Origin of the sequence: Xenophilus azovorans DSM 13620, from assembly GCF_000745855.1 — a bacterium.
Classification (GTDB): domain Bacteria; phylum Pseudomonadota; class Gammaproteobacteria; order Burkholderiales; family Burkholderiaceae_C; genus Xenophilus; species Xenophilus azovorans.
In genome coordinates this window covers 222895-276535 of sequence record NZ_JQKD01000006.1, presented here as the reverse complement: position 1 = coordinate 276535, position 53641 = coordinate 222895, and the positions used below count along the sequence as shown (strand labels likewise).

General features: G+C 71.7%; 56 protein-coding genes (2 of these 56 running past the window's edge). 24 read left to right on the top strand and 32 right to left on the bottom strand.

Translation table 11 applies throughout. The features are described 5' to 3' along the window. Both Q392_RS05595 and Q392_RS05590 read right to left on the bottom strand, forming a co-directional pair. Positions 1–948, bottom strand: the 5' portion of a protein-coding gene (locus Q392_RS05595) for an indolepyruvate oxidoreductase subunit beta family protein (RefSeq protein WP_038202621.1). It extends 567 nt beyond the left edge of the window; 948 of the gene's 1515 nt are visible here — the first part of the coding sequence; its start codon is at positions 946–948; its stop codon lies off the left edge, out of view. A gap of 7 nt (positions 949–955) precedes the next feature. Further along, positions 956–3109 carry a thiamine pyrophosphate-dependent enzyme gene (locus Q392_RS05590; protein ID WP_038202618.1) on the bottom strand — a complete coding sequence of 718 codons (2154 nt, stop codon included), beginning with the start codon at positions 3107–3109 and terminating at the stop codon, positions 956–958. Between the two features lie 249 nt (positions 3110–3358). On the opposite strand from Q392_RS05590, the gene Q392_RS05585 reads away from it, so the two are divergent. The 4 genes from Q392_RS05585 to Q392_RS05570 all read left to right on the top strand — a co-directional run bounded on the left by Q392_RS05585 (position 3359) and on the right by Q392_RS05570 (position 8497). Then, on the top strand, positions 3359–4297 hold the full coding sequence (locus Q392_RS05585; RefSeq protein ID WP_038202615.1) for a beta-keto acid cleavage family enzyme: 939 nt from the start codon (positions 3359–3361) through the stop codon (positions 4295–4297). 160 nt (positions 4298–4457) lie between these two features. Continuing rightward, complete coding sequence (locus Q392_RS05580; RefSeq protein WP_038202612.1) at positions 4458–5663, top strand: ABC transporter substrate-binding protein; 1206 nt, start codon at positions 4458–4460, stop codon at positions 5661–5663. After that, positions 5660–6607, top strand: coding sequence for a 3-hydroxyacyl-CoA dehydrogenase NAD-binding domain-containing protein (locus Q392_RS05575; protein WP_038202609.1), 948 nt, complete (start codon positions 5660–5662; stop codon positions 6605–6607). Before Q392_RS05580 ends, Q392_RS05575 begins: the two co-directional genes overlap by 4 nt. 15 nt (positions 6608–6622) lie before the next feature. After that, a complete protein-coding gene (locus Q392_RS05570) occupies positions 6623–8497 on the top strand; it encodes a feruloyl-CoA synthase (protein WP_038202607.1) in 1875 nt (624 codons plus the stop codon). A 37-nt stretch (positions 8498–8534) separates the two neighbouring features. On the opposite strand, the gene Q392_RS05565 is transcribed toward Q392_RS05570, so the two are convergent. Next, on the bottom strand, positions 8535–8963 hold the full coding sequence (locus tag Q392_RS05565; RefSeq protein WP_051952927.1) for a DUF5990 family protein: 429 nt from the start codon (positions 8961–8963) through the stop codon (positions 8535–8537). A 102-nt stretch (positions 8964–9065) separates the two neighbouring features. On the opposite strand from Q392_RS05565, the gene Q392_RS05560 reads away from it, so the two are divergent. Further along, entirely contained in the window at positions 9066–9776 is a 711-nt protein-coding gene (locus Q392_RS05560; RefSeq protein WP_038202603.1) for a glutathione S-transferase N-terminal domain-containing protein, read from the top strand. A 9-nt stretch (positions 9777–9785) separates the two neighbouring features. On the opposite strand, the gene Q392_RS05555 is transcribed toward Q392_RS05560, so the two are convergent. From Q392_RS05555 to Q392_RS05545, 3 genes are all read right to left on the bottom strand, one after another. Beyond that, on the bottom strand, positions 9786–10151 hold the full coding sequence (locus Q392_RS05555) for a hypothetical protein (RefSeq protein WP_038202601.1): 366 nt from the start codon (positions 10149–10151) through the stop codon (positions 9786–9788). A gap of 22 nt (positions 10152–10173) precedes the next feature. Next, the gene (locus tag Q392_RS05550; protein ID WP_038202599.1) at positions 10174–10461 is read right to left on the bottom strand and encodes a hypothetical protein; all 288 of its coding nucleotides are present in this window, start codon (positions 10459–10461) and stop codon (positions 10174–10176) included. 133 nt (positions 10462–10594) lie between these two features. Further along, positions 10595–12022: an AsmA-like C-terminal region-containing protein gene (locus tag Q392_RS05545; protein ID WP_245610642.1), complete on the bottom strand. Its 1428-nt coding sequence runs from the start codon at positions 12020–12022 to the stop codon at positions 10595–10597. 107 nt (positions 12023–12129) lie between these two features. On the opposite strand from Q392_RS05545, the gene Q392_RS05540 reads away from it, so the two are divergent. After that, complete coding sequence (locus Q392_RS05540; protein WP_038202594.1) at positions 12130–12552, top strand: PaaI family thioesterase; 423 nt, start codon at positions 12130–12132, stop codon at positions 12550–12552. Positions 12553–12592: 40 nt separating this feature from the next. Beyond that, a complete protein-coding gene (locus Q392_RS05535) occupies positions 12593–13876 on the top strand; it encodes a solute carrier family 23 protein (protein WP_038202590.1) in 1284 nt (427 codons plus the stop codon). Between the two features lie 13 nt (positions 13877–13889). Here Q392_RS05535 and Q392_RS05530 read toward each other — a convergent pair whose 3' ends face one another. Continuing rightward, positions 13890–15437 carry a WS/DGAT/MGAT family O-acyltransferase gene (locus Q392_RS05530; RefSeq protein WP_051952925.1) on the bottom strand — a complete coding sequence of 516 codons (1548 nt, stop codon included), beginning with the start codon at positions 15435–15437 and terminating at the stop codon, positions 13890–13892. Between the two features lie 161 nt (positions 15438–15598). Then, positions 15599–15868 (bottom strand): hypothetical protein, encoded by a 270-nt coding sequence (locus Q392_RS05525; protein ID WP_038202587.1) that lies wholly within the window; start codon positions 15866–15868, stop codon positions 15599–15601. Positions 15869–16190: 322 nt separating this feature from the next. On the opposite strand from Q392_RS05525, the gene minC reads away from it, so the two are divergent. Genes minC through minE form a run of 3 tightly spaced genes read left to right on the top strand, consistent with a single transcriptional unit; the run spans position 16191 to position 18072 of the window. Next, positions 16191–16937 (top strand): septum site-determining protein MinC, encoded by a 747-nt coding sequence (minC, locus tag Q392_RS05520; RefSeq protein WP_038202582.1) that lies wholly within the window; start codon positions 16191–16193, stop codon positions 16935–16937. A 47-nt stretch (positions 16938–16984) separates the two neighbouring features. Continuing rightward, positions 16985–17797, top strand: a complete 813-nt coding sequence (gene minD, locus Q392_RS05515; protein WP_038202579.1) for a septum site-determining protein MinD — start codon at positions 16985–16987, stop codon at positions 17795–17797. Between the two features lie 5 nt (positions 17798–17802). Continuing rightward, a complete protein-coding gene (gene minE, locus Q392_RS05510; protein ID WP_038202576.1) occupies positions 17803–18072 on the top strand; it encodes a cell division topological specificity factor MinE in 270 nt (89 codons plus the stop codon). A 9-nt stretch (positions 18073–18081) separates the two neighbouring features. Here the strand turns inward: minE and Q392_RS05505 are convergent, their stop codons facing one another. The 3 genes from Q392_RS05505 to Q392_RS05500 all read right to left on the bottom strand — a co-directional run bounded on the left by Q392_RS05505 (position 18082) and on the right by Q392_RS05500 (position 19807). Next, a complete protein-coding gene (locus Q392_RS05505) occupies positions 18082–18990 on the bottom strand; it encodes an alpha/beta hydrolase (RefSeq protein WP_038202574.1) in 909 nt (302 codons plus the stop codon). 10 nt (positions 18991–19000) lie between these two features. Beyond that, entirely contained in the window at positions 19001–19129 is a 129-nt protein-coding gene (locus Q392_RS34030) for a hypothetical protein (protein ID WP_281173391.1), read from the bottom strand. 75 nt (positions 19130–19204) lie between these two features. Next, positions 19205–19807, bottom strand: coding sequence for a TetR/AcrR family transcriptional regulator (locus Q392_RS05500; protein WP_038202572.1), 603 nt, complete (start codon positions 19805–19807; stop codon positions 19205–19207). A 113-nt stretch (positions 19808–19920) separates the two neighbouring features. On the opposite strand from Q392_RS05500, the gene phaP reads away from it, so the two are divergent. Further along, positions 19921–20418: a TIGR01841 family phasin gene (gene phaP / locus Q392_RS05495; protein ID WP_038202569.1), complete on the top strand. Its 498-nt coding sequence runs from the start codon at positions 19921–19923 to the stop codon at positions 20416–20418. Between the two features lie 36 nt (positions 20419–20454). On the opposite strand, the gene Q392_RS05490 is transcribed toward phaP, so the two are convergent. The 3 genes from Q392_RS05490 to Q392_RS05480 all read right to left on the bottom strand — a co-directional run bounded on the left by Q392_RS05490 (position 20455) and on the right by Q392_RS05480 (position 22449). Continuing rightward, positions 20455–20850 (bottom strand): PaaI family thioesterase, encoded by a 396-nt coding sequence (locus Q392_RS05490; protein WP_038202566.1) that lies wholly within the window; start codon positions 20848–20850, stop codon positions 20455–20457. Positions 20851–21148: 298 nt separating this feature from the next. Continuing rightward, a complete protein-coding gene (locus Q392_RS05485; protein ID WP_038202563.1) occupies positions 21149–21520 on the bottom strand; it encodes a hypothetical protein in 372 nt (123 codons plus the stop codon). Between the two features lie 41 nt (positions 21521–21561). After that, the gene (locus tag Q392_RS05480; RefSeq protein ID WP_038202560.1) at positions 21562–22449 is read right to left on the bottom strand and encodes a transporter substrate-binding domain-containing protein; all 888 of its coding nucleotides are present in this window, start codon (positions 22447–22449) and stop codon (positions 21562–21564) included. 259 nt (positions 22450–22708) lie between these two features. Between Q392_RS05480 and Q392_RS05475 the strand changes: the two genes are divergently transcribed. Continuing rightward, on the top strand, positions 22709–23944 hold the full coding sequence (locus Q392_RS05475; RefSeq protein WP_038202557.1) for a D-amino acid dehydrogenase: 1236 nt from the start codon (positions 22709–22711) through the stop codon (positions 23942–23944). 1 nt (position 23945) lies between these two features. Here Q392_RS05475 and Q392_RS05470 read toward each other — a convergent pair whose 3' ends face one another. From Q392_RS05470 to Q392_RS05460, 3 genes are read right to left on the bottom strand one after another with little or no spacing between them, the layout of a single operon-like run. Next, the gene (locus Q392_RS05470) at positions 23946–24839 is read right to left on the bottom strand and encodes a LysR family transcriptional regulator (RefSeq protein ID WP_038202554.1); all 894 of its coding nucleotides are present in this window, start codon (positions 24837–24839) and stop codon (positions 23946–23948) included. Positions 24840–24843: 4 nt separating this feature from the next. Next, the gene (locus tag Q392_RS05465) at positions 24844–25425 is read right to left on the bottom strand and encodes a cob(I)yrinic acid a,c-diamide adenosyltransferase (RefSeq protein WP_038202551.1); all 582 of its coding nucleotides are present in this window, start codon (positions 25423–25425) and stop codon (positions 24844–24846) included. A 59-nt stretch (positions 25426–25484) separates the two neighbouring features. Continuing rightward, entirely contained in the window at positions 25485–26252 is a 768-nt protein-coding gene (locus tag Q392_RS05460) for a class I SAM-dependent methyltransferase (protein ID WP_038202547.1), read from the bottom strand. Between the two features lie 138 nt (positions 26253–26390). Here Q392_RS05460 and Q392_RS05455 point away from each other — a divergent pair, with 138 nt between their 5' ends. Then, on the top strand, positions 26391–27818 hold the full coding sequence (locus Q392_RS05455; RefSeq protein WP_038202544.1) for an FAD-binding oxidoreductase: 1428 nt from the start codon (positions 26391–26393) through the stop codon (positions 27816–27818). Positions 27819–27973: 155 nt separating this feature from the next. Here Q392_RS05455 and Q392_RS05450 read toward each other — a convergent pair whose 3' ends face one another. From Q392_RS05450 to Q392_RS05415, 8 genes are all read right to left on the bottom strand, one after another. Continuing rightward, positions 27974–28858 carry a peptidoglycan-binding protein gene (locus Q392_RS05450; RefSeq protein ID WP_038202541.1) on the bottom strand — a complete coding sequence of 295 codons (885 nt, stop codon included), beginning with the start codon at positions 28856–28858 and terminating at the stop codon, positions 27974–27976. Positions 28859–28986: 128 nt separating this feature from the next. Continuing rightward, a complete protein-coding gene (locus Q392_RS05445; RefSeq protein ID WP_038202537.1) occupies positions 28987–29958 on the bottom strand; it encodes a ParB/RepB/Spo0J family partition protein in 972 nt (323 codons plus the stop codon). A gap of 6 nt (positions 29959–29964) precedes the next feature. Beyond that, positions 29965–30516, bottom strand: coding sequence for an RBBP9/YdeN family alpha/beta hydrolase (locus Q392_RS05440; RefSeq protein ID WP_157007772.1), 552 nt, complete (start codon positions 30514–30516; stop codon positions 29965–29967). A 55-nt stretch (positions 30517–30571) separates the two neighbouring features. After that, entirely contained in the window at positions 30572–31408 is an 837-nt protein-coding gene (locus Q392_RS05435; RefSeq protein ID WP_038202784.1) for a ParA family protein, read from the bottom strand. Positions 31409–31411: 3 nt separating this feature from the next. Further along, positions 31412–32026: a LysE family transporter gene (locus Q392_RS05430; RefSeq protein ID WP_038202532.1), complete on the bottom strand. Its 615-nt coding sequence runs from the start codon at positions 32024–32026 to the stop codon at positions 31412–31414. A 127-nt stretch (positions 32027–32153) separates the two neighbouring features. Then, complete coding sequence (gene rsmG, locus Q392_RS05425; protein WP_038202529.1) at positions 32154–32807, bottom strand: 16S rRNA (guanine(527)-N(7))-methyltransferase RsmG; 654 nt, start codon at positions 32805–32807, stop codon at positions 32154–32156. After that, a complete protein-coding gene (mnmG, locus tag Q392_RS05420) occupies positions 32804–34747 on the bottom strand; it encodes a tRNA uridine-5-carboxymethylaminomethyl(34) synthesis enzyme MnmG (RefSeq protein WP_038202525.1) in 1944 nt (647 codons plus the stop codon). Before mnmG ends, rsmG begins: the two co-directional genes overlap by 4 nt. A gap of 218 nt (positions 34748–34965) precedes the next feature. Beyond that, a complete protein-coding gene (locus Q392_RS05415; RefSeq protein ID WP_038202522.1) occupies positions 34966–35151 on the bottom strand; it encodes a DUF1328 family protein in 186 nt (61 codons plus the stop codon). 266 nt (positions 35152–35417) lie between these two features. Here Q392_RS05415 and gstA point away from each other — a divergent pair, with 266 nt between their 5' ends. Beyond that, the gene (gstA, locus tag Q392_RS05410) at positions 35418–36026 is read left to right on the top strand and encodes a glutathione transferase GstA (protein ID WP_038202519.1); all 609 of its coding nucleotides are present in this window, start codon (positions 35418–35420) and stop codon (positions 36024–36026) included. 3 nt (positions 36027–36029) lie between these two features. Here gstA and Q392_RS05405 read toward each other — a convergent pair whose 3' ends face one another. After that, positions 36030–37232, bottom strand: a complete 1203-nt coding sequence (locus Q392_RS05405; RefSeq protein ID WP_038202516.1) for a YbfB/YjiJ family MFS transporter — start codon at positions 37230–37232, stop codon at positions 36030–36032. 187 nt (positions 37233–37419) lie between these two features. On the opposite strand from Q392_RS05405, the gene Q392_RS05400 reads away from it, so the two are divergent. Both Q392_RS05400 and Q392_RS05395 read left to right on the top strand, forming a co-directional pair. Next, positions 37420–38529, top strand: coding sequence for an alkene reductase (locus Q392_RS05400; protein ID WP_038202513.1), 1110 nt, complete (start codon positions 37420–37422; stop codon positions 38527–38529). A gap of 46 nt (positions 38530–38575) precedes the next feature. Beyond that, on the top strand, positions 38576–39718 hold the full coding sequence (locus Q392_RS05395) for a branched-chain amino acid ABC transporter substrate-binding protein (RefSeq protein WP_038202510.1): 1143 nt from the start codon (positions 38576–38578) through the stop codon (positions 39716–39718). 12 nt (positions 39719–39730) lie between these two features. Here Q392_RS05395 and Q392_RS05390 read toward each other — a convergent pair whose 3' ends face one another. The 3 genes from Q392_RS05390 to Q392_RS05380 form a co-directional block, all read right to left on the bottom strand. After that, positions 39731–40147, bottom strand: coding sequence for a DUF1801 domain-containing protein (locus Q392_RS05390; RefSeq protein WP_038202507.1), 417 nt, complete (start codon positions 40145–40147; stop codon positions 39731–39733). Positions 40148–40193: 46 nt separating this feature from the next. After that, a complete protein-coding gene (locus tag Q392_RS05385) occupies positions 40194–41558 on the bottom strand; it encodes a sensor histidine kinase (protein WP_084216862.1) in 1365 nt (454 codons plus the stop codon). 76 nt (positions 41559–41634) lie between these two features. Beyond that, on the bottom strand, positions 41635–42327 hold the full coding sequence (locus Q392_RS05380; protein ID WP_038202501.1) for a response regulator transcription factor: 693 nt from the start codon (positions 42325–42327) through the stop codon (positions 41635–41637). Positions 42328–42525: 198 nt separating this feature from the next. Here Q392_RS05380 and Q392_RS05375 point away from each other — a divergent pair, with 198 nt between their 5' ends. Beyond that, positions 42526–43011, top strand: a complete 486-nt coding sequence (locus Q392_RS05375) for an AAC(3)-I family aminoglycoside N-acetyltransferase (RefSeq protein WP_038202499.1) — start codon at positions 42526–42528, stop codon at positions 43009–43011. 8 nt (positions 43012–43019) lie between these two features. On the opposite strand, the gene Q392_RS05370 is transcribed toward Q392_RS05375, so the two are convergent. Then, entirely contained in the window at positions 43020–45284 is a 2265-nt protein-coding gene (locus tag Q392_RS05370) for a heavy metal translocating P-type ATPase (RefSeq protein WP_038202497.1), read from the bottom strand. A 130-nt stretch (positions 45285–45414) separates the two neighbouring features. Between Q392_RS05370 and Q392_RS05365 the strand changes: the two genes are divergently transcribed. The 6 genes from Q392_RS05365 (at position 45415) to Q392_RS05340 (ending at position 49415) form a co-directional block, all read left to right on the top strand. After that, on the top strand, positions 45415–45636 hold the full coding sequence (locus tag Q392_RS05365; RefSeq protein WP_038202494.1) for a heavy-metal-associated domain-containing protein: 222 nt from the start codon (positions 45415–45417) through the stop codon (positions 45634–45636). Beyond that, entirely contained in the window at positions 45633–46031 is a 399-nt protein-coding gene (cueR, locus tag Q392_RS05360) for a Cu(I)-responsive transcriptional regulator (RefSeq protein WP_038202492.1), read from the top strand. Before Q392_RS05365 ends, cueR begins: the two co-directional genes overlap by 4 nt. 498 nt (positions 46032–46529) lie before the next feature. Continuing rightward, the gene (gene creB / locus Q392_RS05355; protein ID WP_038202490.1) at positions 46530–47279 is read left to right on the top strand and encodes a two-component system response regulator CreB; all 750 of its coding nucleotides are present in this window, start codon (positions 46530–46532) and stop codon (positions 47277–47279) included. After that, positions 47279–48739, top strand: a complete 1461-nt coding sequence (creC, locus tag Q392_RS05350; protein ID WP_038202488.1) for a two-component system sensor histidine kinase CreC — start codon at positions 47279–47281, stop codon at positions 48737–48739. The genes creB and creC overlap by 1 nt, the downstream gene beginning before the upstream one ends. A 68-nt stretch (positions 48740–48807) precedes the next feature. Next, positions 48808–49086 carry a type II toxin-antitoxin system Phd/YefM family antitoxin gene (locus Q392_RS05345; RefSeq protein ID WP_038202486.1) on the top strand — a complete coding sequence of 93 codons (279 nt, stop codon included), beginning with the start codon at positions 48808–48810 and terminating at the stop codon, positions 49084–49086. After that, on the top strand, positions 49083–49415 hold the full coding sequence (locus Q392_RS05340) for a type II toxin-antitoxin system RelE/ParE family toxin (RefSeq protein ID WP_038202483.1): 333 nt from the start codon (positions 49083–49085) through the stop codon (positions 49413–49415). The genes Q392_RS05345 and Q392_RS05340 overlap by 4 nt, the downstream gene beginning before the upstream one ends. Before the next feature lie 9 nt (positions 49416–49424). Here the strand turns inward: Q392_RS05340 and Q392_RS05335 are convergent, their stop codons facing one another. Continuing rightward, the gene (locus tag Q392_RS05335; protein WP_084216850.1) at positions 49425–51863 is read right to left on the bottom strand and encodes a penicillin-binding protein 1A; all 2439 of its coding nucleotides are present in this window, start codon (positions 51861–51863) and stop codon (positions 49425–49427) included. A 29-nt stretch (positions 51864–51892) separates the two neighbouring features. Then, positions 51893–53407 carry a cell envelope integrity protein CreD gene (creD, locus tag Q392_RS05330; RefSeq protein WP_245610641.1) on the bottom strand — a complete coding sequence of 505 codons (1515 nt, stop codon included), beginning with the start codon at positions 53405–53407 and terminating at the stop codon, positions 51893–51895. A gap of 204 nt (positions 53408–53611) precedes the next feature. Between creD and Q392_RS05325 the strand changes: the two genes are divergently transcribed. Then, positions 53612–53641: the start of a VIT and vWA domain-containing protein gene (locus Q392_RS05325; protein WP_051952923.1), read on the top strand. Its footprint extends 2040 nt past the window's final position; 30 of the gene's 2070 nt are visible here — the first part of the coding sequence; the start codon lies at positions 53612–53614; its stop codon lies beyond the right edge, outside the window.

Here is a 53641-nt window from a genome sequence, read left to right as displayed (position 1 = left end):
CAGGTCGGCCACGCGGATGGTGTCCTCGTAGCTCATCCACAGCGCCAGGTGGCGGGCGGCCGCGCGCAGCAGGGCGCCGCCGTCGTCGGTGCCCCGGGCCAGCCGGTCGAGGCGGTCGAGGTACAGCGCGGCGTAGGCCGGGTCCTGGTAGTCGATCAGGCGGCGCACACCTTCGGTGACGAGGTGCTGCGCATCGGCCGGGAAGCCGCTGCGCACGCGCTGCAGCAGGGCAGCGACCTGCGGGTCGCGCGGCGCCGCGGGTGCGGCGGCCGGTTCCGGAGGAGTGTCGGCGGCAGCCGTGTCCGCGGCTGGCGCCTCGGATGCCTGCGCACAGGCAGCGCCGAAGGCCTTGAGACTGGCCTTCACGCCCACGCCGCCGCGTTCGATGGTCGCCTCGAACTGCGCGCGGCCGAAGGGCAGCACGCCGGTGCCGGCCAGCGCGCCGAACAATACGGCGCTGACCACGCTGCCCGCGGCCTCGGCGGCGGCGGCCATGTCGAAGCGCACGAAGCGTTTCGCGGCGCGCGCGGCATGGGCCAGCAGCTCGGCATCGTCCACGCGGCCGTCGCCCATCGCCGTCTTCTCGGCGATGGCGTAGACGCGGTGGGTGGACGCGATGAGCGTGGTGCGATCGGGCGTGACCAGGCCGCGCTGCACGGCGCGGCCGGCTTCCATCAGCTCGGAGGCGAGCACCACGTCCACGTCGCCGGGCAGCGGCATCAGCGCCAGCACCGGCCGGCCGCCGTCGCGCCGGGCCTGCTCGGCGGGGAACAGCTCGACGTAGTAGATGGTGGCGCCGGTGCGCTGCGCCACGCCGGGCACGGAGGTGGTCTGGGCGATGTACCCGTTGTGCTCGCCGAGGTCGACGATCCAGTCGGCCAGCACGCCGCCGCCCTCGCCGCCCATGGCGAGGATGGCGATCTTGATCGGTTGCGGTGTCGTCGTCATGGCGGCCTCAGAAGGCGAAGCGTTCGCGCTGGCGCGCGTCGCGCGCCTGCAGCCAGCCGATCACGCCGCGGCGCAGGCGGGCGCGCAGGCGGTCCCAGCGCGTGGGGTTGCTGACGATCTGCGCGCGGTAGAAGGAAGGGCACAGCACGGCGGCGTGCGAGACCTCGCCGCACAGGCCGCAGCCGACGCAGCTGTCGAGCACGGTGGCCACCGGGTCGGTGCGCAGCGGGTCGGGGTTGGGCTTGATCGACAGCGAAGGGCAGCCCGACAGGCGGATGCAGGAGTGGTCGCCGGTGCAGGTGTCCGGGTCGATGCCGAAGCGCTCGCGCACCACGCGCTCGCCGCGCGCGGCGGCGGCGCGCTGCAGCGGCTTCTCGCGGCGCTGGCGGTTGAGCATGCATTCGCTCTGCGCCACCAGCACCTTGGGGCCCTTCTCGCCGGTGGTCAGCGCCTCGCGCAGCGTGCCGACCATGGTCTTCAGGTCGTAGGTGCGGCGCACCGTCTTGACCCACTGCACGCCGACGCCGCGCACCGCGTTCTCGATCGCGTGGTTGGTGCTGCGCGTGGGGTTCTGCGCCTTCGACGAGAGGATGTCCTGCCCGCCGGTGGCCGAGGTGTAGCTGTTGTCGACGACGATGGTGAGGTTGTCGCTCCTGTTGAACACCGCGTTGGCGATGCCGCTGGTCAGCCCGTTGTGCCAGAAGCCGCCGTCGCCCATGACCGAGATGGCGCGCTTGCCCGCCGGCACGTTCAGCGCCGCGGCGCCGGCGCCGCCCAGGCCGTAGCCCATGGTGGTGTTGCCCAGGTTGAAGGGCGGCAGGATGGAGAACAGGTGGCAGCCGATGTCGGCGCTGACGTGGTGTTCGCCCAGCTCGCGCTCGACCAGCTTCATGGCGGTGAAGATCGGGCGCTCGGGGCAGCCGGTGCAAAAGCCCGGCGGCCGCGCGGCGATGCTGGCCTCGATCGGCTGCACCGGCTCGGGCAGCAGGGGAATCGTGCGGCGCTCGCGCACGGGCGCGGGCTGCGTCGCCAGCTTGCCGTGCGCCTGCAGGAAGCCGCGCAACCCCTGCAGCACCGCGGCCGTGGTGTACTCGCCGGCCATCGGCAGCAGGTCCTTGCCGTGCAGCGCCGTCGTGCTGCCGGCCTGGCGCAGGACGGTGGCGACGTTCTGCTCGACGAAATTGGGCTGGCCCTCCTCCACCACCAGCAGCGCGCGCTTGCCCTCGCAGAAGCGCAGCAGCTCCGCGTCGACCAGCGGGTAGGCCACGTTCATCACGTACAGCGGCACCTGCGTGTTGCCATACACGTCGGCCAGGCCGAGCTGCTGCAGCGCACGGATCACGGTGTTGTAGCTGCCGCCCTGCACCGCGATGCCGACGTCGTCGGCCTGCTCTGCGAAGAACTCGTTCAGGCCGCGCTCCTGGATGAAGCGCACCGCGGCGGGCCAGCGCTCCTTCACCTTTTCCTGCTCGTGCACGAAGCTGGCGGGCGGCAGCACGATGCGGCTGACGTCGCGCTGCGGCTGCTCCATCGCCTGCTGGATGCTGAAGGCGGCGCGGCGGTTGGCGCTGGCGGTGAACTCGCCGTGCACGTGGCAGGCGCGGATGCGCAGCTGCAGCATCACCGGCGTGCGGCTGGCTTCCGAGAGGTCGAAGCCGTCCTTGACCGCCTGCACGATGCCGGGCAGGTTGGGCCGCGGGTCGAGCAGCCAGATCTGCGACTTCATCGCGAAGGCGTGGCTGCGCTCCTGCATGATCGACGAGCCCTCGCCATAGTCCTCGCCCACGATGACGAGCGCGCCGCCGGTGACGCCGCCGGAGGCGAGGTTGGCCAGCGCGTCGGAGGCGACGTTGGTGCCCACCGTGGCCTTGAAGGTCACCGCGCCGCGCAGCGGGTAGTTGACCGAGGCCGCCAGCGTGGCGGCGGCGGTGGCCTCGCTGGCGCTGTTCTCGAAGCGGATGCCGTGCTCGGCGAGGATGTCCTGCGCGTCGGCCAGCACGTCCATCAGGTGCGAGATCGGCGCGCCCTGGTAGCCGGCGATGTAGTTCACGCCCGACTCCAGCAGCGCCTTGGTCACGGCCAGGATGCCCTCGCCGCGGAACACCTCGCCGGCGCCCAGGCGCAGCTTCTTCACTTCCTCGACGAACGAACGCTCGGCCATGCCGGACCCTTCTTCCAAAGCCCGCGTGGGGTGCGGGAATCAATGATTTTGGATGGATCGTAGCGGCATCGCTTGAAAAGTAAATATATCCAAATTCATGGTTTTCCCTGGTCCGGGGCGCCCCTGCCGGCGGTGCCGCCCGCGTGCCGGCACCGCGAAAACCCTGAGGCCGAATGTCGTCGCGACGACTGAGTCGCCCCGTCCCCCGCCCGAACATGCGCCCCTACCACGACCGCACCCGAAGACGCCATGAGCAAGCGCAAAGTCATCGTCACCATCGCCCCCACCGGCGGCATGGCCCACAAGTCGCAGAATCCGCACCTGCCCACCCAGCCCGACGAGATCGCCGAGGACGTGGTGCGCTGCTGGAACGCCGGCGCCAGCGTGGCGGCCATCCACGCGCGGCGGCCCGACGACGGCGCCACCTGCGACGCGGGCGTCTACCGCGACATCAACACCCGCATCCGCGCGGCCGGCTGCGACATCGTGCTGAACAACTCCACCGGCGGCGGCGTGCACGGCGACATGGTCCGCGAGCTGCCCGGCGGGCGCTTCGAGATCGCGTGGGAGGAACGCATCAAGGGCATGGACGCCGGTGCCGAGATGTGCACGCTGGACGCCACCACGCTGAACCTGAGCTTCGGCGGGCGCGAGATCCTGATGGACACGCCGCTGTCCAAGGGCCGCGAGCTGGCCGCCGGCATGAAGGCGCGCGGCATCAAGCCCGAGTGGGAGGTGTTCGCCCACACGCACATCCTGCAGGACGTGACGACGCTGATCGAGGAAGGCCACGACGAGGCGCCGCACTTCATCAACCTGGTGATGAACGTGCACCGCAACTTCCAGAACGCGATGCCCTTCTCGCCGCGCTACCTGCAGCAGATGGTGGACGTGCTGCCGGCGAACAGCATCTTCTGCGTCAGCGGCATCGGGCCCTCGCAGCTGGAGGCCAACGTGGCCGCGCTGCTGCTGGGCGGCCATGCGCGCGTCGGCCTGGAGGACAACCTCTACTACCGCCACGGCGAGCTGGCGACCAACGTGCAGCTCACCGAGCGCATCGTGCGCCTGATCCGCGAGCTGGACATGGAGCCGGCCACACCCGAGGAGGCGCGCCGGATCATGGGCCTGCCGCGCACCGGCACGCCGCTGCCCGCCTTCGCACCCGCCGCGCTGGCGCAGGCCGCCTGACATGGACACCCCCCGTTCGGGCTGAGCTTGGCCTGTCCTGAGCTTGTCGAAGGATCGAAGCCCCGGGACCGCGCTTCGACAGGCTCAGCGTGAACGGGCAAGGGAGTTTCCGACGCTCTCGCGCACGCCTTCTTTCCCACCATCACGAGGAGACACAACGATGAACTTCACACGCACCGCCCTGGCCGCCGCCGCGCTGGCCTGCGCCGCCGGCGCCTCGGCCCAGATCTCGGACGACACCATCCGCATCGGCTTCATCAGCGACATGTCGGGCGTCTACCGCGACTACGACGGCCCGGCCGGCGCGGAGGCGATCCGCATGGCCATCGCCGACATGGGCGGGGCCGTCAACGGCAGGAAGATCGAGCTGGTGTCGGCCGACCACCAGAACAAGCCCGACATCGCCGCCGCCAAGGCGCGCGAGTGGTTCGACGTGGACAAGGTCGACATGCTGATCGGCGGCGTGAATTCCGGCGCCGCCATCGCCATGGCCGGCGTGGCGAAGGACAAGGGCAAGCCCTACTTCGTGGTCGGCTCCGGCGCGTCGAGCCTGACCAACGAGCACTGCTCGCCCTACACCGTGATGTACGCCTACGACACGGTGGCGATGGCCCGCGGCACCGCCAGCGCGGTGCTCAAGAACGGCGGCAAGCGCTGGTTCTTCGTGACCGCCGACTACGCCTTCGGCAACGCGCTGCAGACCGACGCGACCAAGGTGCTGGAAAGCGGCGGCGGCGCGGTGGCCGGCGCGGTCAAGCACCCGCTGGGCGCGAGCGATTTCTCCTCCTACATGCTGCAGGCCACCAACGCCAAGCCCGACGTGCTGGCGCTGGCCAACGCGGGCGGCGACACCGTCAACGCCATCAAGTCGGCGGCCGAGTTCGGCCTGGCGCAGAAGATGAAGCTGGCCGGCATGATCATCACCATCCAGGACGTGCACGCGCTGGGCCTGAAGACGGCGCAGGGCATGTACCTCACCGACAGCTGGTACTGGAACCAGAGCCCCGAGGCGCGCACATGGGCGCAGCGCTTCTACGAGAAGCACAAGCGCATGCCCACCTCCTTCCACGCCGGCGACTACTCGGCCGCGCTGCAGTACCTGAAGGCGGTGCAGGCCGCCGGCACCGACGACGGCGCGAAGGTGATGGCACAGCTCAAGAAGACGAAGTTCAACGACATGTTCGTCAAGGACGGCTGGCTGCGCGACGACGGCCTGATGGTGCACGACATGCACCTGATGCAGGTGAAGACGCCGGCCGAGTCGAAGGAGCCCTGGGACTACTACAAGGTGGTGGAGTCGATCCGCGGCGAGGCCGCCTGGACCACGCGCGCCGAGAGCAAGTGCACACGCTGGAAGGCGTCATGAGCGATCCCGCGATGATCCGCCGCGTCGGCGTGGTCGGCACCGGCGTGATCGGCGCCAGCTGGGCCGCCTTCTTCCTGGCCCGCGGGCTCGACGTCACCGCCACCGACCCGGCGCCCGGCGCCGAGCAGCGCCTGCGCGACGCGGTGCGCCGCCACTGGCCGACGATGCAGCGCATGAGCCTGGCCGACGGCGCCTCGCCGGATCGCCTGCGCTTCGAGCCCCAACTCGAACGCGCACTGGAAGGCTGCGACTTCGTGCAGGAAAGCGGCCCCGAGCGCGCCGACTTCAAGGCCGACCTGTACGCCCGCATGGACGCCGCCACGCCGCCGCAGGTGCTGCTGGCCAGCAGCAGCAGTGGCCTGCCCGTCAGCGGCATGCAGGTGCGCTGCGAGGCGCCGCAGCGCGTGGTGCTGGGCCACCCGTTCAACCCGCCGCACCTGATCCCGCTGGTGGAGGTGGGCGGCGGCGAGGCCACCTCGGCCGAGAGCATCCGGCGCGCGATGGACTTCTACGCCGCGCTCGGCAAGCGGCCGATCCACGTGCGGCGCGAGATCCTCGGCCACATCGCCAACCGGCTGCAGGCCGCGCTGTGGCGCGAGGCCTTCCACCTGGTCGACCAGGGCGTGGCCAGCGTGGCCGACATCGACACCGCCATCGCCCACGGCCCCGGCCTGCGCTGGGCGCTGATGGGGCCCTTCATGAACCTGCACCTCTCGGGCGGGGAGGGCGGCATGGCGCACCTGCTGGAGCACCTGGGCGGCCCGATCGAGAGCTGGTGGCACGACCTGGGCGACCCCTCGATGACGGCCGAGCTGAAGGCCCACGTGGTGCAGGGCGTGGCCGACGAGCGCGGCGCGCGCAGGGAAGAAGCGCTGGAGCGCACCCGCGACGACCTGCTGATCGACCTGATCCGCGCCAAGGGCGCCGGCGGTACGCTGCCGTAGAGGAGACGACAAGCCATGCAAGCCATCGACTTCCTGGCCGACCCGGCGCAGGTCGCGCCGCCGCGCACCGTGCGCATCGACTTCGACGACGGCAGCTTCTCGCTGCGCTCGCCTGTCGCGCTGCAACCCTACGCCCGCTGCATCGGCGAATGGGTCGAGCGCTGGGCGCGCGAGACGCCCGACGCGCTGGCACTCGCCGAACGCACGCCCGACGGCGACGGCTGGCGGCGCCTCACCTACGGCGAGCTGCGGCGCGACGTCGGCCGTGTGGCGCAGGCCCTGCTCGACCTGGACCTGCCGCCCCAGCGGCCCATCGCCATCCTCTCCGACAACGCCATCGATCACGCCGTGATGATGCTGGCGACGATGCACATCGGCCGCGCGAGCTGCTCGCTGTCCAGCGCCTATTCGCGGCTGACCCAGGACTTCGGCCGCCTGCGCGGCATGCTGCAGTTGCTGGGCCCGGCGCTGGTCTATGCCTCCGATGCGAAGGTCTACGGGCCCGCCATCGCCGCCTGCGACCTGGACGTGCCCTGCGTCTTCAGCGCGAACGCGGACCAGTGGCCTGGCGGCCTCGACCTCGCCGCGCTGCGCGCCACACCCGAGACGCCGGCCGTGCGCGAGGCCTTCGAGGCCATCACGCCCGAGACGCACGCCAAGTACCTGCTGACCTCCGGCTCCACCGGCCACCCCAAGGCGGCCGTCAACACGCACCGCATGCTGTGCGCCAACCAGCAGATGATGGCGCAGACCTGGCGCTTCCTGGAGCATCGCAGCCCCCAGGCGGCTTCGCCGCCGCCCCCCGAGGGGGACGAGCCGGCTTGGGGCGGCCCGGCACCGGCTCGCGAGGCGCCGGTGCTGGTGGACTGGCTGCCCTGGAGCCACACCTTCGGCGGCAACCACAACCTGCACATGGTGCTGGCGCACGGCGGCGCGCTCCACATCGACGAGGGCCGGCCCGCGCCGGGCCTGATCGAGAAGACCGCGCGCAACCTGCGCGAGGTGAAGCCCACGCTGTGGTTCAACGTGCCGCGCGGCTTCGACATGATGCTGCCGCTGATGGAGGCCGACGACGCATTGGCGGCGGACGTGCTCTCGCGCCTGCGGCTGGCCTTCTACGCGGCGGCGGCGCTCTCGCCCTCGACGTGGCAGCGCCTCTCGGCACTGGCCGAGCGGGTGCGGCCCGGCAGGCCCCTGTGGCTCACCACCTCCTGGGGGTGCACCGAGACCTCGCCGGCCATCACCTCGGCGCACTGGGCGCTCGACGGCGCCGGCTGCATCGGCAACCCGCTGCCCGGCATGGAGGTGCGCTTCGTGCCCAACGGCGGCAAGCTGGAGATGCGCATCAAGGGCGTCTCCGTCTTCCCCGGCTACCGCGACATGCCGCGCGAGACGGCGGCCGCCTTCGACGACGAGGGCTACTACCGCGTCGGCGATGCCGGCCGGCTGCTCGACGAAGCGCGGCCCGAGCGCGGCATCGTCTTCGACGGCCGCGTGGCGGAGGACTTCAAGCTCGGCAGCGGCACCTGGGTCTCGGTCGGCCCGCTGCGCATCGAGCTGGTGTCGCAGCTCGCGCCCTGGGTGCAGGACCTGGTGGTCACCGGCCACGACCGCGAGGCCGTCGGCCTGCTGGTCTTCCCCAGCCCGCAGGGCGCGGCCGAGCCGGCGAAGCTGGCCGAGGCGCTGCGCGCCGTGCTGCGCCGGCGGCGCGACGAAGGCCTGGGCTCGGCCCGCTGCCCGACCTGCGCGCTGGTGCTCGACACGCCGCCGCATGCGGACAGCGGGGAGATCACGGACAAGGGCTACATCAACCAGCGGGCGGTGCTGGCGCGGCGGGCGGGGGACGTGGCGCGGCTGTATGACGGCAGCGATGCGGCGGTGATCCGCTGAGCGTCGAATATTCCGCGGGCCGAGGTGCAGTGCACTCTCATCGGGCGGCCGTGACCACCACCCAGTCCGACAACAGCGGCACCGACGCGCAGAAGGGGCCGCCATCGGCGGCGGTCCCCCGGACGCGGGCCTGCAGCTTTCCACCCTTGGCGATGGCCTCCCGTGCGAGCGCGGCGGAAATGCCGGTGATGGGAACCTTGGCGCGACGCGCCCAGGCGGTCCCGGACTGGCCCGCGTAGGTGCCGGAGTTGACATACACGAACCGGCTCGCGGGCGGCCCCTGCGTGAACTCGCCGGTGAGGCCCATCGGGTCCTTGGACAGATCGACCTGAACGGAGAAGTCGAAGCTCAGCGTCCCCGCCGATTCGGTGGCCGGGAGCAGCTCCGATTTGCCGCGCTGCATGGCGAAGCGAACGTCCGGCTGCGGCTCGGTCACGATCAGGCGAAGGGCAAGGGTCTGCTTCATGGTGGACGGCCGAATATGCCGCGCCACGGGTCATCAGGCAAACCGGCCCCGCGCGAAACGTCACCGCGCCACAATGCGCCGTCTGCCATCCAAGGTCTTCCCATGCTCGCCCTCTCCGACTTCCTCATCACCAAGAAGTGGCCCGCCGCCCACCCCGACCGCCTGCAGCTGTATTCGCTGCCCACGCCCAACGGCGTGAAGGCGTCGATCATGCTGGAGGAGTGCGGCCTGCCCTACGAGCCGCACCGCGTGGATTTCGGCAGCAACGACCAGCTCTCGCCCGAGTTCGTCTCGCTCAACCCGAACAACAAGATCCCCGCGATCATCGACCCCGACGGCCCGGGCGGCAAACCGCTGGCGCTCTTCGAGTCGGGCGCGATCCTGATGTACCTGGCCGACAAGACGGGCCGCTTCATCCCGCAGGACGCGGCCGCGCGCTGGCACACGCTGCAGTGGGTGATGTTCCAGATGGGCGGGATCGGGCCCATGTTCGGCCAGCTCGGCTTCTTCCACAAGTTCGCCGGCAAGGACTACGAGGACAAGCGCCCGCGCGACCGCTACGTGGCCGAGAGCAAACGCCTGCTGGGCGTGCTCGACAGGCATCTGGCGGGCCGCGACTGGATCATGGGGAGCGACTACACGGTGGCCGACATCGCGACCTTCCCGTGGGTGCGCAACCTGATCGGCTTCTACGAGGCGCGCGAACTGGTGGGCTTCGACGACTTCGCCAACGTGGCGCGCGCGCTCGACGCCTTCGTCCGGCGGCCCGCGGTGGAGCGCGGGTTGCAGATTCCCGCACCGCCGAAGGCCTGACGCCGCCGCTCAGCGCAGGAAGGGCAGGCGCAGCAGCGCGTGCCGCTGCCGGCGCCGCCTGCCGAGCAGCGCGGCCAGGCCCAGGCCGAGCAGCGCCGAGGAGGCGGCCATCGCCAGCGCCGGCGTGCGCCATGACGCGGCGCGTGCCGGCCGGGGCGCGGCGCCGCGGCTGGCGGCCTCGGGCGAGGGCGTGGGGCTGATGGTCACCGACACCGGGTCGCTGGCCGGGAAGGAGGCCTCGATGCCTTCGTCCAGCGTCTGCTCGTCGGGCTCCCGCCGCTCGGGCGTGGGCACCTTCTCGGCGGCGTCGGGCCGCTTGGCGGTGGGGAAGCGGAAGGCATCGCCGCGCGGTGCGTCGTCGGCAGGGGTGGTCATGGCCGTCTCCTTGGGGAAGGTGTCATCGGTGCATCGGGTCGTCGTCCGGCAGCTCGGCGCTGCGCTGCAGCCGGGCGCGCTCCAGCTTGAGCGTCAGCGCCAGGTGCCGCGCACGGGCCGCCTCGTCGTCCTCGCGCGGGTCGCGCAGGAAGCGCAGGTACTCGTCGCTCTCCTCGGCGCTCAGGCCGGCCAGCACCTCGTTGCCCTCGGCGGTGACGGCCAGGGCGCCGGTGCGGGCCAGCTCGTCGTGCTCCTCCGGCGCCAGCGAGAGCGGCGTGATGGGCGCGGAGGACGGACGGGTTCGGTTCATGGCGGCACCTCGCGGGGGCGGCAGGCAACGGCCTTTTCGCGGCCGGCCCGGCTTGGTTTCCAGCCTAGCGCATGCCGGCGCCGGCGGTGTGGGACGTGGCTGCGATGCGGGTAGGAGGAAGCGCACCCCTGCGTCACCGGCGGGCGGGTCCGGCGGGCGGCGCCTGCTCCTTCGGCTGCCTTTCCTCCTTCTCCCGCTCCTCATCGTCGTCGTCGAACCACTGCTCCAGCTGCTGCCCGATGCGCGCGCCGATGACCGCCCCCGCGCCCGGGAGCACCGCATTGCCGGCCGCGGCGCCGGCCAGCGCCCCGCCGGACAGCGACAGTTGCGGCGCGTCCAGCGTGCCGCCCAGGCGCAGCGGCATGCCGACCACGCCGTCGACCAGGTCCACCGCGATGTCGCCCGACAGCCGGCGGTTGAGCACCTGCACGCGGCCGCTGGCGCCGAGCACGCCCGAGCGCGCCTTGAGCCCGCTGTAGCGCAGGCGCACGCCGTCGCCGGTGGCCCGGGTGTCGAGCACGCCGGTGAGTTCGTCCAGCACGGTCTGCCCCTCGCGCTGGCGGCCGGCGGTCCGCACGGTGCGCGCGAGGTCGAAATGCCGCAGCGTCGCCGGCCGCACCGTGAAGCGGGTGCGGGTGTGCAGGCTGCGCACCAGCTCGCCCACCCCGCGGCCCTCGGCCTCCAGCGTCGTCTCGCCGTCGACGCGGCCCAACACGGCCGAATGCCGGCCGAAGGCGCCCACCAGCGCCTCCAGGTCCACACCGCGCGGCGACAGCGCGGCCTGCAGGCGCAGGCGGCCCTGTCGCGGGCCGGTCAGCGTGGCCTCGCCGTTCCAGGTGCCGCCGCCCGCGTCGATGCCCACGCGCCAGCGCTCGGTGAGCACGTCGCCGCGGCCGTCGCTGTCGTCGTAGCGCTCCTCCTGGCGCGCCAGGCGCAGCCGGGCGGGCGGCGTCACGCCCGGCCGCTCGACCACGGCGCGGCGCGGGCGCCATTGCGTGCCGAACTCGACCTCGCCGTCGTAGGCGAGGGCGATGCCGCGGCGGTCGATCCACGTGGCGCCGCGGAACACGACGCGCTGCACCGGGACCGGCGCCAGCGTCCATCCGCCGCCCGCCGGCGCCTCACCGGCCGCCGCCTCGCGCCCGCGGAAAGCCCGCACCGAGGCGCGCGGCAGCACCAGGCCCTCGGCTTCCACGCGCACGAGTTCGATGCGGCGCGACAGCGCGGCGCGCCACGAGGGATAGGCCGCGAGGCGGCGCAGCGTGATCGGCTGCGGCTGGCGGGTGGCGACCTGCTCGAAGACGATGACCGGCGCCGGCCGCAGCGCCCAGTGCGCGCCGCCCACGCTCACGGCGACGCCGAAGCGCCGCTCGAACTCCGCCGCCGCGCGCCGGGCCAGCGCCTCGTCGTCCGGCAGCCAGGCCGCCAGCAGCGCGATGCCGGCCAGCAGCAGCACCGCCAGCGCCGCCGCGGCCACGGCCACGGCCACGGCCAGGCCGCGCAGCACGCGGCGGCCCGCCGGCGTGCGGACGGCTGCGGTGCCCGGTGCGGGAGTGGCCATGCATCCACTTATAGCCCTCGCCCCGCAGCGCCGCCAGCAGCGGCTGGCTATAGTCTCGCGACCCGGCGCCCGCCGTCGTTCCGGCGCCATGTTTTTTCGGAGAGCGCATGCGCATCTGGCAGAAAGAGATCTCGGTCGACATCCTCACCCGCGGCCAGGCCGGCACGGCGGCAGCACACCTGGGCATCGAGTTCCTCGAGGTGGGCGACGAGCACATCACCGCCCGCGTGCCGGTGGACGAGCGGACCCGCCAGCCCTACGGCATCCTGCACGGCGGCGTGTCGGTGGTGCTGGCCGAGACGCTGGGCTCCTGCGGGGCGCACTTCTCCGTCCCCGAAGGCGAGCGCGCCGTGGGCCTGGACATCAACGCCAACCACCTGCGCGCCGCCGCCAGCGGCTGGGTGACCGGCACCGCGCGGCCGGTGCACCGCGGCCGCAGCACGCAGGTCTGGCAGATCGAGCTGCGCAACGACGCCGGCGAACTGACCTGCGTCTCGCGCCTGACCATGGCGATCCTGCAGCCGCGCTGAGCCTTCCCTCTTTTCAACAACAACACCCGAGGAGACATCCATGAGCCTGTTCAGCTGGCGCGAAGTCGCCATGAGCCCCGGCGCCGTCGTCGCGCCCGACGAGCGCCTGCCCTGGCCGCAGACGGCCGCGATGGGGGTGCAGCACGTGATCGCCATGTTCGGCGCCACCGTGCTGGCGCCGATCCTGATGGGCTTCTCGCCCAACATCGCGATCCTGATGAGCGGCATCGGCACGCTGATCTTCTTCCTCGTCACCGGCGGGCGGGTGCCCAGCTACCTGGGTTCGAGCTTCGCCTTCATCGGCGTGGTGATCGCGGCCACCGGCTACGGCGGCCAGGGGCCCAATGCCAACCTGGCGGTTGCGCTGGGCGGCATCGTGGCCTGCGGCGTGCTCTACATCGTCATCGGCGCGATCGTGCAGGCCGTCGGCACCGGCTGGATCGAGCGCTTCATGCCGCCGGTGGTCACCGGCGCGGTGGTGGCGGTGATCGGCCTGAACCTCGCGCAGGTGCCGATCAAGAACATGGCGCCCACCAACTTCGACGCCTGGATGCAGGCCGTGACCTTCCTCAGCGTGGGCGTGGTGGCGGTGTTCACGCGCGGCATGGTGCAGCGCCTGCTGATCCTGGTGGGGCTGCTGCTGGCCAGCGTGGTCTACGCGCTGCTGACCAACGGGCTGGGCCTGGGCAAGCCGATGGACTTCTCCGGCATCGCCGCGGCGGCCTGGTTCGGCGCGCCGACCTTCACCACGCCGGTGTTCGAGGCCGGCGCGATGCTGCTGATCGCGCCGGTGGCGATCATCCTGGTGGCCGAGAACCTGGGCCACCTGAAGGCGGTGACGGCCATGACCGGCCGCAACCTCGACCCGCTGATCGGCCGCGCCTTCATCGGCGACGGCATCGCCACGGTGGTCAGCGGCGGCGCGGGCGGCACCGGCGTGACCACCTACGCCGAGAACATCGGCGTGATGGCGGCCACGCGCATCTACTCCACCGCGGTGTTCGTGGTGGCGGCGCTGATCGCGCTGCTGCTGGGCTTCTCGCCGAAGTTCGGCGCGCTGATCCAGGCGATCCCGCTGCCGGTGATGGGCGGCGTGAGCATCGTGGTGTTCGGCCTGATCGCGGTGGCCGGCGCCAAGATCTGGGTCGACAACAAGGTGGACTTCTCGCAGAACCGCAACCTCATCGTCGCGGCCATCACGCTGATCCTGGGCACCGGCGACTTCACGCTGAAGTTCGGCCAGTTCGCGCTGGGCGGCATCGGCACCGCCACCTTCGGCGCGATCATCCTCTGGGCCCTGCTCGGGCGCTCGCGCAACGCCTGAGCGGCCCGGCGGCTCAGGCGCCGCGCGGCGCCGCCTTGGCGGCCTTGACGGGCGCCGTCTTGCGCGCCGTCGCCACGGCCTTCCTGCGCGGCGCGGCCCAGCGCTCGCGCACAGGCGCCTCGGCAGGCTTTTCCGCCGGCGCGGCCTCCTGCATCAGCGCCATCAGCCTGCGGTGCTCGGCCAGCAGGTGGTCGCCGATCTCGTTCACGTCCGGCACCGCGCGGCGGCAGGCGATCAGGCCGTAGTCGAGCCGGCCGTTGTAGCTCTGCAGCGTGATGTTGAGCGCGGTGCCGTGGCTGGCGATGGACACCGGGTAGTAGCTGGTGACCAGGGCGCCGGCGAAGTACATGGGAAAGGGCGCACCCTGCACGTTGGAGACCGCCACGTTGGCGGCCGGCGGCAGCATGTTGACCAGCCCCGAGCGGCCGACGATGGAGGCCATGCCCGACATCAGCCAGGGCGCGGCGAACATCGGGAAGTCGTCCAGGATCACGGCCTTGAACCTGTTCATGGTCGACTTGGACTGGGTGGAGGACTGGTTGATCGCCTTCAGTCGCTCGACCGGGTCCTGCAGGTCGGAGGCCAGGCTGACCAGGATCATGCTCGCCTGGTTGTTGGCCGTGTCGTCGCCGGCCTCGCGCAGGCTCACCGGCACCGCCGCCACCATCGATTCGGCCGGCAGCTCGCTGCCGGCCTTGAGGTACTGGCGCAGCGCGCCGGAGACGGTGGCCAGCACCACGTCGTTGAGCGTCACGCCGAAGTGCCTGGCGATGGCCTTGGTCTCCGCCAGCGGAATGGTGCGGCCGGCGAAAGCGCGCTGGTTGGTGATGGAGACGTTGAAGGGCGTGCGCGGCGCCGTCAGCTTGTAGCGCCGGGCCAGCGCGCGCGGGTCCAGCTCGCGCGGCAGCTCCTGCGGCGCGGCGGCCATGTCGGCCAGCGCCTTGCCCAGCGCCGGCAGCATCTTGTAGAGCTTGACGTACTGCGCGGCGGTGTTGCGCAGGGCGGCGGTGGCCAGCTCGGCCATGCCGAGCTGGTAGCCGCTGCGGCGCGGCTTGCGGCGCGGCGGCCTCACCACGCGGCCGGCGGGCTCGAGGTCGAAGATCGCCTTGCCCACCTCCACGCCGGCCTGGCCGTCGATGCCGGCATGGTGCACCTTGGTGTAGAGCGCCACCTCGCCGCTCTTGAGGCCGTCGATGATGTAGAACTCCCACAGCGGCCGGCTGCGGTCGATCAGCGAGGAATGCAGCCGCGCCACGTACTGCTGGAGCTGCCGGTTGGTGCCGGGCTTGGGCAGCGTGATGTGGCGCACGTGGTAGTCGACGTCGATGTCGTCATCGTCCACCCACACCGGGTTGGACAGGTCGAAGGGCATCAGCGCGAGCTTGCGCGTGAACACGTCGGCCAGGTGGATGCGGCCGGCCATGAAGGCCTTGGCGTCCTCGTAGAAATCGCCCTGGTAGCCCTTGGGCAGCTGCAGCACGTTGAGCGAGCCCACGTGCATGGGCATCTCTGGCGTCTCGAAGTGCAGGAAGGTGGCGTCCAGGCCACTGAGGTGTTTCACGCGGTGCCTCCGTCTCGTCGTGCTGGGGTGCGCCGCGGCGCCTGCAGTGATGCAGCGCGGGCCGCGTGGCCCTTTGTACAGCGGCCGGCCGGGGCGCCACCTCCGCGTAAACGCGGGGGCTGCTGCACGGGACGGGAGCGGAAGGGAGGGGCGCCGAGCGGTCAGCGGCCCGACGGCAGGTCGGCGGCGATGGTGTCCGGGTCGGCCGCGACCGCGTGCACGGCGTAGATGCCGGCCGGGTGCCCGCCCAGGCGCACGTCGACCCGCTCGAAATAGGACATCAGGCTGCTGGCGGCATCGTGCAGGCAGTCGGCGATGCTCGCGAAGAAGTCCGGGCAGGGATGACCGGGCTGGCCTGGCTGGCCGGGGGCGCGGAGGCTGTAGGTGTAGACGCCGGGCCGCACCGGCCGCAGGTCCAGGATCGGGTTCATGCTCGTTCTTCTCCCTGATGTGCGCGCTGCCGCGGCCCTCCTATGCATGGGTGCGGGCCACGGCGCAGGCGCTAGTCTGCACCAGAGATGAACACTTTCGGCGTAGGACACGCACGATAGCAACGACTTGTGCACGGCAACATGCAAGCTTGCCCACTAGTGCCGACTTTGGCGACCTGAATTGCAACGCAGTGCAACACCTGTGGCCTGGCGCTGCGCCACCGGCGCACATGGCGGAAGCGGCGGGCCGGCCCGTTAGACTCGCACGCTTTGCGGCCGCGGTCCTGCGCGGCTTTCTGCAGCCTTCTTCCTCCCCTTTTCGATGACCGATGCATCCGCCGCGCGCAGCCGCGCGGTGTTCGAGTTCAAGAGCGCCACGCTGCCGCTGATCGCGGTGATCCTGAAGACCGCCGACCTGGCGGTGCTGACCGCGGCGCTCGACGTGCAACTGGCGGACTCGCCCGATTTCTTCGAGCAGGAGCCGGTGGTGATCGACCTCTCGCAGCTCTCGGAAGACGAGGCCCAGGCCGCCATCGACTTCGCCGCGCTGCGCCGCATCCTGTCGCGCCACCAGACGCAGCCGGTGGCGGTGCGCGGCGCCACCGAGGCGCAGGCGCTGGCCGCGCGCGCGGCGGGCCTGGCGATCGCGGCCATGCCGGTGGCGCCGCCGGCGCGACCGGCCGAGGCGCCCAGCCCGGCGCCGCAGATCGTGCGCGAGGTGCCGGTGCCGCAGGGCGGCACGCTGCTGATCGACCGGCCGCTGCGCTCGGGCCAGCAGGTGTACGCGCGCGGCGGCGACGTGATCGTGACCGAGGTGGTGAACTTCGGCGCCGAGGTGATCGCCGACGGCCACATCCACGTGTACGCACCGCTGCGCGGCAAGGCCATCGCCGGCGCGCGGGGCAACACGCAGGCGCGCATCTTCACCACCTGCCTGGAGGCGCAGCTGGTGGCGATCGCGGGCATCTACCGCACCTCCGAAGTGGCGCTTCCGGCGGCGGTGGCGGGCAAATCCGCACAGATCCGGCTGGCCGACGACAAGCTGCTGATGGAACCCATCGCGGGCTGAACGACACTTCCGACCGACACAGACAAGGCAACAAGGACTTCAGGCAAATGACCAAGATCGTGGTGGTGACCTCGGGCAAGGGCGGCGTCGGCAAGACGACCACCAGCGCCAGCTTTTCGTCGGGCCTGGCGCTGGCGGGCAAGAAGACGGCCGTGATCGACTTCGACGTCGGCCTGCGCAACCTGGACCTGATCATGGGCTGCGAGCGGCGCGTGGTGTACGACTTCGTGAACGTGATCCAGGGCGAGGCCAACCTCAAGCAGGCGCTCATCAAGGACAAGCAGCTCGACAACCTGTTCGTGCTGGCCGCCTCGCAGACGCGCGACAAGGAAGCGCTGACGCAGGAAGGCGTCGAGAAGGTGCTGAACGAGCTGCGCGGGATGGAGTTCGACTACATCGTCTGCGACTCGCCCGCCGGCATCGAGACCGGCGCGCTGATGGCGATGCACTTCGCCGACGAGGCGCTGATCGTGACCAACCCCGAGGTCTCGTCGGTGCGCGACTCCGACCGCATCCTGGGCATGCTGGGCTCCAAGACCAAGCGGGCCAAGGACGGCGCCGAGCCGATCAAGGAGCACCTGCTCATCACCCGCTACAACCCCAACCGGGTGGCCGACGGCCAGATGCTCTCGCTGGAGGACATCCAGGACATCCTGCGCATCAAGCTGATCGGCGTGATCCCCGAGTCCGAGTCCGTGCTGCAGGCCTCCAACCAGGGCGTGCCGGCGATCCACGACAAGGAGACCGAGGTGGCGCAGGCCTACAGCGACGTGGTGGCGCGCTTCCTCGGCGAAGACCGGCCGCTGCGCTTCATCGAGGCGGAAAAGCCCGGCTTCTTCAAGCGCCTGTTCGGGAGGTAAGGGCCATGTCCTTTCTCTCCTTCCTGCTCGGCGAGAAGAAGAAGACGGCCAGCGTCGCCAAGGAGCGGCTGCAGATCATCCTGGCGCACGAGCGCGGCAGCCTGGGCTCGCGCCGCCCGAACTACCTGCCCGAACTGCAGCGCGAGCTGGTGGCCGTGATCTCCAAGTACGTGTCGATCAAGCCCGAGGACATCAAGGTCAACCTGGAGAAGCAGGACGACCTGGAGGTGCTGGAGGTGAAGATCGAGCTGCCCGAGGCCGCGCCGGCCCGCTGACGCCGGCGCTCAGGCGGCCGCGACGAAGCGCGCCACCGCCTCGAGCACGGGGCCGTCGCGCAGCATGCGGCGATGGCCCAGGCCGCGCGTCTCGTGCATCCGTGCACCGGCGATGGCGCTGGCGAACGCCAGCCCGTCCGCGAAGGCGTTGACGCGGTCGTCCCGGTCATGCACTACCAGCGTCGGCTGCGCGATGCGCGGGCCGACGGCACGCGGCTCGAACTGCGACATCAGCACCCCCTCGCGTCCTTCCACGACGTCCTGCAGCCCCGCGCGCGTGCGTTCGCTCAGGGCGAAGGCCTGCGCGAAGTAGCGCGTGTAGTCGCGCGGCGAAGCCGGTGGCGCCAGCAGGACCAGGCGCCCCGCCGGCAGGCCCCGCGCCGCCGCCCATGCCGCGGCATTGGCGCCCAGCGAGTGGGCCACCACCGCCTTCGGTGCCGCATCGCGTTCCGCCTCGAGCCGCGCAGCCGCATAGCCGATCGCGCGCCCGAACTGCGGCAGGTTGCTGGTGCTGCCGGCACTGCGGCCGTGGGCCGGCAGGTCCAGCAGCACGGGCGCCATCCCTGCCGCGGCCAGCCGGGTCGCCAGCGGCAGCATCTGCCCTGCGTGCCCGCCCCAGCCATGCGCCAGCAGCACGGCCGGCGCCTGCGCATCGCCTGCTTCGGGGGTGTAGACGACGAGGCTGCCGTCCTCGAAGGGCCAGTGCACGCGGCGCCAGCCGGCCTGCGGCCACTGGTGGCGCTGCAGGCGGCGCGGCGGCAGGGGCGTGCAGAACAGGCGCGTGGCGGCGCGCACCGCCAGCGCCGGCCAGAACCGCTGCGAGGCGCCGAGGCCCCAGCGCGCCATCCGCGTGACTGCGCCGGCCTGGGCATAGAAGGCCGAGGCCGGGCTGGAGGAAGAAGCATCGACGCCGTTCATGCCGCGCTCCTCAGTACCAGCACCATGCCTGGTTGTCGCGCGGCAGCGCCGCGAGCGTGTCGCGCACCGCTTCGACGAGACGCCGCAGCGCGAGCGCGGCGGATCCGAGGACGAGGAGGCAGAGCATGAAGGCGATCATGGGATTCTCCAGTTAGCGCACGGTTGTGCGAAATTCAGATGAAGATGGACGAAGGCGCTGTGGCGTCGGACTGATTCAGGCCTGGTGGCTCTTCACCAGGCGCCGCCACGAGGCGGCGGCATGGGCGGCGGCGTTCGGGTCGCGCAGGAAGCGTGCGTCGTGCAGCAGCGTCATGACGACGCCGTTCAGCTCGCTGGCGACCTCGGCCGGATCGGTGTCCGCCCGCAGTTCGCCGGTGTCGATGGCCTGCTGCACCGTGCGGCGCAGCGCGGCGCGCCAGCGGATGATCTCGGCGTGGAGATGGTCGCGCAGCGGCCCGTCGCGGTCGTCCAGCTCGAAGGCGCCGGCCATGTAGATGCACCCGGCGTGCGTCTCGACGTCACGGGTGCGCGCGATCCATCGCTGGGCGATGTCCTCCAGCCGCGCCAGGCCCTTGGGCTTCTGCATGGCGGGCGCGAAGACCTCGGCCACGAAGCGGCGGCCGTATTCGTCGATGACGGCCTTCTGCAGGGCCTCGCGCGAGCCGGCGCGGGAGAACACCCCGCTCTTGGACAGCCCCAGCCGGTCGGCCACGGCCTGAAGGGTCAGCGCCTCCAGGCCCTCGGCGGCGACGAGATCGAGCGCGGCGCCGACGATGGCGGCGCGGGTCATTTCGCTCTTTTGCGTTCGGGCATCCATGCCGTCAATTTAGCACAGTTGTCTGAAAACTGCCTGCGCTAGGCGCGAAGCCTTGTACGCGGTATCGTCACCGGCGCTATCTATCCACCCAACCAACGACCAGGAGACTTGGCATGGCCACTCGCAAGACCACCGGCGCGGATGACAAGCGCGGCGCGGGCTCGAACCCCGCAGCCGACATGCAGGAGGCGTTCACCCAGTCGCTCAAGGGCATCACGGACCGGATGCAGGACCTGAACCTCACGGGCACCGCGGCCGCGCTGCTGGAGAACGGCCGCAAGGACATCGAGGCGCTGGTCGAGGCCAACAAGCGCTCCTACCAGGGGCTGCAGACCGTGGTGCAGCGCCAGACGGAGATGCTGCGCAACTCCGTCACCGAGTGGCAGGAGGCGATGAAGGGCCTGCCGGGCCAGGACATGAGCACCAACCTGTCCAAGCTCGACGAGATGGGCAAGGCCGCCTTCCAGCAGGCGCTCAACGACATCCGCGAGCTGGCCGACGTGGCGGCGAAGTCGCAGGCCGAGGCCTTCGAGATCGTGCGCAAGCGCGTCAGCGACAACGTGGAACAGGTCACCCAGCTCCTGCAGCAGGGCAGCGGCAGGAAGAAGTAGCGGGCACAGGTAGGCGGCCCCGCGGGCCGGCCGCCTTCACCGGGGCCGCAGCAGCTTGCCGGTGGACGAGGCGCGCGCGAGCACGCCGCCGTCGGCGTCCATGAGCTGCGCCTCCAGGAAGACCACGCTGCCGCCCCAGCGCAGCACGCGGGCCTCGGCCTCCACCGGGGCGACGCCGACGCGCTCCAGGAAGCTGACCTTCAGCTCCAGCGAAGCGAGCCGCACCTGCGCGTCGCGGGCGGCCACGGCGAAGGCCATCGCGTTGTCCAGCCAGGCGGTGACGAATCCGCCCTGCACGATGGTGCCCTCGGTGTGGGCGAACTCGGACCGGGGCGCGAAGCGCACGCGGGCGACACCTTCCGGCGCGCTGTGGACCAGGCGCTCGAAGCCGATGGCCTGCAGCAGGGGGCGGGCGTCGTTGCGGATGTCCATGGCGGGCAGCGTCCTCTTTCTTTCTTCTCGGGGGATGGGCGGGCGGCCAGCATAGCCGGGCAGCCCGGCCAGCCCTGTCGCGGACGCAGGGCCGCCATCGGCAAAAAGAAAGCCCACCGAAACCGGTGGGCGGAAGGAACCGCGAGGGTTCTGGAGGAGACAGGCCACGGGCTCGCACAGCCCGTGGCGTCACGGTGCCTGACGTGTGTGACGTGCCAACTGTGTCACGTTCGGCGGCCCGCCGCTGTGAAGCAATTCACACGCCTGCACGGCGGCGGGTGACGAAATGTGAGTGTCGTCAGGGGCCGTTGCCCTGCGGCCCGGTCGCCGGCGGCGTCGCATGCCCGCTGGAGCCGGGCGCCAGCTTGCGGCCGAAGGCCTCGCCGACACGGCGGATGGGGGCGCTGGCCGCCTCGGCACCGCGGTTGATGCCCCGGCGCGTGGCGTCTTCGGCCCGGTCGATGCCGCGGCCGGCGGCGTCGGTGCCGCGCTTCATGCCGCCGACGACCTTGCCGTCCTGCGCGGGCTGCTTGAGCGTGTGGGCGCGCTGCGCCCTGGGTGGATCGTTGCCCTCGGGCTGGGCGGCCGCCGGCAGGGCGGCGCCGAGCACCGCGGCGGAACCGGCCAGCGCCAGCAGTCGGACAACGGAAAGGATGCGTGTGTTCGTCATGGCAACTCCCGCCGGCGCGGCCGGCGGGAGCCGCTGCCGGATCACGTGGCCGGCTTGTCGCTCGGCGACTTGATGTTATTGCGCAGTTCGTCGCTCATGGGTAGGCCAACTGCCTGGTTCTTCGGGGGAATGGGCCCCATGAACCACTTGTCGTAGAGCTTCTCGAACTCGCCCGACTTCATCATGCCGGTGATCACGCCGTCCACCAGCGCCTTGAACTTCGGATCGTCCTTGCGGACCATGCAGGCGTAGGGCTCGACCTGCAGCGCCTCGCCCACCACCTCCAGGCTGGCCGGGTCCTTGGCGTTGGCCTTCAGGCCGTACAGCAGGATGTCGTCCATCGGGAAGGCGGCGGCGCGGTCGGTCTCCACCAGCAGCAGCGCGTCGGCGTGGTCCTTGGTGCCGACGACGTCGATGCCCAGCTTCTTCTCGTCGTTGTACTTGCGCACGACGAGCATGTTGGTGGTGCCGGTGGTGATGGCCACCTTCTTGCCCTTGAGGTCGGCCCAGTCCTTGATGCCGGAGCTCTTCTTCACCAGGAGGCGCGTGCCCGTGTAGAAGTGGTTGATGGCGAAGTCCACGTCCTTGCCGCGGGCGCTGTTGTTGGTGGTGGAGCCGCACTCCAGGTCGACGGTGCCGTTGTTCAGCAGCGGGATGCGGTTCTGCGAGGTGACGGGCATCCACTCGACCTTCAGGTCGGCCTTGCCGGTCTGCTTCTTCACCGCCTCGGCGACGGCGTTGGAGATGTCCACCGCGAAGCCGATCGGCTTGCCGGGACCGTCCAGGTAGCTGAAGGGCACGGAGGACTCGCGGTAGGCGAAGGTGATCTTGTTGGCCTCGGCCGCCTTGGCCAAGGTATCGCCGGCCTGCGCGGACGTGGCCGCCAGCGTGGCGAGCAGGACGGCGGCGGACAGTGCGGAGAGCTTCATGGGTACCTTTCTCGGGAACGAAGTAAAAGAAGAAACACCCGGCAAGCAAGGGTCCGGCCAGTGTGGACGCAAGCCCGCCCACCGTGGCATTCCTTTTTGCCCGCGGCCCATGTTCAAAGCTTATGGTGAGGGTATCCCCCATGACCTGCCGGCATGGGTGGGCATGCGATCGGCATGGTCCACATGCCGCGCGGGCGCCTAGAGTGGACGCCTCGGCGGGCACCGTCCCTTCCTCCTCATCCTCTTCCTCACTCGTCTCATGCACATCTGCGTGCTCGGCGCCGGCATCGTGGGCCTGGCCTGCGCCTGGGAGTTGCAACGCCAGGGCCACCAGGTCACGGTGGTCGACCAGGCCACGCCGGGCGCCGGCACCAGCAGCGGCAACGGCGCGCAGCTGAGCTACTCGTACGTGGCGCCGCTGGCCGATGCGTCCATCTGGCGCCAGCTGCCGCACCTGCTGCTGGCCGGCGATTCGCCGCTGAAGCTGCGGCCCCGCCTGGACCCGCAGCAGTGGCGCTGGGGCCTGGCCTTCCTGGCCGCCTGCAACGCGCGCGCCGCCGCCGACGGCACGGCGCGGCTGCTCTCGCTGGCGGCCGTCAGCCGCGTGGGCTTCGAGGCCATGCGCGCCGAGCTGGCGCCCGGCGACGCGCCCTTCTGCGACTTCTCCGCCACCGGCAAGCTGGTGCTCTACCGCAGCCGCGAGGGCCTGGAGGCGGCGGGCGGACAGATCGCGCTGCAGCGCCGCCTGGGCGCGCCGGAACAGGCCGTGGTGACGCCCGAGGAGTGCGTACGGCTGGAACCGGCGCTGGCGCAGTACGCCCGCCGGATCGCCGGCGGCGTGCACACGCCCAGCGAATGCGCGGCCGACTGCCTGAAGGTCTGCCAGGCGCTGGCCGCGGCGCTGGCGCAGCGCGGCGTGCGCTTCGTGCTGGGGCACGCGGCCGAGGCCTTCGACCTGCGCGCCGGCCGCGTGCAGGCGGTGCAGACCGCCGCCGGGCCGGTGCAGGCCGACCTGTTCGTGATGGCGCTGGGCACGGCAAGCGTGCGCTTCGGCCGGCAGCTCGGCGCCTACCTGCCGGTCTACCCGCTCAAGGGCTACAGCATCACCGTGCCGGTGGATGCGGCACCCGGCGCCGCGCCGCGCGTGAGCGTGACCGACACTGCCCGCAAGACCGTGTTCGCCCGCCTGGGCGACCGCCTGCGCGTGGCCGGCATGGCGGAGCTGGTGGGCGAGGACCTGTCCATTCCGCAGGACCGCATCGACACGCTGGTCGCGGCGACGAAGGCGGTCTTCCCGCAGGCGGCGCGCGACTTCGGCGCGCCGCAGCCCTGGGCAGGCCTGCGGCCGGCCACGCCGCGCGGCACGCCCATCGTCGGGCGGGTAGGCCGCGCGCCGCGCAACATGCTGTTCAACACCGGCCACGGCGCGCTGGGCTTCACGCTGGCCTTCGGCTCCGCCGCCGGGATCGCGGCGCTGGCGGCGACCGACCTCTAAATCAATCGTTCAACACCTGCTGCACACACTGCAGCAGGCTGCGCACCACCACCGATTCCGTGGCGTGCAGCGGGCGCAGCGCGCGCACGGGCACCGGCAGCTGCGGGCGCAGGGCCAGCACGTCGACCCGGCTGCGGTCGGCCGAGCGCGAGGTGCAGGCGTCCACCAGCGCCACGCCCAGGCCGTGGTGCGCCATCGCCAGCGCGGCGTGGTAGGTCTGGACGGTGATCACGGCGTTCAGGTTCACGCCGGCGTCGCGGCAGGCCTGGCTGAGGCTGGTGCCCACCGGGTCGCGCGCATCGAGCGCGGCCACCGGCACGCCGTCCAGCGCCGCCAGGTCGACGGCGCCCTGCGCCACCGCGTCGCGCGGCAGCAGGCCGCGCGGCGCGACGCAGACGATCGGGCTGGTGGCCAGCGTCTCGTGCGCCAGCCCGGGCGGCGGCACCGGGTTGAAGGCCAGGCCCACGTCGGCCTCGCGCAGCAGCAGCGCCGAGACGATCTGCGGCGTGTGCAGCCCCTCCACGTGGATCGTCACGCTGGGATGCCGGCGGCGGAAGGCGACCAGCGCGCGCGGCAGCACCTCGTGCGTGAGCGCCATCACCGCCAGGATGCGCAGCGCCGCCGCGTCGCCGCCGGCGCGCAGGCTGGCGGCCAGCCGCTGCACCTCGTCCATCTGCGCGAACAGGCGCTCGATGTGCGGGTACAGCGCCTGCGCCTCGGCGGTGGGCGTGAGGCGGCCCTTGTCGCGGCGGAACAGCGCGAAGCCCAGCTGCAGCTCGGCATGCTGCAGCGTGCGGCTGACGGCCGGCTGCGTGACGTTGATCAGCCGCGCCGCCGCGCTCACGCTGCCAGTGAGCATGACGGCGTTGAAGACCTCGATGTGGCGCAGCCGCATCGGCTCAGTTTTCTTCGCCGCGCTGCGCGCGGGCGAGGCGCTCGCTCTTCCAGTACACGTCGTCACCGCCGTCCACGCGGTTGAGCACGCGGGCCAGCACGAACATCAGGTCCGACAGGCGGTTGAGGTAGTGGCGCGGCGCGGCGCCGACGGCTTCGCCCTGCTGCGCCGCCAGCGCCACCACGGCGCGCTCGGCCCGGCGCGCCACGGTGCGGCACACGTGCGCCTGCGAGGCGGCGCGGGTGCCGGCCGGCAGGATGAACTCCATCAGCCGCGGCAGCGCGGCGTTGTGCTCGGCCAGCGCGTTGTCGAGCTGGAGCACGGCTTCGTCCTTGAGCAGCGTGTGCCCCGGCATCGACAGCTCGCCGCCCAGGTTGAAGAGCTGGTGCTGCACGTCCACCAGCAGCTCGCGCACGCCGTCGGGCAGCGGCTCGCACAGCAGCAGGCCGATGTGCGAGTTCAGCTCGTCCACGTCGCCCATCGCCGCGAAGCGCGGGTGGTGCTTGGGCAGGCGCGTGTTGTCGGCCAGGCCGGAGGTGCCGTCGTCGCCGGTGCGCGTGGCGATCTGCGTGAGTCGGTTGCCCATGAGGTGGCTCGGGAGAGTGAGGAAACCGCGCAATGGTAGGCCGCGCGGGCGCAGGCGGCTCAGCCCGGCCGTGTGGCGGTGTATTCGGAGAACACGCCCAGTTCCACGTGGCGCTCGACGCGCTCGAAGCCGGCGGCGCGCAGCGCCTCGATCACCGTGGCGGGCGGGATGCAGGCCTCGATGGTGTCCCAGTAGAAGCGCCACAGCTCCGGCGTGGCCCGCTGGCGCGCGACGAGGCGGGCGATCACCGGCACCACGGTGCGCATGTAGCCCTTGAGCACGGCCGTGCCGACGCGGCCTTCGGGCTTGCTGATCTCCAGCACCAGCAGGCGCCCGCCCGGGCGCAGCACGCGGAAGAACTCGGCGAAGGCTGCGCTCACGTCGGCGATGTGGCGCAGCGCATAGCCCATGCTGAGGAAGTCGCCGCTGCCATCGGGCAGCGGCAGCGCCTCGGCCCGGCCGGCGAGCAGATCCGCGCGCGGCAGCGCCACCTCGCGCAGCATGCCGGGACTGGGATCGACGCCGACCAGCCGCCCGCGCGGCCCGACGAGCGCCAGCGCCTCGCGCGCCACCAGGCCGGTGCCGATGCCCACGTCCACCACGCGCGCACCGGCGCCGAGCCCGGCGCGCCTGAGCGCCGCGCGGCGGTACCAGGCGCCCGAGCCCAGCGCCAGCACGCGCTCGATGCGGTCGTAGTCGGGCGCGGTGTCGTCGAAGATGCGGCGCAGGTAGCGGCCATGCTCCGCTTCGTCGGCGTAGTAGGCCGGCAGCGGTGCATGCGGGAGCTGCACCTTGGCGGCGGCGGCCGGCGGGCGGGCTTCACTCATCGGATCATTATTGCCCCCGGGTCCCGCGCGCCCCGGGGCCATGCGCCGGGGCTGCGCAGGGGCATCCGCGCGAGGCGGCGCGTTCCTAGAATGGCAGACCGCCTGCCGCGCACGGACCTGCCCCAAGGAGAACACCCCATGAACGCGCCCGCCCACCTGGCCCACGTCGCCCCCGAGATCGCACCCCGCCCCGTGCCCCAGGCGCTGCTGGACGCGCTGGCCGCGCGCTTCGGCGCACAGTGCTCCACCGCGATGGCGGTGCGCACGCAGCACGGGCGCGACGAGTCCTCCTACACCGACGTGCCGCCGCCGGCGGCGGTGGTCTTCGCCGAAAGCACGCAGGACGTGGCCGATGCCGTGAAGCTGGCGGCCGAGCACGCGGTGCCGGTGATCCCCTACGGCGTCGGCTCCTCGCTCGAAGGGCACCTGCTCGCGGTGCAGGGCGGCATCAGCATCGACGTCTCGCGCATGAACCGCGTGCTATCGGTCAACGCGGACGACCTCACCGTCACCGTGCAGCCGGGCGTCACGCGCAAGCAGCTCAACGACGAGATCAAGTCCACGGGCCTGTTCTTCCCCATCGACCCGGGCGCCGACGCCTCGATCGGCGGCATGACGGCCACGCGCGCCAGCGGCACCAACGCCGTGCGCTACGGCACGATGCGCGAGAACGTGCTGGCGTTGGAGGTGGTGACCGCAGGCGGCGAGGCGATCCGCACCGGCACGCGGGCCAAGAAGTCGAGCGCCGGCTACGACCTCACGCGCCTGATCGTCGGCAGCGAGGGCACGCTGGGCGTGGTCACCGAGATCACGCTGCGCCTGTACCCGCTGCCCGAGGCGGTGTCGGCCGCAATCTGCTCCTTTCCCAGCATCGAGGCCGCCGTGCGCACGGTGATCCAGACCATCCAGCTGGGCGTGCCGATCGCGCGGGTGGAGCTGATCGACGCGAACACGGTGCGGATGGTCAACGCGCACAGCAAGCTCGGGCTGCGCGAGGAACCGATGCTGCTGATGGAGTTCCACGGCTCGCCGGCCGGCGTGAAGGAGCAGGCCGAGACGGTGCAGGAGATCGCGGCGGAGCACGGCGGCAACGCCTTCGAGTGGGCCACCACGCCCGAGGAGCGCACGCGCCTGTGGACGGCACGGCACAACGCGTACTTCGCCGCCATCCAGAGCCGGCCCGGCTGCCGCGCCATCAGCACCGACACCTGCGTGCCGATCTCGCGCCTGGCCGACTGCCTGCTCGACTCGGTGGCCGAGGCGGACGCCAGCGGCATCCCCTACTTCCTCGTCGGCCACGTGGGCGACGGCAACTTCCACTTCGGCTACCTGATCGACCCCGAGGACCCGGCCGAGCGCGCCAAGGCGGAGGAACTGAACCACACGCTGGTGGCGCGCGCCATCGCGCTGGAAGGCACCTGCACCGGCGAGCACGGCGTGGGCCTGCACAAGATGGGCTTCCTGCTGGACGAGGCCGGCGCCGGTGCGGTGGACATGATGCGCACCATCAAGCGCGCGCTGGACCCGAAGAACATCATGAACCCGGGGAAGATCTTCAGCTTGTGAGGGCCGCGCCTGGCGCGGCCCGGCAATGAAAAATGGCCCCTCGGACAACCGCTTCGCGCTTGTCCGATCCCCCGAGGGGATGCTTTTTCATCTTGGGGCGGCCCGGCGATGAAAAAGCCCGGCGACGCCGGGCTTTTTTCTGTGCAGTGCAGGCTTCAGCGACGGCGGCGCGCGCCCGGCGCCGAGGTCTGCGACGGCGCCGCGCCGCCGTCCACGCCCAGCCGGCCGCCGCCGCCCAGGCCCTGGCCGCGCACCGTCTGCGCGGAGTAGTTGCGCAGCGAGATGACGAGCTGGTTGTAGGCGTCCATGAAAGCCGCCGCGATCACCTTGCCCTGCGGCGTGCGCGAGTAGCCGCCGATGCTGCCGGCCGCCGAGGCGCCCGCCGCGCCCAGGAAGCCGCCGAAGTCGGTCTTGGAGGCGCTGCCCTCGGACACGCCCACCTGCACGCCCGAGCGGTTGTCGATCAGCGTCAGCATGGCCGCGGCCTCGCGCGTCTGCAGGCTGCCGCCCAGGTTGGCCAGCACGTTGCTGTAGCGGCCGCGGTTGACGATGCCGCCCAGCGCCGCGCCCATGCCGCCGGCATCGCTGTTGCTGATGATGACCTCGGGCGAGATGCCGTAGTCGGACGCCACCATCTGGCCCTTGCCGAAGTTGCTGCCGCGGCGCATCTCGCCGGACTGCATCAGCGCGCGCTCGCGGTTCATGGCGTTCATGCCGGCGGCGCCGCGCTCGACCACCACGAAGCAGTTGGACTGCTGGATCAGCAGGCGCAGCAGCGTGGAGGTGGGCGGCAGCTTGTATTCGCCGGTGATGATGGTGTACCAGCCGGCCGACTGGTTCTCGATCAGCGAGACGGTGCCCAGCGGCGACTCGCAGCGCTCCAGCGCGCTGCTGGCGTTGGCGGAGGCGGCGCCGGCCGCGCTGCCGGTGGCCACCGTCTTGGCGCCCATGCTGCCCATCTGCATGTCGGTGGTCTGGCAGCCGGCCAGGGCCAGCAGGCTCGCCAGCGCGGCGGCGAGAGGAAGTTTGGCGAAGGTCATCGAGTCAACCCCTGACAGTGTTTGAAACAGCCGGTAAGCATACCCGGCAACGCCCCGTCCGAGCGATACGCCGGAAACGATGGGCACGGCTTCATGGACGCGGTGAGGACGAACGGGCCGGCGGCATTTCAAGCGGCGCTGCCGCCGCGCAGCCGGTCGATCAGCCCGTTCAGCGCCTCCAGCGAGCCGAAGTGGATCGCCAGCTCGCCGCTTTCCTCCACCTTGCCGCCGCGCTTGCTGCGCTTCTTGATGCGCACCTCGACCTGGGCGGTGAGCAGGTCGGCCAGTTCTTCCTCCACCCGCTGCAGGTCGCGCGGCTTCTCTTCGGCGCGGGCCGGGCGGCGCGGGGCGGTGAGGCTGAACTCGGCGGCCAGCTTCTTGACCAGCGCCTCGGTCTCGCGCACCGACAGCTTGCGGGCGACGATCTGGTTGGCGGCCGTGATCTGCGCCGCGCGCTCCAGCGCCAGCAGCGCGCGGGCGTGGCCCATGTCCACGTCGCCGGCCATCAGCAGGCCCTGCACCGGCTCGGCCAGGTTCAGCAGGCGCAGCAGGTTGCTGGCGGCGCTGCGCGAGCGGCCCACCGCCTGTGCCGCCGCTTCGTGAGTGAGCCCAAACTCATTGACCAGGCGTTGCAGGCCCTGGGCCTCTTCCAGCGGGTTGAGGTCCTCGCGCTGGATGTTCTCGATCAGCGACATGGCGGCCGCCGCCTCGTTCGGCACGTCGCGCACCAGCACCGGCACCTCGGCCAGGCCGGCCAGCTTGGCGGCGCGGAAGCGCCGCTCGCCGGCGATGATCTCGTAGGGGGCGTTCTTGGCCTCGGCCTGGGCGGCGTCGAGGCGCCGCACGAGGATCGGTTGCATGATCCCCTGCGCCTTGATGCTCTCGGCCAGCTCGTACAGCGCGCCCTCGTCCATGCGGGTGCGGGGCTGGTAGACGCCGGGGACCAACTGGTCCAGCGCCAGGGTGCTCGGCTGGCCGTCGCGCGGCGCGGCGGCCTCCTGCGATGCGTCGTCGGTCGCCGTGGCGGCGCTGGAGGACGCGGCCGGGCCGAGCAGGGCTTCGAGCCCGCGGCCGAGGCCCTTGGGTTTCTTGGTGGCCATCTTCTTCTAGGACTTCCTGCGGTTCAGATCGAGGAGCAGCGCCCGGCCCTCGGGCCAGTCGCCCAGGCCGGACTCGGCGTTGAGGTGCCCGCGCGCGCCGCCGTCGACGAAGCGGGCGCCCCAGTCGGCCGCCAGGCCGCGGGCGCGCCCGGCGCTGCAGTAGGGGTCGTCGGTGGAGCCGACCAGCACGGCGGCGAAGGGCAGCGGCCGGCGCGCGATGGGCGCCCAGCCCGGGATCTGCTGGCGCAGGTCCTCGCGCTCGACGTCGCCCGGTGCCACCAGCAGCGCGCCGAGCACCTTGGCCGTGTTCCGCGAATGGGCAGCCCAGGCGGCGGCGAGGATGCAGCCCAGGCTGTGCGCGGCCAGCAGCACCGGGCCGGGGGCGGCGATCACCTCCTCCTCCAGCCGGGCCGACCAGTCGCCGCGCAGCGGGCGCATCCAGTCGTGCTGTTCGACGCGGCGGTCGCCGTGCAGCGCCTCCCAGCGGGTCTGCCAATGGCCGGGGCCGCTGTTCTGCCAGCCGGGCAGCAGGAGGACGGTGGGCGCGATAGCAGTCATTTGCTACAAGTTCAGTAGCAAACTGTTCTGAAGCGGCGAGCGCCGGGCACGGATCTCATGGCATCGCCTCGGGCGCCGGAGCCGTGACCGGAGGCGCATCCGGCACCGGCGGCGCGAAGGCGCTGGCCGGCGGCATCTTCTTCACCAGCTCCTCGGCGAAGGCGACGTACGCCTGGCTGCCGCGCGCGCCGGCGTCGAAAACCACGCCCGGCAGCCCGTAGCTGGGCGCCTCGGCCAAGCGCACGTTGCGCGGGATGACGGTGTCGAAGACCTTGTCGCCGAAGTGCGACTTGAGCTGCTCGCTGACCTGCTGCTGCAGCGTGATGCGCGGGTCGAACATGACGCGCAGCAGGCCGATGATCTGCAGGTTCTTGTTCAGGTTGGCGTGCACCTGCTTGATGGTGTTGACCAGGTCGGTGAGCCCTTCGAGCGCGAAGTACTCGCACTGCATGGGCACGATCACGCCATGCGCCGCGCACAGGCCGTTGAGCGTCAGCAGGCTCAGCGAGGGCGGGCAGTCGATCAGGATGAAGTCGTACTCGGCGCCCACCGCTGCCAGCGCCGTGCGCAGCCGCTTCTCGCGGCGGTCCAGCGCGACCATCTCCACCTCGGCACCGGCCAGCTCGCGGTTGGCGGCCAGCACGTCGTAGCCGCAGGGCTCGGCGCGCACCCGCGCCTCCGCCACCGAGGCGGATTCGAGCAGCACGTCGTACACGGTCAGCTCGGCCTCGCGCTTGTCGATGCCCGAGCCCATGGTGGCGTTGCCCTGCGGGTCCAGGTCGATCATCAGCACCCGTTGACCGACCTTGGCCAGGCCGGCGGCGAGGTTGACGGTGGTGGTGGTCTTGCCCACCCCGCCCTTCTGGTTGGCGATGCAGAAGATGCGCGCCATGGCTTACTGCCCCAGCGCCAGCTTGACGCCGAAGCCCAGCAGGAAGACGCCGGCCAGCTTCTCCAGGCCTTGCGACAGCCGCCGGTTGGCGCGGATGCGCTCGGCCAGGTAATGGGTGAGCAGCGTCGCGGTCAGGCAGTACAGGAAGGTGAGCCCGGCGATGGTGGCCGCCATCACGGCGAAGGTGGGCAGGCCCTGGTGCCGCGCCGGGTCGATGAAGAGCGGGAAGAAGGCCATGTAGAAGACGATGGCCTTGGGGTTGAGCAGCGTGATGACGAAGGCCTGGCGCAGGTAGTGGCGCGGCTGGATCTGCAGGATCGGCGCCGCGCCCGGCTTGGCGCGCAGCATCTTCAGCCCCATCCAGGCCAGGTAGGCCGCCCCGCCCCACTGCACCAGGTGGAAGACGGTGGGCCAGGCGGCCAGCAGCGCCGCCACGCCGGCCACGGCCGACCACAACAGCACCTGGTCGCCCAGAATCACCCCCATCGTCGCGGCCAGGCCCCCGCGCACGCCGCCCTTGCCGGTCGAGGTCATGAGCGCGAGGTTGCCCGGACCGGGGATCGCCAGGAACAGAAGAATGGCGGCGACGAAGGCGCCGTAGTCCGCGATGCCGAACATGGGAGATGGAGACGGAGGGAGGAGCCGCCGAGTCTACGCGAGGACACGCGAACGACGGTGGGCAAACGGTGGAGAACCGCCGTGTTCGCGGTGGACAGGCGGTGGAAAACCGGTGAATGGGCGCTGATCAAGCCTGCCGTGCGCGCATCCAGACGATGCAGCGCTCGGCGTCGAGGCCGGGGACGGCGAGTTGTTCCACGTGAAACACTTCCACGGAAGCCGGCAACTCGGCCATTTCGGCATCGGGCTGCCGACCCTTCATGGCCATCCATGCGCCGCCGGGCGCCAGCAGGTGCGCCGAGCCGTGGATGAAATCTGCCAGCGTGGCGAAGGCCCGGGAACTGATGACGTCGTAGGCGCCGCCGTGCGACTCCACCCGCGCATGCACGCCGCGCAGGTTCGGGAGCTTCAGTTCGCCCGCGACCTGCTGGACGAAGGCCATCTTCTTGGCGACGGCATCCAGGCAGTGCACTTCGATGTCGGGCCGCAGGATCGCGATGACCACGCCAGGCAGCCCTGCGCCGGCGCCCACGTCCAGCAGCCGGCCGGCGCCGGGCCGTTCGCGCGTCAGCGGGGTGACGACTGCCAGGCTGTCCAGCAGGTGGTGGGTGAGCACCGCTGCCGGATCACGCAGCGCGGTGAGGTTGTAGACCTTGTTCCACTTGAGGATGAGCGCGCCGTAGGCGAGCAGCCGGTCGATCTGTGCCGCATCGGGCGACAGGCCGAGCGCGAGCGCGCCCTGCTCCAGCGCCGAGCGCTGCGCCGCCAGGCTGTCCGTCATGCGCCGGCAGCTTCCACCGCATCCGCCTGGAAGGCGCGGTACCCGCCCTTGCGCAGGTGGATCAGCAGCAGCGAGATCGCGGCCGGCGTCACGCCGGAGATGCGCGAGGCCTGCCCCAGCGTCTCCGGCCGGTGCTTGGCCAGCTTCTGCCGCACCTCGAAGCTCAGCGCCTGCACCTTGGCGTAGTCCAGGTCCTCGGGCAGCTTCAAGTGCTCCAGATGGGCGGCGCGCTGCACCTCCTCGTGCTGGCGGTCGATGTAGCCGGCGTACTTGGCGGCGATCTCGACCTGCTCCACCTCCTCCGCCGCCAGCGGCTGCTCGGGGCGGTACTTGCCGTCGTCCAGCGACAGCAGGGCCTCGTAGCTCACACCAGGGCGGCGCAGCAGGTCGCCCAGGTTGTATTCGTGCTCGATGGCCTTGCCCAGCACCCGCTCGGATTCGCTGGCCGGCAGGTTGCGCGGGTTCACCCAGGTCGATTTCAAGCGCTCTGTTTCACGTGAAACAGCGTCGCGCTTGCGGCAGAACGCCTGCCAGCGCGCGTCGTCCACCAAGCCGAGCCGGCGGCCGGTCTCGGTCAGGCGCATGTCGGCGTTGTCCTCGCGCAGTTGCAGCCGGAACTCGGCGCGGCTGGTGAACATGCGGTACGGCTCGGTCACGCCCTTGGTGATGAGGTCGTCGACCAGCACGCCCAGGTAGGCTTCGTCGCGGCGCGGCACCCAGGCCGCCTCGCCACGGCACAGCAGCGCGGCGTTGATGCCGGCGAACAGGCCCTGCGCCGCCGCCTCCTCGTAGCCGGTGGTGCCGTTGATCTGGCCGGCGAAGAAGAGGCCGGCGATCGCCCGCGTCTCGAAACTGCTCTTGAGGTCGCGCGGATCGAAGTAGTCGTACTCGATGGCGTAGCCGGGCCGCAGGATGTGGGCGTTCTCCAGCCCGGGCATCGAACGCACCAGCGCGTACTGGATGTCGAACGGCAGGCTGGTCGAGATGCCGTTCGGGTAGTACTCGTTGGTGGTCAGCCCCTCGGGCTCCAGGAAGATCTGGTGGCTCGTCTTGTCGGCGAAGCGGTTGATCTTGTCCTCGACGCTCGGGCAGTAGCGCGGCCCCACCCCGTCGATCTTCCCCGTGAACATCGGGCTGCGGTCGAAGCCGGAGCGGATGATCTCGTGCGTGCGCTCGTTGGTGTGAGTGATCCAGCAGGGCATCTGATGCGGATGCATGTCCGTGCGGCCCATGAAGCTGAACACCGGCATCGCCGGGTTGCCGCCGCCGGGCATGCCGTCGCCCGGCTGCTCGGTGCACTTCGAGAAATCGATGGTCCGCCCGTCCAGCCGCGGCGGCGTGCCGGTCTTCAGCCGGCCCTGCGGCAGCCTCAGCTCCTTCAGGCGCGCCGACAGGCTCACCGCCGGCGGGTCGCCGGCCCGGCCGGCCTGGTAGTTGTCGAGGCCGACATGGATGCGGCCATCCAGGAAGGTGCCGGCCGTCAGCACCACCGCACGCGCCCGGAAGGCGATGCCCACCTGCGTCACCGCACCCACCACCCGGTCGCCCTCCACCATCAGGTCATCCACCGCCTGCTGGAAGAGCATCAGGTTGGGCTGGTTCTCCAGCCGGCGGCGAATCGCCGCCTTGTAGAGGATGCGGTCGGCCTGCGCCCGTGTCGCCCGCACGGCCGGGCCTTTGCTGGAATTGAGGATGCGGAACTGGATGCCCGCCTCGTCGGTGGCGATGGCCATGGCGCCGCCCAGCGCGTCCACCTCTTTCACCAGGTGCCCCTTGCCGATGCCGCCGATGCTGGGGTTGCAGCTCATCTGGCCCAGCGTCTCGATGTTGTGGGTCAGCAGCAGCGTCTTCGCGCCCATGCGGGCGGAGGCCAGCGCAGCCTCGGTGCCGGCATGGCCGCCGCCGACGACGATGACGTCGAATTCTTCGGGGTAGAGCATGTGAAGTTTGTGCACACTCCGCCGGTGGCGCCAGGCCGAAGGACGGGATCTCGCGTGTGCTGCGCAGGGAAAAGGGCCGTGATTTTAGTCGGCCCCGCCCCGTTCTGCTCAATTTGTGGGCATCTCCACCGGCCCATCGATACGGCCTGCGGGCCGTATCCGTCAGCGCAGGTAGCTATGAATTTCATAGCGCCGCCGCGCCCGCGCCCGCCATCGGGTCAGTCCAGTGCTTTTCGCGCCGCCCCGACACCCAGCGCTGCCAGCACGATGAACACCACCGCCAGCAGCAGGAACAGGCCGAACAGCACCTTGGCGATGCCGGCCGCGCCGGCCGCCAGGCCACCGAAGCCCAGGGCGCCGGTCACCAGGGAGATGAGGGCAAAGATGAGGGCGTACTTCAGCATGATGCGGTCTCCTTCACGTCCGGTGCGGGCGCCACCGCCCGCCGTACCTGCCAGCGTAGGAAGCCGTGGCGCCGGGCCTCATCGGTTCGCCACGCGAGCCCCCGTAGGACAAGCCCGCGCCGCGGCGTGCCGGCTCCCCCGCCTGCCGGCGAGCCCGGCCGCAAACGGCTACAGTCGCGCAGCCGCGCCCGCCCGCACACCGCCGGCCCGCGCTCCGGACCCTTCTTCCCCTTCCTTCTTCCCATTCGATTCAAGGAGCCTTCCGCATGAAGCTGTACTACTCCCCCGGCGCCTGCTCGCTCTCGCCCCACATCGCGCTGATGGAAGCCGGCTTGGCCTTCGAGCCCGTGCTGGCCAGCACCAAGAGCCACAAGCTGCAGGACGGCACGGACTACTACACCATCAACCCGCTGGGCTACGTGCCCGTGCTGGAACTGGACGACGGCACGCGGCTGCGCGAGGGCCCGGCGATCGTCCAGTACATCGCCGACCAGGCGCCCACCAAGAACCTGGCCCCGGCCAACGGCACGCTGCAGCGCTACCGCCTGCAGGAGTGGCTGACCTTCATCGGCACCGAGGTGCACAAGGGCTTCAGCCCGCTGTTCAACCCGGCCATCCCCGAAGAGGTGAAGGTGATCTTCAAGGACAAGCTCAAGTCCCGCTACCAGTGGCTGAACGCGCAGCTCGAAGGCAGGGACTTCCTCATGGGCGAGCACTTCAGCGTCGCCGACGGCTACCTGTTCACCGTGACGAACTGGACCAAGCCCATGAACATCGACCTCTCGCCCTACCCGCACGTGCAGGCCTGGCACGCCCGCGTGGGTGCCCGCCCGGCGGTGCAGGCGGCGATGAAGGCCGAGGGCCTGATCAAGTAAGGCTCACAGTGCCCGCTGGCGCCAGGCCAGCGCGGCACCCAGCCACAGCATCAGCGCCGACGCGGCCAGGCCGCGCGCCAGCCCGCCCGGGCCGTCGGCGATCCAGCCCACCAGCGTGGGCCCCGCGATCTGCCCGAAGGCGAACACGATCGTGAAGGCGCTGATGCCCGCCGCCCACTGCGCCGGCGGCAGGTTGTGGCGCACCAGCGCGGTGGTCGACGCCACCACCGACAGGAACACCCCGCCGAACAGCAGCCCCGATGCCAGCGCCACCGGCCAGGCCGGGCTCAGCACCGGCAGCAGCGTCGCCACGCCCAGCAGCGCGTTGAGCACCGCCTGCGGCCCGCCGCCGCGCCAGCGGTCCAGCAGGCCGGCCCACAGCCGCGAGGAGGCCACCACCGCCAGCCCGAGCAGCGCATAGAACAGCGTGAGCTGCCCCGCCGAGGCGCCCTGCGCGCGCAGCAGCGCGATCACGAAGGTCATGTAGCCGATGTAGCCGGCGCCGAAGCAGGCATAGCCCGCCAGCGCCCAGCCCAGGCGCGGCAGCGGAGCGCGCGGCCGGTCCGGCACGCGCGGCGCCCCCGCGTCGCCGCTGGCGGCCTCGCCGAGCGCGGCCACGGCGCGCTCGGCCCAGGCCAGCGGCAGCACCGCCAGCGCGCAGGCCAGCGCCAGCGCCCACCAGGCCCATGCCCATGCCGGCGGCAGGCCGGCCGCCCAGCGCAGCAGCGCCGGCACCAGCAGCGCCGACAGCACGATGCCGAAACCCGTGCCGCCGTAGTAGATGCCCAGCAGGAAGCCGCTGCGCTGCGGCTGCAGGGCGCCCAGCCGCGCCGCCAGCAGGCCGCCGGCGATGAACACCCAGGCGCTCGCCACCCCGGCCAGCGTCCGCTGCGCCAGCCAGGCGCCGGCGTGCGTGAGGAAGCCGCTGGCCGCCATGCACACGGTGGCCGCCACGGCGCCGCCCACCAGCAGCCGCCCGGCCCCCAGGCGCCGCATCAGCCAGGGCGTGGCCAGCGCGCCCAGCAGGTAGCCCAGGGCATTGGCGGTGTTCAGGCTGCCGGCCAGCAGGTAGCTCCAGCCCAGGTCCTCGCGCATCGGGGGCAGCAGCAGGCCGTAGGCGAAGCGCGCGAGGCCCAGCGACAGCGCCGCGCCCATCGACAGGCCGAGGGCGATGCGCAGCCAGGGTGTGCCGGGTGTCGGATTCATCGTCGCGGACGGCGACGGCGGGAAGAGGAACGGGACGGGATCATCGGGGGCGGCCGCAAGGCGCCGGCCATCATAGACAGCACCCGCCCGCCCTGCGCCGGGCGGGTCAATGCACGGCCGGGCGCGGCCCGGTAGGCTTGCGGGTTCCGCATCCGCCCTTCTTTCTCCTCCTCCCTTCTTCCTGACCATGCCCACCCTCTTCGACCCGATCCAGGCCGGCGACCTGCACCTGCCCAACCGCATCGTCATGGCGCCGCTCACGCGCAACCGCTCGCCGAACGCCGTGCCGCGCGACATCACCGCCACCTACTACGCGCAGCGCGCCTCGGCCGGCCTGCTGATCACCGAGGCCACCGCCATCAGCCACCAGGGCCAGGGCTATGCCGACGTGCCGGGCCTGTACGGCACCGAGCAGCTCGACGGCTGGAAGAAGGTGACCGAGGCGGTGCACGCCCGGGGCGGCAGGATCGTCACGCAGCTGTGGCACGTGGGCCGCGTCTCGCACGACTCGCTGCAGCCGGACGGCCAGCCGCCGGTCGCGCCCTCGGCCATCGCCGCCAACACCAAGACCTACCTGATCGACGCGCAGGGCCGCGGCAGCTTCGCCGCCACCTCCACGCCGCGCGCGCTGCGCGCCGAGGAGATCCCCGGCATCGTCCACACCTTCGCCGCAGCCGCGCGCAACGCGGTGGAGACCTGCGGCTTCGACGGCGTGGAGATCCACGGCGCCAACGGCTACCTGCTGGACCAGTTCCTCAAGGACGGCGCCAACCACCGCACCGACGACTACGGCGGCACCATCGAGAACCGCGCCCGCCTGCTGCTGGAGGTGACGCGCGCCGTGGCCGACGCGGTGGGCCACGGCAAGGTGGGCATCCGCCTGTCGCCCGTCACGCCGGCCAACGACATCACCGACAGCGACCCGCAGCCGCTGTTCGAGTATGTGGTGCGCCAGCTCGCGCAGCTCGGCCTGGCCTACATCCACGTCATCGAGGGCGCCACCGGCGGCCCGCGCGAGGTCGAGGGCCGCCCCTTCGACTACCAGGCGCTGAAGACCGCCTGGCGCGAGGCGGGCGCGCGCGGCGCCTGGATGGTCAACAACGGCTACGACGCCGAGCTGGCCGAGCGCGCCGTGGAAAGCGGCGAGGCCGACCTGGTCGCCTTCGGCAAGCCCTTCATCGCCAACCCCGACCTGGTGCGCCGGCTGCGCGAGGGCGCACCGCTGAACGCCTGGGACAAGGCCACCTTCTACGGCGGCGGCGAGCAGGGCTACATCGACTATCCGGCACTGGGCTGATCGGCCCAGAATCGCTCCTTCGTTCCCGGAACAAGGAGACCAACGCATGACATCGACCCCCCGCCTCGCGCCCCTGGCGGCCCTCGCCGCCGCGGCCGCGTTCTGCGCCGCCGGCCCGGCCGCGGCGCAGGAACTCACCGTGCCCATCGGCCACACCGGCCCGCTCTCGGGCGCCAACGCCTTCGCCGGCAAGGACAACGAGAACGGCGTGCGCCTGGCTATCGAGGACCTCAACGCACGCCAGCTCAAGGCCGGCGGCAGGACGCTGAAGTTCGAGCTGCGCTCCGAGGACGACCAGTGCGACGCCAAGACCGGCGTGGCGGTGGCGCAGAAGTTCGTCGACGACAACGTGAAGTTCGTGGTCGGGCCCTATTGCTCGGGCGTCGCCATCCCCGCCTCGCGCGTGTACAGCGACGGGGGCACGCTGATGTCCACCGTCGGCACCAACCCGAAGATCACCGCCGCCGGCTACACCAACGTGTTCCGCATCATCGCCAGCGACGCGCAGATCGGCGCCAGCATGGCCAGCTACGCGGCCAATGTGCTCAAGGTGAAGAACGTCGGCATCATCGACGACCGCTCCGCCTTCGGCCAGGGCCTGGCCGACGAGTTCGGCAAGGAGGCCAGGCGGCTCGGCCTGACCATCGTGGGCCAGGAGTTCACCACCGAGAAGTCGGTGGACTTCAACGCCATCCTCACGCGGCTGAAGGCCAAGAACCCCGAGGTGGTCTTCTTCGGCGGCTACGCGCCGCAGGGCGCGCCGATGCTGCGGCAGATGAAGCAGCTCGGCTTCGACGCCAGGCTGCTGGGCGGCGACACGCTGTGCAGCCCCGAGATGGGCAAGATCGGCGGCAGCGCCGTCAACGACACGGTGTTCTGCGCGCAGGGCGGCGCGGTGCTCGACAAGACGCCGGGCGGCCCCTCGTTCAAGGCCCGCTTCAAGCAGAAGTTCAACGCCGACCCGGACGTCTACGCGCCCTACTACTACGACCAGACGCTGTTCCTCGGCGAGGCCATCGCGCGCGTCGGCGCGGCCGACCCGGAAAAGGTGGCGGCCGACCTGCGCAAGTCCAGCTACAAGGGCGTGGCCGGCACCTACAGCTACGACGACAAGGGCAACCTGAAGAACGCGCCCACCACCGTGTTCACCTTCAAGGGCGAGAAGCTCACGCCGCTGGCGACGTACTGAGCCGGCCGCGGCTTAAGACTTCCTGCCCTTCTTCGCGGCCCGGCCGGCCCGGTTCAGCGCGACGGCCTCGCGCACCAGCGCCTGGAAGGCCGCGGCGTCGACCTCCTCGCCTTCGCGGATGTCGATCGCGCGGCGCACCTTGCCGTCCAGGCTCGCGTTGAAGAGGCCGGCCGGGTCCGGCAGCGAGGCGCCCTTGGCGAAGGTGAGTTTCACGACGCTCTTGTAGGTCTCGCCGGTGCACAGGATGCCGTCGTGCGACCACACCGGCGTGCCGCCCCATTTCCATTCCTCGACGGCCTGCGGGTCCGTCTGCAGGATGAGGCCGCGCATCCGCTCGAGGGTGCGGCCGCGCCAGTCGCCGAGTTCGGCGATCCTGCGCGTGATGCGTTCGCCGGCCGACGGGCCGGTGCTCGTGTCGGGTGGGTTCATGCCGGAAGTGTGCGCCGCCGGCGTGGCAGGGCCAAGCACCCCACGTTCATCGCGCCGGCGCCGAAGGCAGCGCCACGGCGGCGCGCAGCCCCCCGTCGGGCCCGGCCGCATCGAGCGCCAGCCGTGCGCCCAGCAACTGCGCGTAGCGCGCCACGATCGCCAGCCCGAGGCCGGCGCCCTGTCCCAGCCGCTGCCCGTCGGGCCCCTGCGCCCAGCGCTGCATGAGGTCGCGCCGCGCGGCCTCGGGGATGCCCGGGCCGTCGTCGGCCACGGCCAGCGTGCAGGTGCCGGCGGCCGGGTCGGCGCGCAGTTCCACGGTGACGGTGCGCCCGCCGTAGCGCAGCGCGTTGTCGATCAGGTTGTCGAGGATGCCTTCCACCAGCGCCGCGTCGGCCAGCACGGCGAAGTCCTGCGGCGCGCCTTCGTCCAGGCCCCGCGCGCCCAGGTCCACGCCCCGGGCGTCCGCGCGGGCCAGGTGGCGCAGCACGGCCTCCTGCACCAGCCGGTCCAGCGGCACGGGCTCGCGCTGCAGCACCGCATCGCTCTCGTCGGCCAGGGCCAGCGCCAGCAACTGGTCGACGCGGTGGCTGGCGCGCGCCTCGCTGGCGCCGATGCGCTCCAGCTGCTCGCGCCACACCGCGGGCGAAGGGTGGCCCAGCCCGTACGCCACCAGCGCGCGGATGCCCGCCAGCGGGGTGCGCAGCTCGTGCGCCACGGTGCCGGCGAACTCGCGCTGCGCGCGCACGCTGCCGCCCAGTCGCCCGAACAGGCCGTTGAGCGCCTGGCCCAGCCGTTCGATCTCGCGTGCCGTGGGCGGCACCCGCACCGGCGACAGGTCGCTCGCGTCGCGCCGCTCCAGCGCGTCGTGCAGCGACACCAGCGGCGCGAGATCGCGCGCGATGCCGCGCCACAGCCATAGCGCCAGCAGCGCCAGCAGTAGCACCTGCGGCAGGGTGGCGTAGAGCAGCACCCGCTCGGCCAGCGCGACGCGCGTGACGGTGGTATGGGCGACCATCACGCGGTAGTCGCCCACCTCGGCGCCGGCCGCGTCCGCCACGTGGCGGCGCAGCACCACCGCCCGCACCGGCTGCCCCAGGTGCATCACCTCCGAGAAGCGGTAGCCCTCGCCCGCGGCCGGCTGTTCGGCGCCGATCGGCTCGCCCGAGAGCAGGCTGCCGTCGGGCCGGCGCACGGCGTAGTACACCGTCTCGGCCTGGTCGAACAGCGCCGCCGTCAGCTCGCGCGGCGTGAGCTGCAGCGCCACGCGCCCGTCCGGCCCCGGCCGCACGTTGGAGGCGATGGAATACGCGTCGTCCAGCAGCGCGCGGTCGAAGGCCTGCTGGGTGAAGAAGTTGGCGACGAGGAAGGTCACCAGCGTGCCGGCCAGCCAGGTCAGGGCCAGCGGCAGCATCACGTGCCGCAGCACGCGGGTGCCGAGCGCGGGCGCGGGGCGGCCGCTCAGGCGGCGCGCCGGTGGGTCGCGGCGCTCAGGGATGCTCCGCCTCCAGCAGGTAGCCGATGCCGCGCAGCGTGCGGATGGCCGCGCCGCTGCCGGCGAGCTTCTTGCGCAGGCGCGAGATGAAGGCCTCCAGCGCGTTGTCGCCCAGCGCCTCGTCGAAGCCGGAGAGCTTGTCGGACAGGGTGCGCTTGCTCAGCGCATGGCCGGGCGGGCTCATCAGCTCCCACAGCACCTCGAACTCGCGCGCCGGCAGGTCCAGCGCCTCGCTGCCGACGAAGAAGCGGCGCGCCCGGCGGTCCAGCCGCAGCCGGCCGAGCAACGCCACGTCCTGCGTGCCCTGGGCGCGGCGCGCCAGGGCGCGCAGGCGCGCCTCCACCTCGGCCAGGTCGAAGGGCTTGCCCAGGTAGTCGTCGGCGCCGGCGTCCAGGCCGGCGATGCGCTCCTCGGTGCGGTCGCGCGCGGTGAGCACCAGCACCGGCGTGCGGTCGCCGCGCGAGCGCGCCTGGCGCAGCACCGCCAGCCCGCTGCCCTGGCCGCTGCCGCGCTGCGCCCGCTCGGGCAGGTTCAGGTCCAGCAGCACCGCGTCGAAGGGCTGCACGCGCCACAGGTACTCGGCCTCCTCCACGCTGCCGGCGATGTCCACGCGGTGGCCGGCGTCGTTCAGGCTGCGCAGCATCACGTCGCGCAGGGTGGCGTCGTCTTCGACGAGGAGGATTCGCATGGCTTGAAGCGGTGGTGGACAGGCGCGATGATCGGCGGCCACGGCCGGCGCCGCCAGTGCGGCCGCCCATGCACCCACGGGACGGGCAGGTCAGGCTGCGGTCAGGGTGGACCCGCCGCCCACCGGGCGCAGGCTTCCTTTCAACGTGCCGTCCCGCGCGGCCGCCGACAGCCCCGACAGCTTGCAGGACCCCCGATCATGCCCGCACCGCCGACACCCACGCCACCCGAGCTGCGCGTGCTCGCTCCGGCCGACCTCCGCCCGATGCGCCAGTTGCTGGACGTGTTCGGCACGGCCTTCGGCGAGCCGGCGGCCGACGCCGCGCTGCGCCCCGGCGACGCCTACCTCGAGCAGCTGCTGGGCAGCCCGACCTTCGTCGCCATCGCGGCGCTGGAAGCGGGCACGGTCGTCGGTGGCCTGGCCGGCTATGTCCTGCCCAAGTTCGAGCAGGAGCGCAGCGAGTTCTACATCTACGACCTGGCCGTGGCCGAGGCGCATCGCCGCCGCGGGATCGCCACGGCCCTGATCCAGCGCCTGCGGCGGCTGTGCGCGCAGCGCGGCATCTACGTGATCTTCGTCCAGGCCGATCACGGCGACGACCCGGCGATCGCCCTGTACAGCGGGCTCGGCATCCGCGAGGACGTGCTGCACTTCGACATCGCGCCCGCCGACGGCGCTGACTGACGGCTGCGTCAGCGCCCCGGCCGCCAGCGGCGCAGCAGCAGCGCGTTGGCCATCACGCTCACGCTGGAGGCCGCCATCGCCGCGCCGGCCACCACCGGGCTGAGCAGGCCGAAGGCGGCGAAGGGGATGCCGACCACGTTGTAGAAGAAGGCCCAGAACAGGTTCTGGCGGATCTTCGCCACCGTGCGATCGGACAGCGCCAGCGCCGCATCGACCAGCGCCAGTTCGCCGCGCATCAGCGTGATGCCGGCCGCCTCCATCGCCACGTCGGTGCCGCCGCCCATGGCGATGCCGACGTCGGCCGCGGCCAGCGCGGGTGCGTCGTTGGCGCCGTCGCCGACCATCGCGACGACGTGCCCACCCTGGCGCAGCTCGCCGACGGCCGCCGCCTTGTCGCCCGGCAGCACCTGGGCGCGCACGTCGGCCGCGTCGATGCCCACGCGCGCCGCCATCGCCTGCGCCGCCTGCAGGTTGTCGCCGGAGATCATCACCACGCGCAGGCCGCGCGCACGCAGTTGCGCGACGGCCTCGGCGGCGCCCGGCTTGGGTTCGTCGCTGAAGGCCAGCAGGGCCACGCGGCGCGGCGCGGCGGCCTCGCCTCCGGGCCAGTACAGCAGCGCCGACACCGATGCGCCGGTGGCGAGGAATCGCTGCGCCTCGTCCGCCGGCACCGGCACGCCCAGTTCCTCGCACCATCGCAGGCTGGCGATGGCCCAGGTGCCGCCCTCCACCCGACCGCGCACGCCGCGGCCCGGCACGGCCTCGATGGCCTCGGCCGATGGCCAGGCCACGTCGCGCGCCTTCGCCTCGCGCACCACGGCGCGCGCCAGCGGGTGCTCGCTGCCGCTTTGCAGCGCCGCGGCCATCGCCAGGGCATGTGCCTCGTCCTCGCCGGCCGCGGGTGCCAGCGCCGACAGCACCGGCTGGCCGCGCGTGAGCGTGCCCGTCTTGTCGAAAGCCACCGTGTCCACGCGGTGCGCCAGCTCCAGCGCGCGTGCGTCCTTGATCAGGATGCCGTGCTTCGCCGCCACGCCGGTGCCCGCCATCACCGCCACCGGCGTGGCCAGCCCCAGCGCGCAGGGGCAGGCGATCACCAGCACCGCCACCGCATGGATCAGCGCCGCCTCCACGCCGGCGCCGCCGACGAACAGCCAGCCCAGCAGCGTCAGCAGCGCGATCACCAGCACCACCGGCACGAACACCGCCGCCACCTTGTCCACCAGCCGCTGGATCGGCGCCTTGGCGGCCTGCGCGTCCTCGACCAGCCGGATGATGCGCGCCAGCACACTCTCGGCGCCGACGGCCGTGACCTCCGCCACCAGCCGGCCCTCGCCGTTGACCGAGCCGCCGGTGAGCCGGTCGCCCTCGGCCTTGGCCACCGGCAGCGGCTCGCCCGTGAGCATCGATTCGTCCACCGACGAGCGGCCCTCGACCACCCGGGCATCGGCCGGCACGCGCTCGCCCGGGCGCACCGCCACGCGGTCGCCGGCGCGCAGTTCGGCCACCGGCAGGTCCGATTCCTCCCAGCGCGGGCCGCGCCTGCGCAGCAGGTGCGCCAGCTCGGGCCGCAGGTTCTGCAGCGCGCGGATCGCGGCGGTCGCCTGCCGCTTGGCGCGTGCCTCCAGCCACTTGCCCAGCAGCACCAGCGCGATTACCACCGCCGAGGCCTCGAAGTACAGGTGCGGCGCGTCCATGCCGTGCCCGGCATGCCCGCCCGCCGCCCAGCGCCACCACAGCCACAGCGACAGGCCGAAGGCCGCGCTGGTGCCCAGCGCCACCAGCAGGTCCATGTTGCCGGTGCCGGCGCGCGCCGCATGCCAGCCGGCGCGGTAGAAGCGCGCGCCCAGCCAGAACTGCACCGGCGCGGCCAGCACGAACTGCAGCCAGGGCGGCAGCATCGCGTCGATGCCGAAGGGCGAGAGCAGCATCGGCAGCACCAGGGGCGCGGCCAGCAGCAGCCCGGCCGCCACCGGGCCGAAGCCGGACCAGGGCGAGGCGTCCGCCTGCACGCCTCCGTCGGCCGCGCGCGGCGCATAGCCGGCATCGCGCACCGCCCGGGCCAGCTGCGGCATCGCGTCGTCGCCGGCGGCGCCCGCCAGCGTGACGCGCGCCGACTCGGTCGCCAGGTTCACGCTCGCGTCCTGCACGCCGGGCACCTTGCGCAGGGCGTTCTCCACCCGCGCCACGCAGGAGGCGCAGGTCATGCCCTCCACGCCGAGGTCGAGGGTCTGGAAGGCGGGAGAAGAAGAGGAAGAAAGGGTCTGGGAAGCCATGCCCCGGAGGCTAAGGTCTGACATCGTGTGAGGGTCAAGCCCCGTCACCGAAACAGGGCCCGCTTGACCTTGCCATCATGTCAGGGTTCAGACTTGCAGCCTTCTTCATCCCGTTCGCAAGGACCACGACATGACCACCGCCTCTTCTCCTTCTTCTTCCCAGCATTTCCAGGTCGAGGGCATGACCTGCCAGCACTGCGTGCGCTCCGTGCAGGATGCCGTCTGGTCCGTCGACCCCGAGGCCGATGTCCAGGTCGACCTGCCCGCGGGCCGCGTCGACGTGGCCAGCGCCCAGCCGCGCGACCGCCTGGCCGCGGCCATCGGCGGGGCCGGCTACCGCGTCCAATCATGAGCGCTTCCGTCTCCATCGGCGTCGCGGCCGAGCGCTCGGGCGTCTCGCCGCGCATGGTGCGCCACTACGAGGGGCTGGGCCTGCTGCCGCCCGTGACGCGCACCGAGAGCGGCTACCGCCAGTACACCGAGGCCGACGTGCACACCCTGCGCTTCATCCGCCGCGCGCGCGACCTGGGCTTCTCGATGGACGAGATCGCCGAGCTGGTCGGCCTCTGGCACGACCGCGGCCGCGCCAGCGCCAGCGTCAAGCGCATCGCGCAGCAGCACCTGGGCGAACTGGAGCAGCGCATCGCCGCGCTGCAGTCCATGCACCGCACGCTGTCGCACCTGGTGCACTGCTGCCAGGGCGATCACCGGCCGGACTGCCCCATCCTCGACGACCTGGCCCGATAGTCCCTGCCTTCTCCCCACGCCCTCTGGATAACTTTGTGAGCAACTCACGTATTTCCTTGTAAAGCCAACATAACTCGTTGATTTTCAAGGTGAATCTACAGATTGCCCGATTTTTGTGCAGTGCACATCTCGGGCGGCGCGGGCCTCTTTCCCAGATTTTTGAGCGGCTGTCAAAGGACAACTCTGGGGAGATTTCCGGCACAAGCGTTCCCTTGTCCACAGGCCCGGCGGCCCGCCACAGGTTGTTCGCCTTCCGGCGACAGCACGGAAGCAGGGCTGCGCACAGCGCTCCGGCATCGCCAAGCCCTTGTCCGGCCGCGGAAAAACGCCCCTTTCCACAGCGCAGGCGGACCCTTAGCTACTACTACTAATCAGATAAGAAAGACAAAGAGAAAAGAAGAGGCGCCCGTGCATATTCGGCCGAGTGGCGTATCGCCCACGCTGCACGGCCCCCGGCGCCCCCGTGCCGGCCCACGGGCCGGGCTACCATCCGCGGCCATGTCCACCAAGCTGCGCATCCTGGTCGTTGAGGACGAGTCCGGCATCGCCGACACGCTGCAGTACGTGCTGAAGAGCGACGGCTTCGAGCCGGTGTGGTGCGAGACCGCCGAGGCGGCGCTGGCCTCCTTCGCGGCCGAGCCGCCGGCGCTGGTGGTGCTGGACGTGGGCCTGCCGGACCTGAACGGCTTCGAGCTCTTCAAGCGCCTGCAGGACCGGATGCGCGGCGGCGGCGCACCGGAGGTGCCGGTCGTCTTCCTCACCGCCCGCAGCGACGAGATCGACCGCGTGGTCGGCCTGGAACTGGGCGCCGACGACTACATCGCCAAGCCCTTCTCGCCGCGCGAGCTGGTGGCGCGGGTGCGCACCATCCTGCGGCGCAGCCAGCGCGGGGCCGCGGCGGCGGCCCCGGCGGCAGCATCGCCGCCCCCCGCCGCGCCCGCGCTGCCCTTCGCCATCGATGCCGAGCGCATGCTGATCCGCTACTACGGCCGGCCGCTGGAACTTTCGCGCTACGAATACGGCCTGCTGCGCGTGCTGGTGCAGCGGCCGGGCCGGGTCTTCACCCGCGACGAACTGCTCTCGCTGGTGTGGGACGAATCCAGCGACAGCTTCGACCGCACCGTGGACGCCCACGTCAAGACGCTGCGCGCCAAGCTGCGCGCCATCGCGCCCGAGGTCGATCCCATCCGCACCCTGCGCGGCACCGGCTACGCGCTGGCGGAAGACCTGCCGGCCGCGCCGGTGTGATGCTCTCTCGCCGTACCCGCATCTTCATCGGCATCCTGTTGCTGTACGCGGCGGGCATCGGCGTGCTGCTGTACCGGGTGATGGCCGACATCGACCCGCGCTACCGCGAGTCGGCCGAGGAATCGCTGGTCGAGACCTCGCAGCTGCTGGCCAGCCTGGTCGAGCAGGACGTGGTGGCCGGCGCCATCAACCCGGCGCGGCTGGAGCCGCTGTTCCGCAGCGTCTACGCGCGCGAGTTCTCGGCCCAGATCTACAACCTGCACAAGCGGCGGGTGGAACTGCGGGTGTACGTCACCGACCGCGCCGGCCACGTGCTCTTCGACTCCACCGGCCGCGCCGGCGGCGCCGACTTCTCGGGCTGGCGCGACGTGCGCCTGACGCTGGACGGCCGCTACGGCGCCCGCACCACGCGCGACGTCGCCAGCGACCCGCTCAGCTCCGTCATGTACGTCGGCGCCCCGGTGCGCTGGAACGGCGAGATCGTCGGCATGGTCAGCGCCGGCAAGCCGGTGCAGAGCTTCGGGCAGCTGGTGCAGGGCGCGCGCGAGCGCACGCTGGCCGTGGGCATCGGTTCGGCCGTGGCGCTGCTGCTGCTGGCGCTGATCCTCTCGGTGTGGCTGGTCCGGCCTTTCGGCCTCACGGCCGACTACCTGCGCTGGCTGCGCGCGCAGCGCGGCTTCCACCCCGTGCGCATGGTGCGCCAGGGCCTGCTGATGGCGCGCGCCGCGGCGCACGAGATGCGCGACGCCGTCACCGGCCGCAACAGCACGGCCGATGCCATCCAGACCTTCACCCACGAGATCAAGAGCCCGCTGTCGGCCATCCGCGGCGCCGCCGAGCTGGTGCAGGAGCCCGGCATGCCGGGCGAGGAGCGCGAGCGCTTCCTCGGCAACATCGTGCGCGAGACCCAGCGCATCCAGGAGATCGTCGACCGCATGATGGAGCTGGCGACGCTGGAGGCGCGCCGCGTGCTCGACCGCGTGCAGACCGTGCCGCTGCGCCCGCTGCTCGAGGAGGTGGCCGACAGCGCCCGCACCGCCGCCGCGCGCCGCGATGTGCGCATCCGGGTCGAGGCCAAGGCCGACGCGGCCGCCGAGGGCGACCCCTTCCTGCTGCGCCGCGCCGTCGCCAACCTGCTGGCCAACGCGGTGGACTTCTCGCCCGAGGGCGGCGAGGTCGTCGTCGGCCTGGCCGCCACTTCGCGCCAGGCGCGCATCACCGTGCGCGACCAGGGCCCGGGCATCCCGGCCTACGCGCGCGAGAAGGTGTTCGAGAAGTTCTACTCGCTGGCCCGCCCGCACAGCCAGAAGAAGAGCACCGGCCTGGGCCTGGCCTTCGTCAGGGAGATCGCCGCGCTGCACCAGGGCCGCGTCGAGCTGGGCAACGCGGCCGGCGGCGGGGCGATGGCGGTGCTGACGCTGCCGCTGTCCACGGCGCGGCGGGAGCCGGCGGCGTTCTGACTTGTAAAAGGACCTTATAAGGACTAAATTCAGTCCTTTCTTTTCCTTTCCTCTCGTCCGGCCAAGCCATGCGCTATTCATCCCAAGTCAAGCCGATCAGCTACCTCAAGGCCCATGCGGCCGAGGTGCTGGCACAACTGGCCGACGCGCGCGAGCCCCTGGTCATCACCCAGAACGGTGAAGCCCGGGCCGTGCTTCAGGATGTGGCTTCCTTCGAGGAAACCCAGGAAACGCTCGCCATGCTCAAGATCCTTGCGCTGGGCCGCGAGGACATCGCCGCGGGCAAGGTCAAGCCGGTGGCAGACGTGGTGGCCCGTCTTCGCGGCAAACGCACCACGGGCCGATGAGCAGTCGCTTCGAGGTGCTGCTCACGGCAGGCGCGGAGCAGGACCTGGAGGAGATCCATGGCTACATCGCGCAATTCGACAGCCCGGCCCGCGCGGACCATGTGCTGGACCGGCTGATGGAGGTGGTAGCGAGCCTGGCGCACTTTCCCGAGCGGGGCAGCTACCCGAAGGAACTGGCGGCGCTGGGCATCAAGGCTTATCGACAGACCACCTTCAAGCCCTATCGGGTGATCTACCACGTCGAGGACCGGAAGGTCTTCATCCACATGATCGTGGATGGCCGGCGGGACATGCAGGGTGTGCTGGCCCGCCGGCTGCTTCGGCCCTGAGCCGGGACTTCAGCGGAACAGATCCAGGATCCGGTTGCGTTCCCTCGATTCCCCCTGCGGTGCCGGCGCCTGCTGCCCCATCGGGAACACGCCCAGCTCGGCCGGCACGTTGCTGCCCATGCCGGGCATCGTGCCCGCCTCGTAGCCGGGCGTGCCGGGGCCGTAGGGCGACCACGAGGGCTCCACGTCCAGCGACTGCACGCCGCTGCCGTTCGCGTACTCCGTGTACATCCAGTCGCCGGCCACGTCGGTCACGCCCTCCGGCGCGGCGGGCTTGGCGACCGGCACGCCCTTGAGCGCGGTCTTCATGTAGGCCGTCCACACCGGCAGCGCGACGCTGCCGCCCGTCTCGCCGCGCACGCCGAGCTGGCGCGGGGTGTCGTAGCCGACCCAGGCGATACCGACGCGCGTGGGCTGGAAGCCGGCGAACCAGGCGTCGAAGGAGTCGTTGGTGGTGCCGGTCTTGCCGTACAGGTCGTCGCGGCGCAGCGCGGCGTACGCCTTGTAGCCGGTGCCGCTCCTCACCACGCTGTTCAGCAGCGTGTCCATCACGAAGGCGTTGCGCGCGGGGACGGCGCGCTGCGCCTCGTCGGGCCGGGGCAGCGGCATGTCCTCCAGCACCTGGTCGCGCGCGTCGGTGATGCGCGTGACGAGCTGCGGCTGCACGCGCAGGCCGCCGTTGGCGAAGACGGCATACGCGGCCGCCATCTGCATCGGCGTCACCGAGCCGGCGCCCAGGCCCATGGTGAGGAAGGCCGGGTGCCGCGCCGGATCGAAGCCGAAGCGGCCGATCCACTCCTGCGCGTACTGCGGGCCGATGGACTGCAGCACGCGGATGGTCACCAGGTTCTTCGACTTCTGCAGCGCGGTGCGCAGCGTCATCGGGCCGTCGTAGGTGCCGTCGTAGTTCTTCGGCTCCCAGGGCTGGCCGCCGGTGGCGGCGGCGTCGAAGACCAGCGGCGCGTCGTTGACCAGGGTGGCGGGCGAGAAGCCCTTTTCGAGCGCGGCCGAGTAGATGAAGGGCTTGAAGCTGGAGCCCGGCTGGCGCCACGCCTGCGTGACGTGGTTGAACTTGTTCTTGTTGAAGTCGAAGCCACCCACCAGCGCGCGCACCGCGCCGTCGCGCGGGTCCAGGCTGACGAAGGCGCCTTCCACCTCGGGCAGCTGCGCCACCTCCCAGCCCTTGCCGCTGGGCTCCAGGCGGACGATGGAGCCGCGCGCGATGCGGATGGCCTGCGGCGCCTTGGGCGCCAGCGCGCGCTGCACCGGCTGCAGGCCGCGGCCGGTGATCTCCACCGTGTCGCCGTTGGCGCGGGCGGCGACGAGCTTCTTCGGGCCCGCCTCCAGCACCACCGCGGCCACCAGGTCGCCGTTGTCGGGGTGGTCGGCCAGCGCCTCGTCCACCGCCTGGTCCAGCGCCTTCGGCTCGGTGGGCAGCTCGGCGACGAAGCCCTCGGGCCCGCGGTAGGGCTGGCGCTGCTCGTAGTCCATCAGCCCGGCGCGCAGCGCGGCGTACGCCGCCCGCTGGTCGGCCGCGGTGAGGGTGGTGTAGACCTTCAGCCCGCGCGTGTAGGCGGCCTCGCCGTACTTCTCGACCATCTGCTGGCGCACCATCTCGGCCACGTACTCGGCATGCACGCGCTCGGGGTCGACGGCGGCGCGCAGCTTCAGCGGCTCGGCGCGCGCGGCCTCGGCCGCGGCGGCGTCGAGGTAGCCGGTGTCCACCATGCGCTGGATCACGTACTGCTGGCGCGCCACCGCGCGGCGCGGGTTGGCCACCGGGTTGTTGGTGCCCGGCGCCTTGGGCAGGCCGGCCAGCATCGCGGCCTCGGCCACCGTGAGCTGCTGCACCGGCTTGCCGAAGTAGGTCTGCGCGGCGGCGGCGAAGCCGTAGGCGCGGTTACCCAGGTAGATCTGGTTCAGGTAGATCTCGAGGATCTGGTCCTTGTTGAGGTACTTCTCCAGCTTCCAGGCCAGCAGCGCCTCGTTGAACTTGCGGCTGAAGGTGCGCTCGCTGCTGAGGAACATGTTGCGCGCCACCTGCTGCGTGATGGTGGAGGCGCCCTGGTGCACGCGGCCCTTGAGCGTGTTGGCGATCACGGCGCGCGCCAGGCCGCGGTAGTCGAGGCCGCCGTGCTGGTAGAAGCGCGCGTCCTCGGTGGCGAGCACCGCGTCCTTGAGCACGCGCGGCATCTGGCCGATGGGCACCAGCTGGCGCCGCTCCTCGCCGAACTCGCCGATCAGCTCGCCGTCGGCGGTGAACACGCGCAGCGGCAGCTTGGGCTGGTAGTTCTCCAGCGAGGAGACGTCCGGCAGCCGGTGCCAGGCCACAGCGGCGGCCACGCCCAGCGTCAGCGTGGCCAGCAGCGCCAGCGCCGCGGCACCCCCGGCACCCCACAGCAGGAGACGGCGGGTGCGCGGGTCGGAGAGAAAGGCGGGTTTTCGCATGAAAAAGAGGGAGAAGAGGGAAAAAGCGATCAGGCTCGCGGCGGCCCGGCAGGCGAAGCCGGGGAGGCGGCGTCGGCGCCGCCTCCTTCAGACAGCGCATACCAGTCGACGTTCCGCGTGGCGAGCATCAGCACGGCCAGCATGCCGAAGGTCAGCAGCGCACCCAGCAGCAGGGCGTTGCCCTCGGAGGCCAGCAGGACGTAGAGCGCCGCATACAGCACCGCCACGAAGCCCGCGAGCACCGCGCCGCGCCGCCAGCCGCCGAGCACTGCGCTGAAGTAGGCCATCAGCAGCGCCACGCTGGCGCCAGCCGAGGCCGCATAAGCGGGCAGGAAGCTTAGCTTTTCCGACAGGGCCAGCAGCAACAAAAAGAACAGGGCGACGGACAGGCCCACCAGCGCGTACTGCACCGGGTGCAGCCGCAGGCGGCGCAGCAGCTCGCACATGAAGCTGGCCATCAGCACCAGGCCGATGAACAGGGCGCCGTACTTGGCAGCGCGGTGCGCCATGAAGTAGATGTTGACCGGCTGCGACAGCGCCACGCCGAAGGTGTCGGTCTCGCGCATCGGCACGCCGGCGGCGCGTGCCGCGGATGCCGCCGCGCTGGCCGCGGCGATGCAGGCCGAGTCGCCGCCGGCGCAGGCGACGTCCATCGGGGGCGAAGCCTGCTCGGCCGTCCAGCGCTGCAGCAGTTGCGTCCGTGCCGTGCTCACCAGCGAGGAAATGCGCCAGCGTGCGTCGAAGCCGCCATCCGTCACCGTGCGCTCGGCCGGCAGGAAGCGCCCGCCGAAGCTGGGGTGCGGCCAGGGCGAGGCGATGTGCGCCTCGGTGTCGTCGGCGGCCGGTACCAGGTCCAGGCGGCGCTGGCCGACCAGCTTGAGCGCGAGCTTGAAGTCCATCGGCTCGCCGGCCAGCACGCGGCGCGCCAGCTCGGGCGGCAGCGGCGCATGGATGCCCTGGGGTGCGCCGCCGACGCCCGGCACGCCCTGGGCGAAGCGCAGCGGCGTGCCGTCCAGCGTGGCGTCGGGCAGGCCCTCGATGCCGCGCACGTCGCTCACCGAGAAGGCCAGCACCGGCGTGCCGGGCACCAGCGTGGCATCGCGCTCGGTGGGGCGCGGCGCCGGGCCGGCGGCGGCGAAGCGGCCGTCGAAGCCGGCGTCCAGCTTGTAGAAGAGCACGCGGAACAGGCCGCGGTAGCGCTCCTCCGGCTGCAGGCTGCCGTCGATGCGCAGCTGCTGCGGGAAGGCCAGCACCGTGCGCGGCTTGCTGCGCCGGCTCTGGCCGATCACCTTGCCCTGGCTGTCGCGCTCGGTCTCGGTCCACTGCTCCACGTAGGGCAGCACCAGGAAGGGCCCGGTCACGGTCTGCGCGCCGGCGTAGGTGGAGGCCAGCTCCTCCTCGGCCTCGCTCTGGCTGGCGCCGCGCTCGCCCACCAGTTCCTCGATGCGGCCGAGCGGGATGCACAGCAGCAGCCAGAGCAGCAGCAGCACGAGCACCTTGACGAGCGCCGACTGGCGCAGGGTGCGGGCGAGTTGATGGATCACGTCTTCTTCTCCTTGGCTTCGTTTCGTGTGACAGGCGACGGGGCCGATGCTCGCCACCGCAGCCGAAGCCGGTATGAAGGCTTCGCCACGCGGACTTCACGCCCACTTCACACAGCGCCGGGGCCTTCGCACGCGCTTCCTTCTGCCTTCTCGGCATGCCGGGACAGTGGCGCCATGCGTCACCACCGAGGAAGAAACCGCGCCATGAACACCGCCGAAACTCCAGAAGACATC

Excerpts from the sequence above, each read along its gene's own strand:
- Q392_RS05470 (WP_038202554.1), bottom strand. The coding sequence starts at position 24,839 with ATGCGGCTGCGCCACATCGAGGTCTTCAACGCCGTCATGCTCACTGGC.
- Q392_RS05565 (WP_051952927.1), bottom strand. The coding sequence starts at position 8,963 with ATGAAGCAGACCCTTGCCCTTCGCCTGATCGTGACCGAGCCGCAGCCG.
- Q392_RS05580 (WP_038202612.1), top strand. The coding sequence starts at position 4,458 with ATGAACTTCACACGCACCGCCCTGGCCGCCGCCGCGCTGGCCTGCGCC.
- Q392_RS05575 (WP_038202609.1), top strand. The coding sequence starts at position 5,660 with ATGAGCGATCCCGCGATGATCCGCCGCGTCGGCGTGGTCGGCACCGGC.
- Q392_RS05395 (WP_038202510.1), top strand. The coding sequence starts at position 38,576 with ATGACATCGACCCCCCGCCTCGCGCCCCTGGCGGCCCTCGCCGCCGCG.
- Q392_RS05365 (WP_038202494.1), top strand. The coding sequence starts at position 45,415 with ATGACCACCGCCTCTTCTCCTTCTTCTTCCCAGCATTTCCAGGTCGAG.
- Q392_RS05455 (WP_038202544.1), top strand. The coding sequence starts at position 26,391 with ATGAACGCGCCCGCCCACCTGGCCCACGTCGCCCCCGAGATCGCACCC.
- Q392_RS05345 (WP_038202486.1), top strand. The coding sequence starts at position 48,808 with ATGCGCTATTCATCCCAAGTCAAGCCGATCAGCTACCTCAAGGCCCAT.
- Q392_RS05505 (WP_038202574.1), bottom strand. The coding sequence starts at position 18,990 with ATGAACGGCGTCGATGCTTCTTCCTCCAGCCCGGCCTCGGCCTTCTAT.
- Q392_RS05380 (WP_038202501.1), bottom strand. The coding sequence starts at position 42,327 with ATGCGAATCCTCCTCGTCGAAGACGACGCCACCCTGCGCGACGTGATG.
- Q392_RS05465 (WP_038202551.1), bottom strand. The coding sequence starts at position 25,425 with ATGGGCAACCGACTCACGCAGATCGCCACGCGCACCGGCGACGACGGC.
- Q392_RS05560 (WP_038202603.1), top strand. The coding sequence starts at position 9,066 with ATGCTCGCCCTCTCCGACTTCCTCATCACCAAGAAGTGGCCCGCCGCC.
- Q392_RS05385 (WP_084216862.1), bottom strand. The coding sequence starts at position 41,558 with ATGCTGCCGCTGGCCCTGACCTGGCTGGCCGGCACGCTGGTGACCTTC.
- Q392_RS05570 (WP_038202607.1), top strand. The coding sequence starts at position 6,623 with ATGCAAGCCATCGACTTCCTGGCCGACCCGGCGCAGGTCGCGCCGCCG.
- Q392_RS05555 (WP_038202601.1), bottom strand. The coding sequence starts at position 10,151 with ATGACCACCCCTGCCGACGACGCACCGCGCGGCGATGCCTTCCGCTTC.
- minC (WP_038202582.1), top strand. The coding sequence starts at position 16,191 with ATGACCGATGCATCCGCCGCGCGCAGCCGCGCGGTGTTCGAGTTCAAG.
- Q392_RS05585 (WP_038202615.1), top strand. The coding sequence starts at position 3,359 with ATGAGCAAGCGCAAAGTCATCGTCACCATCGCCCCCACCGGCGGCATG.
- Q392_RS05490 (WP_038202566.1), bottom strand. The coding sequence starts at position 20,850 with ATGGACATCCGCAACGACGCCCGCCCCCTGCTGCAGGCCATCGGCTTC.
- gstA (WP_038202519.1), top strand. The coding sequence starts at position 35,418 with ATGAAGCTGTACTACTCCCCCGGCGCCTGCTCGCTCTCGCCCCACATC.
- mnmG (WP_038202525.1), bottom strand. The coding sequence starts at position 34,747 with ATGCTCTACCCCGAAGAATTCGACGTCATCGTCGTCGGCGGCGGCCAT.
- Q392_RS05480 (WP_038202560.1), bottom strand. The coding sequence starts at position 22,449 with ATGAAGCTCTCCGCACTGTCCGCCGCCGTCCTGCTCGCCACGCTGGCG.
- Q392_RS05460 (WP_038202547.1), bottom strand. The coding sequence starts at position 26,252 with ATGAGTGAAGCCCGCCCGCCGGCCGCCGCCGCCAAGGTGCAGCTCCCG.
- Q392_RS05475 (WP_038202557.1), top strand. The coding sequence starts at position 22,709 with ATGCACATCTGCGTGCTCGGCGCCGGCATCGTGGGCCTGGCCTGCGCC.
- minE (WP_038202576.1), top strand. The coding sequence starts at position 17,803 with ATGTCCTTTCTCTCCTTCCTGCTCGGCGAGAAGAAGAAGACGGCCAGC.
- Q392_RS05540 (WP_038202594.1), top strand. The coding sequence starts at position 12,130 with ATGCGCATCTGGCAGAAAGAGATCTCGGTCGACATCCTCACCCGCGGC.
- Q392_RS34030 (WP_281173391.1), bottom strand. The coding sequence starts at position 19,129 with ATGATCGCCTTCATGCTCTGCCTCCTCGTCCTCGGATCCGCCGCGCTC.
- Q392_RS05450 (WP_038202541.1), bottom strand. The coding sequence starts at position 28,858 with ATGACCTTCGCCAAACTTCCTCTCGCCGCCGCGCTGGCGAGCCTGCTG.
- Q392_RS05445 (WP_038202537.1), bottom strand. The coding sequence starts at position 29,958 with ATGGCCACCAAGAAACCCAAGGGCCTCGGCCGCGGGCTCGAAGCCCTG.
- creC (WP_038202488.1), top strand. The coding sequence starts at position 47,279 with ATGCTCTCTCGCCGTACCCGCATCTTCATCGGCATCCTGTTGCTGTAC.
- Q392_RS05590 (WP_038202618.1), bottom strand. The coding sequence starts at position 3,109 with ATGGCCGAGCGTTCGTTCGTCGAGGAAGTGAAGAAGCTGCGCCTGGGC.
- Q392_RS05550 (WP_038202599.1), bottom strand. The coding sequence starts at position 10,461 with ATGAACCGAACCCGTCCGTCCTCCGCGCCCATCACGCCGCTCTCGCTG.
- Q392_RS05415 (WP_038202522.1), bottom strand. The coding sequence starts at position 35,151 with ATGCTGAAGTACGCCCTCATCTTTGCCCTCATCTCCCTGGTGACCGGC.
- Q392_RS05435 (WP_038202784.1), bottom strand. The coding sequence starts at position 31,408 with ATGGCGCGCATCTTCTGCATCGCCAACCAGAAGGGCGGGGTGGGCAAG.
- cueR (WP_038202492.1), top strand. The coding sequence starts at position 45,633 with ATGAGCGCTTCCGTCTCCATCGGCGTCGCGGCCGAGCGCTCGGGCGTC.
- rsmG (WP_038202529.1), bottom strand. The coding sequence starts at position 32,807 with ATGACGGACAGCCTGGCGGCGCAGCGCTCGGCGCTGGAGCAGGGCGCG.
- Q392_RS05430 (WP_038202532.1), bottom strand. The coding sequence starts at position 32,026 with ATGTTCGGCATCGCGGACTACGGCGCCTTCGTCGCCGCCATTCTTCTG.
- phaP (WP_038202569.1), top strand. The coding sequence starts at position 19,921 with ATGGCCACTCGCAAGACCACCGGCGCGGATGACAAGCGCGGCGCGGGC.
- Q392_RS05375 (WP_038202499.1), top strand. The coding sequence starts at position 42,526 with ATGCCCGCACCGCCGACACCCACGCCACCCGAGCTGCGCGTGCTCGCT.
- Q392_RS05500 (WP_038202572.1), bottom strand. The coding sequence starts at position 19,807 with ATGGATGCCCGAACGCAAAAGAGCGAAATGACCCGCGCCGCCATCGTC.
- Q392_RS05390 (WP_038202507.1), bottom strand. The coding sequence starts at position 40,147 with ATGAACCCACCCGACACGAGCACCGGCCCGTCGGCCGGCGAACGCATC.
- Q392_RS05545 (WP_245610642.1), bottom strand. The coding sequence starts at position 12,022 with ATGGCCACTCCCGCACCGGGCACCGCAGCCGTCCGCACGCCGGCGGGC.
- Q392_RS05485 (WP_038202563.1), bottom strand. The coding sequence starts at position 21,520 with ATGACGAACACACGCATCCTTTCCGTTGTCCGACTGCTGGCGCTGGCC.
- Q392_RS05335 (WP_084216850.1), bottom strand. The coding sequence starts at position 51,863 with ATGCGAAAACCCGCCTTTCTCTCCGACCCGCGCACCCGCCGTCTCCTG.
- Q392_RS05535 (WP_038202590.1), top strand. The coding sequence starts at position 12,593 with ATGAGCCTGTTCAGCTGGCGCGAAGTCGCCATGAGCCCCGGCGCCGTC.
- creB (WP_038202490.1), top strand. The coding sequence starts at position 46,530 with ATGTCCACCAAGCTGCGCATCCTGGTCGTTGAGGACGAGTCCGGCATC.
- Q392_RS05525 (WP_038202587.1), bottom strand. The coding sequence starts at position 15,868 with ATGAACCCGATCCTGGACCTGCGGCCGGTGCGGCCCGGCGTCTACACC.
- Q392_RS05440 (WP_157007772.1), bottom strand. The coding sequence starts at position 30,516 with ATGACTGCTATCGCGCCCACCGTCCTCCTGCTGCCCGGCTGGCAGAAC.
- Q392_RS05405 (WP_038202516.1), bottom strand. The coding sequence starts at position 37,232 with ATGAATCCGACACCCGGCACACCCTGGCTGCGCATCGCCCTCGGCCTG.
- minD (WP_038202579.1), top strand. The coding sequence starts at position 16,985 with ATGACCAAGATCGTGGTGGTGACCTCGGGCAAGGGCGGCGTCGGCAAG.
- Q392_RS05370 (WP_038202497.1), bottom strand. The coding sequence starts at position 45,284 with ATGGCTTCCCAGACCCTTTCTTCCTCTTCTTCTCCCGCCTTCCAGACC.
- Q392_RS05400 (WP_038202513.1), top strand. The coding sequence starts at position 37,420 with ATGCCCACCCTCTTCGACCCGATCCAGGCCGGCGACCTGCACCTGCCC.
- Q392_RS05340 (WP_038202483.1), top strand. The coding sequence starts at position 49,083 with ATGAGCAGTCGCTTCGAGGTGCTGCTCACGGCAGGCGCGGAGCAGGAC.